The 57,671-nt window shown below is 47.2% G+C and carries 49 protein-coding genes and 1 pseudogene (2 of these 50 only partly in view); 45 read left to right on the top strand and 5 right to left on the bottom strand.

Going from position 1 to position 57,671, the window contains the following annotated elements:
- The 29 genes from rplR to BUA56_RS03945 form a co-directional block, all read left to right on the top strand.
- Positions 1–70: the 3' portion of a 50S ribosomal protein L18 gene (gene rplR, locus BUA56_RS04090; RefSeq protein ID WP_072849219.1), read on the top strand. Its footprint begins 299 nt before the window's first position; 70 of the gene's 369 nt are visible here — the last part of the coding sequence; its start codon lies off the left edge, out of view; its stop codon occupies positions 68–70.
- 19 nt (positions 71–89) lie between these two features.
- Positions 90–599 (top strand): 30S ribosomal protein S5, encoded by a 510-nt coding sequence (gene rpsE / locus BUA56_RS04085; RefSeq protein WP_072849217.1) that lies wholly within the window; start codon positions 90–92, stop codon positions 597–599.
- 13 nt (positions 600–612) lie between these two features.
- Entirely contained in the window at positions 613–795 is a 183-nt protein-coding gene (rpmD, locus tag BUA56_RS04080; RefSeq protein WP_072849215.1) for a 50S ribosomal protein L30, read from the top strand.
- Positions 796–817: 22 nt separating this feature from the next.
- Positions 818–1,258 carry a 50S ribosomal protein L15 gene (gene rplO, locus BUA56_RS04075; protein WP_072849213.1) on the top strand — a complete coding sequence of 147 codons (441 nt, stop codon included), beginning with the start codon at positions 818–820 and terminating at the stop codon, positions 1,256–1,258.
- Entirely contained in the window at positions 1,258–2,571 is a 1,314-nt protein-coding gene (gene secY, locus BUA56_RS04070; RefSeq protein ID WP_072849211.1) for a preprotein translocase subunit SecY, read from the top strand. Before rplO ends, secY begins: the two co-directional genes overlap by 1 nt.
- Before the next feature lie 102 nt (positions 2,572–2,673).
- A complete protein-coding gene (locus BUA56_RS04065) occupies positions 2,674–3,318 on the top strand; it encodes an adenylate kinase (protein ID WP_072849209.1) in 645 nt (214 codons plus the stop codon).
- 3 nt (positions 3,319–3,321) lie between these two features.
- Positions 3,322–4,077, top strand: coding sequence for a type I methionyl aminopeptidase (gene map / locus BUA56_RS04060; RefSeq protein ID WP_072849207.1), 756 nt, complete (start codon positions 3,322–3,324; stop codon positions 4,075–4,077).
- Positions 4,078–4,084: 7 nt separating this feature from the next.
- Complete coding sequence (locus BUA56_RS04055) at positions 4,085–4,369, top strand: KOW domain-containing RNA-binding protein (protein ID WP_072849205.1); 285 nt, start codon at positions 4,085–4,087, stop codon at positions 4,367–4,369.
- A 21-nt stretch (positions 4,370–4,390) separates the two neighbouring features.
- Positions 4,391–4,609: a translation initiation factor IF-1 gene (infA, locus tag BUA56_RS04050; protein ID WP_005950464.1), complete on the top strand. Its 219-nt coding sequence runs from the start codon at positions 4,391–4,393 to the stop codon at positions 4,607–4,609.
- Between the two features lie 125 nt (positions 4,610–4,734).
- Complete coding sequence (rpmJ, locus tag BUA56_RS04045) at positions 4,735–4,848, top strand: 50S ribosomal protein L36 (RefSeq protein ID WP_003497809.1); 114 nt, start codon at positions 4,735–4,737, stop codon at positions 4,846–4,848.
- Between the two features lie 388 nt (positions 4,849–5,236).
- On the top strand, positions 5,237–5,605 hold the full coding sequence (gene rpsM, locus BUA56_RS04035; RefSeq protein ID WP_072849201.1) for a 30S ribosomal protein S13: 369 nt from the start codon (positions 5,237–5,239) through the stop codon (positions 5,603–5,605).
- A 54-nt stretch (positions 5,606–5,659) separates the two neighbouring features.
- Positions 5,660–6,052: a 30S ribosomal protein S11 gene (rpsK, locus tag BUA56_RS04030; protein WP_072849199.1), complete on the top strand. Its 393-nt coding sequence runs from the start codon at positions 5,660–5,662 to the stop codon at positions 6,050–6,052.
- A gap of 18 nt (positions 6,053–6,070) precedes the next feature.
- The gene (gene rpsD / locus BUA56_RS04025; protein ID WP_072849197.1) at positions 6,071–6,664 is read left to right on the top strand and encodes a 30S ribosomal protein S4; all 594 of its coding nucleotides are present in this window, start codon (positions 6,071–6,073) and stop codon (positions 6,662–6,664) included.
- 82 nt (positions 6,665–6,746) lie between these two features.
- Positions 6,747–7,706, top strand: a complete 960-nt coding sequence (locus tag BUA56_RS04020; protein WP_072849195.1) for a DNA-directed RNA polymerase subunit alpha — start codon at positions 6,747–6,749, stop codon at positions 7,704–7,706.
- Positions 7,707–7,828: 122 nt separating this feature from the next.
- Complete coding sequence (locus tag BUA56_RS04015) at positions 7,829–8,365, top strand: bL17 family ribosomal protein (RefSeq protein ID WP_072849193.1); 537 nt, start codon at positions 7,829–7,831, stop codon at positions 8,363–8,365.
- A 232-nt stretch (positions 8,366–8,597) separates the two neighbouring features.
- On the top strand, positions 8,598–9,515 hold the full coding sequence (locus BUA56_RS04010) for a diacylglycerol/lipid kinase family protein (protein WP_072849191.1): 918 nt from the start codon (positions 8,598–8,600) through the stop codon (positions 9,513–9,515).
- 45 nt (positions 9,516–9,560) lie between these two features.
- Positions 9,561–10,118 (top strand): manganese efflux pump MntP, encoded by a 558-nt coding sequence (locus BUA56_RS04005; protein ID WP_072849189.1) that lies wholly within the window; start codon positions 9,561–9,563, stop codon positions 10,116–10,118.
- Positions 10,119–10,387: 269 nt separating this feature from the next.
- A complete protein-coding gene (locus tag BUA56_RS04000; protein ID WP_072849187.1) occupies positions 10,388–12,502 on the top strand; it encodes a glutamine synthetase III family protein in 2,115 nt (704 codons plus the stop codon).
- Between the two features lie 90 nt (positions 12,503–12,592).
- Positions 12,593–12,931, top strand: coding sequence for a P-II family nitrogen regulator (locus BUA56_RS03995; protein WP_072849185.1), 339 nt, complete (start codon positions 12,593–12,595; stop codon positions 12,929–12,931).
- Positions 12,932–13,046: 115 nt separating this feature from the next.
- Positions 13,047–14,321 carry an ammonium transporter gene (locus BUA56_RS03990; protein WP_072849183.1) on the top strand — a complete coding sequence of 425 codons (1,275 nt, stop codon included), beginning with the start codon at positions 13,047–13,049 and terminating at the stop codon, positions 14,319–14,321.
- 228 nt (positions 14,322–14,549) lie between these two features.
- Positions 14,550–15,464 (top strand): AAA family ATPase, encoded by a 915-nt coding sequence (locus BUA56_RS03985; protein WP_084067635.1) that lies wholly within the window; start codon positions 14,550–14,552, stop codon positions 15,462–15,464.
- A gap of 19 nt (positions 15,465–15,483) precedes the next feature.
- Positions 15,484–17,259 (top strand): cobaltochelatase CobT-related protein, encoded by a 1,776-nt coding sequence (locus BUA56_RS03980; RefSeq protein WP_072849179.1) that lies wholly within the window; start codon positions 15,484–15,486, stop codon positions 17,257–17,259.
- 99 nt (positions 17,260–17,358) lie between these two features.
- Complete coding sequence (locus BUA56_RS03975) at positions 17,359–18,042, top strand: WecB/TagA/CpsF family glycosyltransferase (protein ID WP_072849177.1); 684 nt, start codon at positions 17,359–17,361, stop codon at positions 18,040–18,042.
- 7 nt (positions 18,043–18,049) lie between these two features.
- Positions 18,050–18,928 carry a YitT family protein gene (locus BUA56_RS03970; protein ID WP_072849176.1) on the top strand — a complete coding sequence of 293 codons (879 nt, stop codon included), beginning with the start codon at positions 18,050–18,052 and terminating at the stop codon, positions 18,926–18,928.
- Positions 18,929–19,076: 148 nt separating this feature from the next.
- Positions 19,077–20,165, top strand: coding sequence for a PucR family transcriptional regulator (locus BUA56_RS03965; RefSeq protein ID WP_072849174.1), 1,089 nt, complete (start codon positions 19,077–19,079; stop codon positions 20,163–20,165).
- A gap of 35 nt (positions 20,166–20,200) precedes the next feature.
- Positions 20,201–20,887, top strand: a complete 687-nt coding sequence (gene ftsE, locus BUA56_RS03960) for a cell division ATP-binding protein FtsE (protein ID WP_072849172.1) — start codon at positions 20,201–20,203, stop codon at positions 20,885–20,887.
- Complete coding sequence (gene ftsX / locus BUA56_RS03955) at positions 20,877–21,785, top strand: permease-like cell division protein FtsX (protein WP_072849169.1); 909 nt, start codon at positions 20,877–20,879, stop codon at positions 21,783–21,785. The genes ftsE and ftsX overlap by 11 nt, the downstream gene beginning before the upstream one ends.
- A 68-nt stretch (positions 21,786–21,853) precedes the next feature.
- The gene (locus tag BUA56_RS03950; protein WP_072849166.1) at positions 21,854–23,056 is read left to right on the top strand and encodes a S41 family peptidase; all 1,203 of its coding nucleotides are present in this window, start codon (positions 21,854–21,856) and stop codon (positions 23,054–23,056) included.
- A gap of 85 nt (positions 23,057–23,141) precedes the next feature.
- The gene (locus BUA56_RS03945) at positions 23,142–24,011 is read left to right on the top strand and encodes a DegV family protein (RefSeq protein WP_072849164.1); all 870 of its coding nucleotides are present in this window, start codon (positions 23,142–23,144) and stop codon (positions 24,009–24,011) included.
- 326 nt (positions 24,012–24,337) lie between these two features.
- Here the strand turns inward: BUA56_RS03945 and BUA56_RS03940 are convergent, their stop codons facing one another.
- Complete coding sequence (locus BUA56_RS03940) at positions 24,338–24,976, bottom strand: alpha/beta hydrolase family protein (RefSeq protein ID WP_207650900.1); 639 nt, start codon at positions 24,974–24,976, stop codon at positions 24,338–24,340.
- A gap of 237 nt (positions 24,977–25,213) precedes the next feature.
- On the opposite strand from BUA56_RS03940, the gene BUA56_RS03935 reads away from it, so the two are divergent.
- The 3 genes from BUA56_RS03935 (at position 25,214) to BUA56_RS03925 (ending at position 27,940) form a co-directional block, all read left to right on the top strand.
- Positions 25,214–25,741, top strand: a complete 528-nt coding sequence (locus tag BUA56_RS03935) for a TetR/AcrR family transcriptional regulator (RefSeq protein ID WP_072849162.1) — start codon at positions 25,214–25,216, stop codon at positions 25,739–25,741.
- Positions 25,742–26,222: 481 nt separating this feature from the next.
- On the top strand, positions 26,223–27,320 hold the full coding sequence (locus BUA56_RS03930; protein WP_072849160.1) for a radical SAM/SPASM domain-containing protein: 1,098 nt from the start codon (positions 26,223–26,225) through the stop codon (positions 27,318–27,320).
- Positions 27,317–27,940, top strand: coding sequence for a TetR/AcrR family transcriptional regulator (locus tag BUA56_RS03925; RefSeq protein ID WP_072849158.1), 624 nt, complete (start codon positions 27,317–27,319; stop codon positions 27,938–27,940). The genes BUA56_RS03930 and BUA56_RS03925 overlap by 4 nt, the downstream gene beginning before the upstream one ends.
- 266 nt (positions 27,941–28,206) lie before the next feature.
- On the opposite strand, the gene BUA56_RS03920 is transcribed toward BUA56_RS03925, so the two are convergent.
- From BUA56_RS03920 to BUA56_RS03910, 3 genes are all read right to left on the bottom strand, one after another.
- Positions 28,207–31,794, bottom strand: a complete 3,588-nt coding sequence (locus BUA56_RS03920) for a response regulator (protein ID WP_072849156.1) — start codon at positions 31,792–31,794, stop codon at positions 28,207–28,209.
- 66 nt (positions 31,795–31,860) lie between these two features.
- Positions 31,861–36,834 (bottom strand): diguanylate cyclase domain-containing protein, encoded by a 4,974-nt coding sequence (locus BUA56_RS03915; RefSeq protein ID WP_207650899.1) that lies wholly within the window; start codon positions 36,832–36,834, stop codon positions 31,861–31,863.
- Positions 36,835–36,865: 31 nt separating this feature from the next.
- Complete coding sequence (locus BUA56_RS03910) at positions 36,866–39,442, bottom strand: EAL domain-containing protein (RefSeq protein ID WP_072849153.1); 2,577 nt, start codon at positions 39,440–39,442, stop codon at positions 36,866–36,868.
- Positions 39,443–39,708: 266 nt separating this feature from the next.
- Here BUA56_RS03910 and BUA56_RS03905 point away from each other — a divergent pair, with 266 nt between their 5' ends.
- Both BUA56_RS03905 and BUA56_RS23835 read left to right on the top strand, forming a co-directional pair.
- The gene (locus tag BUA56_RS03905) at positions 39,709–41,211 is read left to right on the top strand and encodes a hypothetical protein (protein ID WP_072849151.1); all 1,503 of its coding nucleotides are present in this window, start codon (positions 39,709–39,711) and stop codon (positions 41,209–41,211) included.
- 126 nt (positions 41,212–41,337) lie between these two features.
- Entirely contained in the window at positions 41,338–41,466 is a 129-nt protein-coding gene (locus BUA56_RS23835) for a hypothetical protein (RefSeq protein WP_278320842.1), read from the top strand.
- A 19-nt stretch (positions 41,467–41,485) separates the two neighbouring features.
- Here BUA56_RS23835 and BUA56_RS03900 read toward each other — a convergent pair whose 3' ends face one another.
- On the bottom strand, positions 41,486–42,958 hold the full coding sequence (locus BUA56_RS03900; protein WP_072849149.1) for a GntR family transcriptional regulator: 1,473 nt from the start codon (positions 42,956–42,958) through the stop codon (positions 41,486–41,488).
- Between the two features lie 100 nt (positions 42,959–43,058).
- On the opposite strand from BUA56_RS03900, the pseudogene BUA56_RS23570 reads away from it, so the two are divergent.
- From BUA56_RS23570 to BUA56_RS03845, 11 genes and pseudogenes are all read left to right on the top strand, one after another.
- Positions 43,059–43,291 (top strand): annotated as a pseudogene (locus tag BUA56_RS23570) (transposase); the annotation flags it as partial.
- 422 nt (positions 43,292–43,713) lie between these two features.
- Positions 43,714–46,116, top strand: coding sequence for a hybrid sensor histidine kinase/response regulator (locus BUA56_RS03890; protein ID WP_072849147.1), 2,403 nt, complete (start codon positions 43,714–43,716; stop codon positions 46,114–46,116).
- Between the two features lie 196 nt (positions 46,117–46,312).
- Positions 46,313–48,364: an excinuclease ABC subunit UvrB gene (gene uvrB, locus BUA56_RS03885; RefSeq protein ID WP_084067621.1), complete on the top strand. Its 2,052-nt coding sequence runs from the start codon at positions 46,313–46,315 to the stop codon at positions 48,362–48,364.
- 263 nt (positions 48,365–48,627) lie between these two features.
- The gene (locus BUA56_RS03880) at positions 48,628–50,073 is read left to right on the top strand and encodes a sodium:solute symporter family protein (RefSeq protein ID WP_072849145.1); all 1,446 of its coding nucleotides are present in this window, start codon (positions 48,628–48,630) and stop codon (positions 50,071–50,073) included.
- A gap of 87 nt (positions 50,074–50,160) precedes the next feature.
- The gene (locus BUA56_RS03875) at positions 50,161–51,144 is read left to right on the top strand and encodes an NAD(P)-dependent oxidoreductase (RefSeq protein ID WP_072849144.1); all 984 of its coding nucleotides are present in this window, start codon (positions 50,161–50,163) and stop codon (positions 51,142–51,144) included.
- Positions 51,145–51,369: 225 nt separating this feature from the next.
- Positions 51,370–52,407, top strand: coding sequence for a heat-inducible transcriptional repressor HrcA (gene hrcA, locus BUA56_RS03870; RefSeq protein ID WP_072849142.1), 1,038 nt, complete (start codon positions 51,370–51,372; stop codon positions 52,405–52,407).
- Positions 52,408–52,420: 13 nt separating this feature from the next.
- Positions 52,421–53,080: a nucleotide exchange factor GrpE gene (gene grpE, locus BUA56_RS03865; protein ID WP_072849141.1), complete on the top strand. Its 660-nt coding sequence runs from the start codon at positions 52,421–52,423 to the stop codon at positions 53,078–53,080.
- Positions 53,081–53,153: 73 nt separating this feature from the next.
- Positions 53,154–55,019 carry a molecular chaperone DnaK gene (gene dnaK, locus BUA56_RS03860; RefSeq protein WP_072849139.1) on the top strand — a complete coding sequence of 622 codons (1,866 nt, stop codon included), beginning with the start codon at positions 53,154–53,156 and terminating at the stop codon, positions 55,017–55,019.
- A gap of 86 nt (positions 55,020–55,105) precedes the next feature.
- Complete coding sequence (gene dnaJ / locus BUA56_RS03855) at positions 55,106–56,269, top strand: molecular chaperone DnaJ (protein ID WP_072849138.1); 1,164 nt, start codon at positions 55,106–55,108, stop codon at positions 56,267–56,269.
- Positions 56,270–56,387: 118 nt separating this feature from the next.
- Entirely contained in the window at positions 56,388–56,777 is a 390-nt protein-coding gene (locus BUA56_RS03850; protein WP_072849136.1) for a VOC family protein, read from the top strand.
- Positions 56,778–56,902: 125 nt separating this feature from the next.
- On the top strand, positions 56,903–57,671 hold the 5' portion of the coding sequence (locus tag BUA56_RS03845) for an AEC family transporter (protein WP_072849135.1). 152 nt of this gene lie beyond the right edge of the window; the window shows 769 of its 921 coding nt (coding positions 1–769); its start codon is at positions 56,903–56,905; its stop codon lies beyond the right edge, outside the window.

The raw sequence follows: 57,671 nt of genomic DNA, 5'->3' as shown, positions 1-57,671 counted from the left end.
CGGCTTCATATATCAGGGTAAAATTCAAGCATTAGCAGACGCAGCCAGAGAAGCTGGGTTAGAATTCTAGAAAAGGAGGTCAAGAACACATGAAACATTCTATTATTGATGCTAGTCAATTAGAATTAGAAGAAAAAGTAGTATCAATCAAGCGTGTAACAAAGGTTGTTAAAGGTGGTCGTAACTTCCGTTTCACAGCTTTAGTGGTTGTTGGTGATGGCAATGGCCATGTTGGCGCTGGTTTAGGAAAAGCAACTGAGATTCCTGAAGCAATCCGCAAGGGAAAAGAAGATGCAATGAAAAAATTAGTGACTGTAGCTAGAGACGATAAGGGAAGTATTACACATGACTTCATCGGTAACTTCGGAAGCGCATCTGTATTATTAAAGAGAGCTCCGGAAGGTACTGGTGTTATCGCCGGCGGCCCGGCTCGTGCGGTAATTGAGTTAGCAGGTATTAAAAATATCCGTACCAAGTGCCTGGGATCCAGAAATAAACAGAACGTAGTACTTGCTACCATTGCAGGATTAAGTCAGTTAAAAACTCCGGAAGAAGTTGCAAAACTCCGCGGAAAATCTGTTGACGAGATCTTTGCATAAGGAGGATTAGAAAATGGCAGATAAATTAAGAATCACATTAGTAAAATCCACAATCGGAGCAGTTCCAAAGCACAAAAAAACAGTGGAAGCCTTAGGCTTGAGAAAGCTGAACAAAACTGTTGAGATGCCGGACAACGCCGGAGTTCGTGGAATGGTTCAACAAGTAAGACACTTAGTGAAAGTGGAAGAAATTTAATACAGGTTAAGGAGGTGCCATAATGGATTTATCAAGTTTAAAGCCAGCAGAAGGTTCCAGACAGAGCGATAACTTCAGAAGAGGCCGTGGACACGCTTCCGGAAATGGTAAAACAGCCGGTAAAGGCCATAAAGGTCAGAAAGCACGTTCAGGCGCTAAAAGAGTAGGCTTTGAAGGTGGACAGATGCCTTTATATAGAAGAATTCCAAAGAGAGGCTTTACCAATAGAAATACGAAAGATATCGTAGCTATTAATGTAAGCGCTCTGGAAAGATTCGAGGATGGTGCAGAGGTTACTGTGGCTGCTTTATTAGAAAGCGGAGCAATCTCTCACGCAAGGGATGGAGTTAAGATTCTCGGCAACGGGGAGCTGACAAAGAAACTGAATGTAAAAGTAAACGCAGTTAGCGAAGGTGCTAAAGCTAAAATTGAAGCCGCAGGTGGAACAGTAGAGGTGATCTAATGTTAAAGACTCTTCAAAATGCTTTTAAGGTCAAAGATATTAGACGTCGAATCCTTTATGTGTTAATGATGTTAGTTGTGATCCGTATCGGATCACAGCTTCCTATCCCCGGCACAAACCCGGACTTCTTTAAGAATTGGTTTGCACAGCAGTCCGGAGATGCATTCAATTTCTTTGATGCATTTACAGGGGGATCTTTCACCCAGATGTCTATCTTTGCACTGAGTATCACTCCATATATCACATCATCCATCATTATTCAGCTTCTCACCATTGCAATACCGAAGCTGGAGGAGATGCAGAGGGATGGAGAGGACGGAAGGAAGAAACTGACTGCTATCACAAGATATGTGACAGTGGGACTTTCCATATTTCAATCTGTTGCTATGGCAATCGGATTCAAGGGTAACATAATTGACGATTTCAACTTTGTCAATGCAGCTGTAGTAGTGGTATGTTTGACTGCCGGTTCTGCAATGCTTATGTGGATAGGTGAACAGATTACAGAAAAGGGTGTGGGAAATGGTATTTCCATCGTATTGATGATCAACATCGTTTCCAGAATCCCAAGTGACCTTATGAGCTTGTTCGAGAGTTTTGTAAAAGGCAAGACGATTGCCAGAGGTGCATTAGCTGCAGTGATTATTCTTGCAATCATTCTGATAGTAATCGTGCTGGTGCTAATCCTGAATGGCGGAGAGCGCAAGATCCCGGTGCAGTATTCCAAAAAAATGCAGGGAAGAAAGATGGTGGGCGGTCAGTCTACGTTTATTCCTTTGAAGGTAAATACGTCTGGCGTTATACCGATTATCTTTGCATCCTCGCTGATGTCTTTTCCCACAATTATTGCAGCTTTCCTTGGAAAGACCAATGGTACGGGAATCGGCAGCCAGATTATGAAGGCTCTTACATCCAATAACTGGTGTAATCCAAGTCAGCCTGTGTACAGTTTGGGATTATTGCTGTATATAGTTTTAGTAATCTTTTTTGCTTACTTCTATACATCTATTACTTTCAATCCCTTGGAAATAGCAGATAATATGAAGAAGCAGGGCGGATTTATTCCGGGTATTCGTCCCGGCAAGCCGACCACAGAATATCTGAATAAAATCCTGAATTATATTATTTTCATCGGGGCCACTGGATTGATCATCGTAGCCGTTATCCCTATTTTCTTTAACGGCGTGTTCGGTGCCAATGTTTCCTTTGGAGGAACGTCTATCATTATCGTTGTAGGTGTTGTTCTTGAGACAATTAAGCAGGTCGAGTCTATGATGCTGGTACGTAATTACAAGGGATTCTTAAACGATTAGAAACAGACGCGGGATTTCATATATGGTGTACCCACATTTTCGTGGGTGCACTAAAATGCTATTGAGACTTAATTTTAGATGTATACAGGGAGGTATAAGTCTATGAAAGTTATCATGCTGGGAGCACCAGGTGCAGGAAAAGGAACGCAGGCTAAGAAAATTGCAGCAAAATATACAATTCCCCACATTTCTACCGGGGATATTTTCAGGGCGAATATTAAAAACGGAACCGAACTGGGCAAGAAGGCCAAAACCTATATGGATCAGGGGCTTTTGGTGCCGGATGAACTGGTTGTGGACCTTGTGGTTGACAGGGTACAGCAGGCCGACTGTGAAGAGGGTTACGTTCTGGACGGGTTTCCAAGAACCATCCCCCAGGCGGAAAGTCTGGATGAGGCTCTGAAAAAACTGGACCAGAAAATTGATTATGCAATTAATATAGAGGTTCCCGACGAGAATATTATCCGCCGTATGTCGGGACGCAGGGCATGCGTGGGCTGCGGAGCAACCTACCATGTAGTTTACAATCCTCCGAAAAAGGAAGATGTGTGCGATGTATGCGGAGAAAAGCTGATCCTGAGAGACGACGATCAGCCGGATACAGTAAAAAAACGTCTGGACGTATATCATGACCAGACACAACCGTTAATTGACTACTATGAAAAGTCAGACGTATTAAAAGAGGTGGACGGCACTATGGATATGGAAGACGTATTCAGCGCCATTACCGCCATATTAGGAGCTTAAACAATGTCAGTATCGATTAAAACTGCTAGAGAGATTGAACTTATGAGAAAGGCCGGACAGCTGCTGGAGCAGGTGCATGATGAACTGGAACGGTTTGTTCGTCCGGGCATCTCCACCCTGGATATTGATCGCTATGGAGAGAAATTAATCCGGGATTTGGGATGCGTACCTAATTTTCTGAATTATAATGGTTACCCGGCATCTATCTGTGTTTCTGTGAACGATGAAGTGGTGCACGGGATACCCAATAAGCATCATATCTTAAAAGATGGGGACATTGTCAGTCTGGATGCCGGCCTGATTTATCAGGGATATCACTCAGACGCGGCACGTACCCATGCAGTTGGAACAATCAGCGCGGAAGCTAGAAAGCTGATAGAAGTAACAAGACAATCCTTCTTTGAAGGGATCAAATTTGCCAGGGCAGGAAATCATCTCTATGAAATCTCTGCTGCCATTGGTGCCTATGCCGAGAGCTTCGGCTATGGCGTCGTACGCGATCTGGTAGGACATGGAATCGGGACGCATCTCCATGAGGACCCTCAAATCCCTAATTTTCCCCAGAAACGCAGGGGAATCCGGCTTCAGCCTGGTATGACACTGGCTATTGAGCCTATGATCAATCAGGGCAGGGCGGATGTGGCGTGGCTGGATGATGACTGGACGGTTGTCACAGAGGATGAATCCTTATCCGCACATTATGAAAATACGGTTCTTATTACAGACGGGGAACCCGAGATTCTGACTCTCAGCAGGTAGGCGGCCTATGGTAGAGTTAAGAGCAGGAATGCTTGCCAGATCAAAAGCCGGCCATGATGCGGGAAAAGTATTTGTCATAAAACAGGCGGATTCGGAATATGTGTATCTAGTGGATGGCCGCAGCCGGACGCTGGACCATCCAAAGAAAAAGAAAAGAAAGCATATTCAGGTGATTTTCCGCACCCCGTATACACTGGAAGAGGTATTTTCGGCAGGCAGAGGGGTTACCGACGAAGCAGTCAAGAAAGCAATCAAAGAATATAATAAGAATGTTCTTACAGAACGTGTATGAGAGATAATAGGAGGATTATATATGTCAAAGGCAGATGTTATTGAAGTAGAAGGTACTGTATTGGAGAAACTTCCCAACGCAATGTTCCGCGTAGAACTGGAAAATAAGCACGTAGTGCTGGCTCATATCAGCGGTAAACTCAGGATGAACTTTATTCGAATTTTACCTGGTGACAAGGTTACCATTGAATTATCCCCATATGATTTGTCAAAAGGAAGGATCATCTGGAGAGATAAATAAAAAAGTTTCCATTTTGTGCAAAAATTGCTTGCAATTTGTGTTGGACAATGATAAAATATAAAACGAACTTTTGTGCTGGCGTATGAAGATATGCCCATTGACGCATTAAGAAAGGAGGGTTACCAGTGAAAGTAAGATCATCTGTGAAGCCTATTTGCGAAAAATGTAAAATCATCAAAAGAAAGGGTAGCATCAGAGTTATCTGTGAAAACCCAAAACACAAACAGAGACAGGGCTAATTCCGTTAGGCTTGCTTTTGTGTGTAAGGAGTTAATGAAATAAACTCCTAATTTTTATGTGCGGCTGCAGTATGAACCACCAGGAGGTGTTGTTCATATTTGTTCAAATATATGGTGAAAATTGTTTATTCTGTCCAGAAATGGATATCCTTTATATATTCCGGGACAGACATGATTATTCACGTAATATTGGCGTAATACCGGGAAACCGGAAAGGCTGCGGACCTGTCTGCGGCTGGGTGTGAAAATGCCCCGTCAGCTTTTCATACCTCAATTAGGTAACAATATTAACACAGAATCCGGCGGAAACGCACACATTTCAGGCATAAGCTGTGCTTATGAGCTGCGGCTGGCTGGGATCTGAAGTAGAAGATGGAGGAATAATCACATGGCTCGTATAGCTGGTGTAGACTTACCAAGAGAAAAACGTGTAGAAATCGGACTGACTTACATCTACGGAATCGGCAGAGTAAGCGCAACCCGTATTTTAGAAGAGGCAAAAGTAAATCCTGATACCCGTGTCAGAGACTTAACAGACGAAGAAGTAGGAAGAATCCGTGACGTAATCGATGAGACACAGGTAGTAGAAGGTGATTTGAGAAGAGAAATTGCTCTGAACATCAAGAGACTGCAGGAGATCGGATGTTACAGAGGAATTCGTCATAGAAAAGGACTGCCTGTTCGCGGACAGAAGACGAAGACAAATGCCAGAACAAGAAAAGGTCCTAAGAGAACTGTTGCTAACAAGAAGAAATAAGCAGCACCCGTAACTGAATGAACAAAGTAAATGAGAAAGTAGGTTAGTTTAAAAATGGCTAAAGTTACAAAGAAAGTGACAAAAAAGCGCGTAAAGAAAAACGTTGAACGCGGACAAGCACACATCCAATCATCTTTTAATAACACAATTGTTACATTAACAGATGCTGAGGGAAATGCTTTATCATGGGCAAGTGCTGGTGGTCTGGGATTTAGAGGTTCAAGGAAATCTACTCCATATGCAGCTCAGATGGCTGCGGAAACTGCTACAAAAGCAGCGTTAGTACATGGACTTAAAACTGTAGATGTTATGGTAAAAGGACCAGGATCAGGAAGAGAAGCAGCTATCCGTGCTCTTCAGGCCTGCGGACTTGAAGTAACAAGTATCAGAGACGTGACACCGGTTCCACACAACGGATGCCGCCCACCAAAACGCAGAAGAGTCTAATAGGAGGTAGTATATACAATGGCAGTTAATAGAGTACCGGTTCTTAAAAGATGCAGATCCCTTGGCCTGGATCCAGTTTATTTAGGAATTGACAAAAAATCAACCAGACAGTTAAGAAGAGCAAACCGTAAGATGTCCGAATACGGACTTCAGTTAAGAGAAAAACAGAAAGCTAAATTTATCTATGGTGTTCTGGAAAAACCTTTCAGAAACTATTATAAAAAGGCTGATAAAATGCAGGGTATGACAGGTGAAAACCTGATGACTCTGTTAGAGCTTCGTTTAGATAACGTAATCTATCGTATGGGACTTGCAAGAACAAGAAGAGAAGCAAGACAGATCGTTGACCATAAGCATGTAATGGTAAACGGCAAGCAGGTTAACATTCCTTCTTACCTTGTATCTGTAGGCGATACCATCGAGATTAAAGAAAAATGCAAATCTTCTCAGAGATATAAAGATATTTTGGACGTTACAGCAGGAAGACTTGTTCCCCAGTGGCTTGATGTAGATCAGGAAGCTTTAAAGGGAGAAGTGAAAGAAATGCCTACCAGAGAGGTAATCGACGTTCCTGTTGATGAAATGTTAATCGTCGAATTATATTCTAAATAATTAAAGCATCACACTCACGGCATATGGGTTTCCATATGCCTGTTGAGACGATGTGCATTATGCACTGCAAGGAGGGCTTTGCATGTTCGATTTTAACAAACCTAAAATTGAAATCACAGAAATTTCTGATGATAAAAAATACGGCAGATTCGTTGTGGAACCACTTGAGAGAGGGTATGGCACTACACTTGGCAATTCTCTTCGCAGAATTATGCTTTCTTCCTTACCGGGAGCGGCAGTCAGCCAGGTGAAGATCGAGGGCGTTCTCCATGAATTCAGCTCTATTCCAGGTGTTAAGGAAGATGTGACAGAAATCATCATGAACTTAAAAAGCCTGGCAATCAGAAATAACAGTGACAGCAACGAACCTAAGATTGCATACATTGAATTCGAAGGGGAAGGGGTTGTAACTGCCGGCGATATTCAGGTGGATCAGGATATAGAAATTATGAATCCGGACCTGGTAATTGCCACCTTAAACGGCGGTGCTGACAGCAAATTCAATGCGGAACTTACGATTACCAAAGGCCGCGGATACATCAGCGCTGACAAAGGAAAAACGGATGATATGCCCATTGGTGTGATTGCGGTGGACGCTATCTATACACCGGTAGAGCGTGTCAACCTGACTGTAGAAAATACCCGTGTTGGTCAGATTACTGACTATGATAAATTGACATTGGATATCTATACAAATGGGACATTAGACCCTGATGAGGCAGTGAGTTTAGCTGCAAAAGTATTGAGCGAACATTTAAGCCTGTTCATTGATCTTTCTGAGAATGCCAAGACAGCTGAGGTTATGATTGAGAAGGAAGACAATGAGAAAGAGAAAGTATTAGAGATGAACATTGACGAATTGGAACTCTCTGTTCGTTCTTATAACTGCTTAAAGAGAGCTGGTATCAATACTGTGGAAGAACTCTGCAACCGTACTTCAGAGGATATGATGAAGGTTCGTAATCTGGGCCGCAAGTCACTGGAAGAGGTTCTTGCGAAGCTGAAAGAGCTGGGTCTGCAGTTAAATCCCAGCGACGAGTAATTTGCCCGTCAGGCATGTGCACGGCATATGCCGCAGGTTTAAGTATGGAAAACACAGCAGTCTGTCAGTAAGACCGATGAATGCATGGCAGATTGTTCCACACAAATGGAGGAAATATAAAAATGGCGAAATATAGAAAATTAGGCAGAACATCCAGTCAGAGAAAAGCTTTGATTAGAAATCAGGTAACAAATCTGTTATACAACGGAAAAATTGTTACAACAGAATCAAAAGCAAAAGAAATCCGTAAAGTAGCAGAAGGCTTAATCGCTTTGGCTGTAAAAGAAAAAGACAACTTTGAGACTGTGACTGTAACAGCTAAGGTTCCCCGTAAAGATAAAGACGGCAAGAGAGTAAAAGAAGTCGTTGACGGAAAGAAAGTAACTGTATTCGATGAAGTACAGAAAGAGATCAAGAAAGATGCTCCTTCCAGACTTCATGCAAGAAGACAGATGTTAAAAGTATTCTATCCTGTAAAAGAGGTTCCTGCGGATAAGGCTGGAAAGAAAAAACATACAAAAGAAGTTGATTTAGTAGACAAGATGTTCACTGAAATCGCTCCTAAGTATGCAGACCGCAACGGTGGCTACACACGTATCGTAAAGATCGGACAGCGTAAAGGCGATGCTGCTATGGAAGTTCTTCTGGAGTTAGTTTAAGTCACATAATGAAAACCATCAGGTGTTCCCGGTGATACGGGGGCACCTTTTTCATTACAGCGGAAAGGAAGATGCTGTCTGCGGCTGCCAGCCGCAGGCGGAGATTGCGCTTTTGCGCAATCTTTCTTGTTCATTATATAAGGATCAGACAGCCGGACAAATGATTATATCTTGCAGGAAATTTCCCGCTATAGTAAAATAGATACAATACAGAGAAGCAGAGGAAACAATTATGGCAAAGAAAATGTTATTTATCTATAACCCCAGATCGGGGAAAGCGACGATTAAAACAAAATTAATGGATATTATAGATATATTTATCAAGGCAGGATTTCAGGTGGAGGTTCATCCCACACAGGGCTACCTGGACGCTATGAAGGTAACCCGGGAGCGGGCCGGGGAATTCCATATGGTGGCCTGCAGCGGGGGAGACGGTACCCTGGATGAGGTGGTGACCGGCCTGATAAAAGGACATCACACTACGCCTCTGGGCTACATTCCGGCAGGGAGTACCAATGATTTTGCCAGTAGCCTTCACATATCTAAAAATATGCTGAAAGCAGCTGATGATATTGTGCACGGGGAACTGTTTGCCTTTGATGTGGGCAAGTTTAATCACGATGTATTTGTGTATATTGCGGCTTTTGGATTGTTTACAGATGTAGCTTATGAAACGAATCAGGATTTGAAGAATATTTTCGGCCACGTTGCATATCTTTTAGAAGGTATGAAACGTCTGTATGGAATCCGTTCCTATCAGATGAAAGTGGAAAGCAGTGAGGGAACCTTTGAGGGAGATTTTATCTTCGGCATGGTGACCAACTCTGTTTCCGTGGGAGGCTTTAAGAAGCTGTCCGGAAAGAATGTGGAGCTGGACGACGGCCTGTTTGAGGCTACCTTTATCCGAAAGCCCAAAAATCCGCTGGAACTGCAGGAGATTATCTCATCCCTTCTTATGGCGGAGGACAATACGGAGCTGATAGAATCCTTTAAAACGGACCATATCATCATTGAGACGGAAGAAGAGGTAGCCTGGACCCTAGACGGGGAATACGGGGGCGATCACATGAATGTGGAGATACGAAACAGAAAGCAGGCAGCCAGCATTGCTATTTCTTCCGGAGAGGACATGCAGCTTCTGGAGGATTAAGAATACTATAGTATTAAAGTCATAAATGAGTAAGTATGGTGTGATATGAATGGCATCTTGTTGAGTGAGATCATACTCTTCGTTATAGCTTTAACTATGGATTCATTTGTCATAAGCTTTGCTTATGGAATTAGTAAATGTAAGCCCTCTCTGGGCGTTGTGATAATGATGAATGGAGTCTGCAGTCTGGTTCTCGGCATTGCGCTCATGGCCGGTGGATTTCTGGGTACCTTAATTCCGGACTGGGTGACGAAACAAATATGCTTTGTACTGCTTCTGCTGGTTGGGGGATATAAACTGATTGCAGCCTGCAGAAAAAAAGAAACTGTGGATCAGACGGAAATAAAAGAACTCTCCTGGACAGAAGGATTTTTGCTGGCACTGGCCCTTTCGCTGGACGGTTTAGTAGCAGGGGTCGGGGCCGGCCTTTTATATTCTAACAAACTGCTTCTCGTGGCCTGCTCGTTCGCAGCCGGTATCGCTGTCATGCTTCTGGGATGGATGCTGGGCTACAGGTGCAGGCATTTTATCCGCCGGGATTTATCCTGGATCAGCGGGGCCTGCCTCCTTCTTCTGGCCCTTCGGACCATCATGGGAGTATAAGATGCAGCCCGGATCATGCAGGAATGTGAGCATTGTCGTTTTTACTAAAAAGAAAATTAAAACTTCATAAGATTTATATAAAATGCGACAAAATAAGAAATTTGTAAAAATCCTCTTGCATTTTTAGTGTTTTTGCGGTATCTTAATACCAGATTGGAAATGACATTCCAGTAAATGTGTACGAGTGAACAAGGGCGTTCCACTTTTAGTGGATCGCCCTCTTTTTGTTTAGGGCCCGTACAGAAATAATGTTTGAAAGGATGGAAGGTATGAGTGAATTTACAAATGTAGTGGAGATATTCGGGGAAAATGTGTTCAACGATTCCGTTATGCAGGCCCGTCTGCCGAAGAAAGTTTATAAAGAGTTAAAACAGACCATCGAAGAAGGAAAAGACCTGACTTTAGAGATCGCTGACGTGGTTGCCCATGAGATGAAAGAGTGGGCTATCGAAAAAGGAGCTACCCATTATACCCACTGGTTTCAGCCATTGACAGGCGTCACGGCAGAAAAACATGATTCCTTCATTACGGCTCCCAAGGAAGACGGAAAAGTCCTCATGAGTTTTTCGGGCAAAGAATTAATTAAGGGTGAGCCGGATGCTTCTTCCTTCCCATCAGGAGGATTACGGGCAACTTTTGAGGCAAGAGGATACACAGCATGGGACTGCACCTCTCCTGCATTCGTGCGGCAGGATGCGGCCGGAGGAACCCTCTGTATTCCCACCGCATTCTGCTCTTACACCGGGGAAGCGCTGGATCAGAAAACGCCTCTGCTCCGTTCTATGGAGGCTATTAATGAACAGAGTCTGCGGCTGCTGAAGCTTTTTGGAAATACCACCTCAAAACGCGTGACACCTTCGGTAGGACCGGAGCAGGAATACTTCCTGGTAGACGAAAAGAAATTTCTGCAGAGAAAGGACCTTATATTTACAGGAAGAACCTTATTCGGAGCAATGCCTCCAAAGGGACAGGAACTGGACGATCATTACTTCGGAACCATTCGCCAGAGAATTGCGAGCTTTATGAAGGATGTGAACGAAGAACTCTGGAAATTAGGGGTTTCCTCCAAGACACAGCATAACGAGGTGGCACCGGCACAGCATGAGCTGGCACCTATTTACGCAAAAGTAAATATTGCGGTGGATCACAATCAGCTGATCATGCAGACTTTAAAAAGGGTTGCCTGCCAGCACGGCCTGAAATGTCTGCTCCACGAAAAGCCGTTTGCAGGGGTGAACGGTTCAGGGAAACATAACAACTGGTCTCTGACTACAGATGACGGCATTAATCTGTTAGAGCCGGGAAAGACCCCTCATGAGAATGTACAGTTTCTTCTGGTTCTCAGCTGTATTTTAAAAGCAGTTGATATTCACGCAGACTTGCTGAGAGAATCAGCGGCCGACGTTGGCAACGATCACAGACTGGGGGCCAACGAAGCTCCGCCGGCTATCATCTCTGTGTTCCTGGGAGAGCAGCTGGAGGACGTTCTGGAACAGCTGGTGAGCACAGGCTCAGCCACCCACAGTATTAAAGGCGGAAAGCTAAGTACAGGAGTCCGCACCCTTCCAGACCTGTATAAGGATGCTACCGACAGAAACAGAACCTCACCGTTTGCATTTACCGGAAATAAATTTGAGTTCCGTATGGTTGGCTCCAGAGATTCCGTTGCAGGACCAAATGTAGTTCTCAATACAATAGTTGCAGAGGCATTCCGGGAAGCCTGCGATATTCTGGAAGCCTCGGATGATTTCGAGATGGCAGTTCATGATATTATTAAGAAGAACTGTGCGGAACACCAGAGAATCGTATTCAACGGCAACGGGTATTCTGAGGAGTGGGTGAAAGAGGCAAAGAGAAGAGGTCTTCCCAATATTACATCCATGGTGGATTCCATTCCGGCACTGGTTACAGATAAAACGGTTAAGCTTTTTGAAGAATTCCATGTATTCTCCAAGGCAGAGCTGGAGTCACGGGTAGAGATTAAATATGAATCTTACGCCAAGGCCATTAATATTGAGGCCAGGACTATGATTGATATGGCCGGAAAGCAGATTATTCCTGCAGTTATCAAATATACAACTGCATTGGCAGAATCCATTAATGCCGTCAGAGCTGCCGGAGATGTGGATGTCAGTGTACAGACAGAGCTGCTGACGGAGACATCTTCTCTTCTGAAAGAAACCAAAGAGGCATTAAAGACCCTGATCCGGGTTACAGAAGAAGCCGCAGCCAAAGAGGAAGGCTGTGAGCAGGCTACATATTTCAGAGACTCTGTATTCCCGGCTATGGAGGCATTGAGAGCCCCGGTAGATAAACTGGAGATGATTGTAGACAAGGAAATGTGGCCAATGCCGTCTTACGGCGATTTGTTATTCGAAGTATAAAGTGTATTCTGTCATTTTGAAGAGAACGAGGAAGTTCCCGGCTAAGGGAAATTCCTCGTTTTTTATAAATAAAAAAAGGAGGAATGAAGAATGAAAAAGCTGGAGATTGTTGTAAAACCGGAGAAGCTGGAAGATCTGAAAATGATTTTAGATGAATGCAAAGCCAGCGGACTAATGATTACCAATATCATGGGATATGGAAATCAAAAGGGATTCAGACAGCTGTATCGGGGAGCGGAATACCAGGTAAATCTTCTGCCAAAGGTAAAGGTAGAATCCGTGGTGGACGACGAGGCTGCCGTACAGATTATTGACAAAGTAGTGGATCGGATTAATACAGGGAACTACGGCGATGGGAAAATCTTTGTGTATGATGTGGAGGATGCGGTCCGTATCCGTACTGGTGAGAGGGGAGCCGAGGCTCTTTAGAAGATAAAATATTATGAAAAAGTTATGCTGTCAAAGGGGATAGCTGTCAGAGAAGAGGAGTCTGGCAACTATCCCCTTTTGGTATGTGTGTAAAGAAAAAGAGGAGGCGTTGTATATGTATTTATCAGATTTGTTAGGAGGCAGTACGGATGTAACTGCCCTGGCGGAAGCGGCTGAGCTGCTGCTGAATATTGTATGGACATTATTGGGAGCATTCCTGGTGTATTTTATGCAGGCAGGCTTTGCCATGGTTGAGTCAGGATTCACAAGGGCGAAAAATGCCGGCAATATTATCATGAAAAATATGATGGATTTTGTGTTGGGAAGTCTCTGCTTCTTCCTGCTTGGCTTTGCTGTTATGTTTGGCCCGGATGCGGCCGGCATAATTGGAACTTCGGGCTTCTTTCAGCCAACTGCCCTGGCAGATGCAAATGGGATGTACCGGGGGCTTCCCATCGGGGTGTTTATGATATTCCAGACCGTATTCTGTGCCACGTCGGCGACTATCGTATCAGGGGCCATGGCAGAGCGTACGAAATTTGTTTCTTATTTGATTTACAGTGCGGCCATCAGTATTTTCATCTACCCTGTAACCGGCCATTGGATCTGGGGAGACGGATGGCTGGCTTCCATGGGCTTCCATGATTTTGCGGGTTCCACGGCAGTCCATATGGTGGGCGGTGTCTGCGCTCTGGTGGGTGCAAAAATCATTGGTCCCCGTATAGGAAAATACGGTACAGACGGAAAGCCAAAGGCAATTCCGGGACATAACCTTCCCATCGGCGCACTGGGTGTATTCATTTTATGGTTCTGCTGGTTCGGGTTTAACTGCGGATCCACCACAGGCGCTTCTACGAATCTGGGAGATATTGCAATGACAACAAACCTGGCAGCAGCCGCAGCTACGCTGGCTGCACTGTTTATGACCTGGATTCGTTACGGAAAGCCGGATGTCTCTATGACACTGAACGGCTCTCTGGCAGGACTGGTAGCTATTACGGCAGGCTGTGACGTGGTTTCCAATTATTCAGCTATCATCATCGGGCTGGCTGCAGGCATAGCGGTGGTACTGGTGATCGAATTTATTGATCGTAAACTAAAAATCGATGATCCGGTGGGTGCCATAGGGGTCCACGGTTTCTGCGGGCTGCTGGGTACCGTACTGACAGGCGTATTCGCATTCAAAGATTCAGGAATTAAGCTCTCAACACAGATGATAGGTGTGGGGGCGGTTCTGGTGTATGTGCTGGTACTTGCATTTCTTGTATTCACAGTAATAGATAAGACAGTTGGCCTTCGCGTATCGGAGGAAGAGGAGAGAGACGGACTGGATGTACACGAGCATGGGGCACCGGCGTATGCGAACTTTAACCTGCACAGAGATAAATAATATATTTTTAGGGGGCTGTACCGGAAGGTATGGCTCTTTTTATCTGTCTGCGGCAGCCCGCCGCAGGCGGAGAGTGCGCTTTCGCACAATCTTTCTTGCTTGGTTAGTGTACATTCTGGATAATTTAAGTTATAATAGAGTCAGGCAACGAAGAGGGCCGCAGGCGGAGAGTGCGCTTTCGCGCGGTCTTTCATGATAGAAGAAACGAATCAGAAAGGATAAGAGATGATAAGAGAACTGCAATTTTTACAGGATCAGGGAGTGAATCCTCTTTTGATACAAGGGGTGGAGGAATTCCGCAGGCAATACGCGGTTGCGGATGAGGTGAGAAACAGAATCGTTACACCGAGTATGCCTTTTTACGGAAGGGAAGTTCTGGAGATGGCCATTGCTGCCCTGCTGGAAGGGGAGAATCTGCTGCTTACAGGGTCTAAAGCTACGGGTAAGAATGTGCTGGCGGAGAATCTGGCGTTTATATTCGGAAGACCGTCCTATAACGTGTCCTTTCATGTGAATACAAACAGCGGGGATCTGATTGGCACGGATACTTTTCGGAATAATGAGGTTGAGCTGAGAAAGGGAAGTATTTACCAGTGTGCCCAGTATGGGGGATTTGGGATCCTGGACGAGATCAATATGGCGAAGAATGACGCGGTTTCCGTACTTCACGCATCCCTGGACTACCGGAGAACCATTGATGTTCCGGGATATGACAAGATCGATCTGCACGGGGCTTCCCGATTTATAGGAACCATGAATTACGGTTACGCGGGGACAAAAGATCTGAATGAAGCGCTGGTGTCCAGGTTTCTGGTGATAGATATGCCGGGACAGAGTGAGGAGACGCTGAAATTTGTGTTTAAGAATATGTTTCCCGGCCTTAAGGATGAGGCGCTGAAACAGTGGATTGGGCTGTTTCTGGATCTCCAGCAGAAGGCGGCAAACGGGGAGATTTCAACAAAAGCGTTGGATCTTAGGGGGATGATTGCAGCCCTGAAAACAATTCAGTGCGGATTATCTCCGGCATTGGCGGTACAGATGGGGGTTGTGAATAAGTGCTTTGACATTTTTGAAAAGGAAATTGTACAGGATGTGGTGACTACCAGGATTCCGGAGGCGTGGACCTCAGGAGAATTCTTTTGAATCATAGCGGAGGGCGCTGATGGAAGAACAATATACAGAATATCAGCTGGAACTGGAAAACAGAATAAAGAATCTTATGTGGACAGTGAGCGGGGATTACAGTCTGGAGATTAAGGCAGACGTGGACACTTTTCTGCGTTCCAAAGATATTGCCCTTTATGACGGAGTAAAGCAGGGTGCTTTTGCGAAGTATTATGACAGGGACGCACTCAGTTTATATCTCGTCAAGAAGGTTTTTCTTCAGGCACAGGAGGCTCCGCTGATGACCGCGGCACAGATGTGCATTGAGCAGGCTGTGTACCAGAGAATACTGGAAGAACGAAAAGGGGTTGCAGATATCAGGCAGCGGGCATACAGGGATATCCTGGAGGAAGAATTCACAGCTCTGTCGGGAAATCCTCTGGGACATGTAAAGATCGCTTTGCTCAAGGAAGGGCTGCAGGGGACATATCAGGTGCCCAAAAATATCAGGGGATGGATGGAAGAAATTTACAGCCTGAGCCGGGCGGAAGATACTATGGCCATCATCAAAGTCATTGACCGCCTGTATAATGCGCTTGTGGAGCCGGAGTTTGAAAAACGGAAGGGCAGTCTGCAGAAGGTACTGGATATCACCCTGGAGGAACTGACAGAATATTCATGGAAGGACTTTCTCTCAGAGGAAATGTATGAAGAGACTCTGGAGAGTTACCTGGAAAAGGTGACGGAGACCATGACACAGATGGAAGTACTTCAGGAGGAAAAAGAAGAAAAGGAACCTCAGGAGCATCCGCTGCAGAAAAAAATAGTGATTGTGGACGAGGAAGCCCTTGCAAAGATGTATACCTATGTGGAGCGCAACTACGGGATTACTTACCTAAGTCCTGCGGAGGAGAAATCACTGAATTACCAGCTCTGCCGGGGGATTCATGGAGACTGCAGCCTGTATTTTACAGAAGGGATCCTGAAACATCCTGCCCTTCGGAATTATCAGTACGAATATGCCAGAAAGCAGAAGGATAAAAATCTTTTTGAGTATTATGACAATCACCGGGTGGTGAAGAGAAATATAGTCATATTAAGCGATCTCCTGAAAAAGGCGTTCGTTATGAGAGACGAGGTACAGGAAGTGCTTTCTGACAGAGGAACTATTGTCCCTTCTCTTCTGTGGAAGGCCGGGAGGACACAGGACGCAAAATTATTCCGCAGAGAGCTGAAGAACGATGCCATTGATTTTGCTGTAGACGTTCTTATCGATGCCAGCGGATCCCAGCGGAGCCGCCAGGGTAAGGTGGCTATGCAGGCATACATTATAAGTGAGGCCCTCAGCAATGTAAATATTCCCCACAGGGTTATGAGCTTTTGTACCTTCTGGGATTATACCATTCTCCACCGGTTTCGGAGCTACGATGACGACAGGAGTATGAACGCCAACATATTTGAGTACATTACCTCCAGCAACAACAGAGACGGGCTGGCGGTGAAGGCTGCCGGCCAGGGTCTGCTCCAGAGGGAGGAAGAGCATAAAGTGCTGATCGTGCTCAGCGACGGCAGGCCCTATGACGTGGTAATTAACAGGCCAAACGCCAGAAATCCGCAGCCGTACCAGGGAGAATATGCTATCCGGGATACGGCCTTTGAGATACGAAGGCTGAGAAATCTGGGGGTGTCGGTACTGGGGGTGTTTGCGGGGGAGGAAAAAGATCTGGCAACGGAAAAAAAGATATTTGGAAAAGACTTTGCATATATCAGAGACATCGGAAATTTTTCCAATATGGTAGGACGGTATCTGCTGAAGCAGCTGGAGGAAGAGTAGGGGAAGAATCTGTACCAGATTGGTCATACTTGAAATAAATGTTTTTTTCTGCTATACTCCATATATTGCAAAATAATCCAACGGATTTGGAGTGACTCTATGGAGAATAAAGTTGATATATTGGGTTTTCTGATTGATAAATATTCTGTGGATGAAATGCTGGAGATTGTGAGAAAACAGTGGGAGGAACAGGGACTTTTGACCTATGGTCTCATCACTATGAATCTTCTGATGGCGGCCAGGGAGGATGAAGTCCTGGCCAATTATATCCAGTCTCTGGATTTGAGTATCATCGGTGAACCGGAAGTGTTAAAAGCAGCAAAGATAGACGAAGAAGCTATGCTCCAGGAAGTGACGAATCATGAATTTCTGGGAGCTTTCTTCCTGTATGTAATCAATTATGGGAATACGGTTTTTGTACTCGGAGAGACAAAGGAAGAGGCTGATGTTCTGAAAAAGCATCTGGAAGAAACCTACGAGGGATTAAAGATTGCAGCTTCAGACTTTCTCTGCGGGGAGACTGCCGACGGGGAAGACCGGGTGATTAATGAGATTAATAGTGTATCTCCCGAGGTGATTCTCACCTGTTCCCAGAGCCTGTCCATGGAGCGGTTTGCTGTGGAGAACCGCAAAAAGGTGAATGCCAGAATCTGGATGAGCCTGGGGAGCCACGCAAATCTTCAGACAGAATCAGGTTTAAAATCCAACTGGCTGAGCAAACTATTAGAGAAGAGCACCTTTAAAAAAATGGTTGCCCGGTATAATAGTGAAAAAGGAGAATAACTGAATCATGTTCCTGCAGCATGGGAAATCAAAGGTAAAGAATTATGTTTTTATTACAGTAGGTACAGCATTGATGGCGCTGGCAATCAATTCCATTTATGACCCCATGAAGCTTGTAACAGGCGGTTTCAGTGGTTTAGCCATTGTTATTAAGACCGTTACAGAACCTATCGTGACAGGGGGCATTCCATTATGGCTTACCAATGCCATACTAAATGTACCTCTGTTTTTCATTGGAATCAAAATCATGGGCCTGCCGCTTCTTGCCAAATCTCTTTGGGGAACGGTTAGCTTATCTGTGTGGCTCTATATTCTGCCTGCCTTTCATTTGATTTCAGACGATTTGGTTCTGGCCGCTCTCTTCGGAGGTGTCATTATGGGGGTGGGAATTGGCTTTGTTTTTCTGGGACAGGGCACCACCGGAGGCACCGATATGGTTTCCGCCCTGATTCAGAGAAAGCTGCGCCATTATTCTATCGCCCAGATTATGATGTTTGTAGACGGTCTTATTGTGTTTATGGGAGCCTGGGTATTCGGACTGAACCTGGCGCTCTATGCCATGATTGCTATATTTGTTACCGCAAAAATTACGGACGGTTTACTGGAGGGCCTGCATTACTCTAAGATAGCCTTTATCATCACAGATTCCTATGATTCGGTGGCAGGTGAGATTATGGAGAGCATTGAGCGCGGAGTGACGGGGATATCTGCGAAGGGAATGTACTCAAAAGCGGAAAAACAGATGCTTTTCTGTGTTGTCTCCAAGAAAGAAATTGTGCCGTTAAAAGAGCTTGTGGCCCGGATAGATGAAAAGGCCTTTGTCATTGTGTGCGATGCCCGGGAGGTGCTGGGGGAAGGCTTTATCCAGCAGGAACAAAAGAAATAAAATGTGTTTTTTTGGTGAATTACTCAATATTTCGCATTTTTACTTTCTTTTTTCGGGGTTTTATATTATTATATAGAGTAGGGTTTTTTGTTTTTTATGGGAAAAAGCAAGGCTGGCAATACATTATATAATGGAAAGAGGGAAAAAGATGATATCAAATCAAGTACTGCAAAACACATTAGACGGATTAAAGAATATCTCAAGAACAGAATTTTGTGTAACGGATACTGAAGGTAAAGCTTTGGCTACGACATTTGCAGACACTGTATGCTCAGAGGACGAAGTCGTAGATTTTATTAATTCTCAGGCCGATAGTCAGATTATCAAAGGATATCAGTTGTTTAAAATATATGACGATCATCAGCTGGAGTACGTCTTAATCGTGGACGGTGACAGCCAGGACGTATTTATGGTGGGGAAACTTGTTGTTTTCCAGATCCAGAATCTTCTGGTTGCCTACAAAGAGAGATTTAATAAAGATAACTTTATCAAAAACCTCTTGCTGGATAACCTGCTTTTAGTGGATATCTACAACCGGGCAAAGAAGTTACATATCGACATTGATGTCCGTCGTGTAGTATTTATCCTGGAATCCAATCAGGATAAAGAATATGGTTCCCTGGAGGGGATCAAGAATGTGTTGGGCGGCAAGAACGGAGATTTCGTAACTGCCGTAGACGAGAAGAGTATCATCATTGTAAAAGAACTGAGTCCCACCGACGGTTACGACGAGGCGGACAAAGTTGCAAATACGATCTTAACTGCTCTTGGCATTGAGAAGGACGGCAAAACCCACATTGCCTACGGTACCATTGTTAAGGAATTAAAAGAGGTATCCCGTTCTTACAAAGAGGCCAGGATGGCTCTGGATGTAGGTAAGATATTCTTTGGTGACAAAGAAGTAATTGCATACAGTTCTCTGGGAATCGGCCGGTTAATCTACCAGCTTCCCATACCACTTTGCAAAATGTTCATAAAAGAGATTTTTGATGGGAAATCACCGGATGACTTTGACGAAGAGACATTAACCACCATCAATAAGTTCTTTGAGAACAGCTTAAATGTATCCGAAACTTCCAGACAGTTATATATCCACAGAAATACACTAGTATACCGCCTGGATAAACTGCAGAAGAGCACCGGGCTGGACCTTAGGGTATTTGAGGATGCGATCACCTTCAAGATTGCACTTATGGTAGTGCGCTATATGAAGTATATGGAGACTCTGGACTACTAGGGTTTCGGATGCGCAGGAACACTTAGGAGGATAATATGATTGATTTAAAGGGCGTTAGCAAGTCCTACGCGAAAGGCCAGCCGGCCGTAAATAACGTAGACCTGCACGTAGATAAGGGTGAATTTGTTTTCGTTGTAGGAAACAGTGGATCCGGGAAGTCCACGTTGATCAAGCTGCTTTTAAAAGAGCTGGATCCTACTTCGGGAGTCATTACAGTAAACCAACAGAATCTCAATAAGCTTAAGAGAAGAAAGATAGCCAAATACCGCCGTGGGGTGGGGGTTGTTTTTCAGGACTTCCGTTTATTAAAAGATAGAAATGTATATGAAAATGTGGCATTTGCCCAGCGGGTAATAGAAAAGCCTACCCGTGTGATTAAGAAAAGGGTGCCTGAGGTGCTTACGATGGTAGGTCTTGCGGAAAAGTACAAATCTTTTCCAAAGGAGCTGTCAGGCGGTGAACAGCAGAGAGTTGCCCTCGCAAGGGCGCTGGTAAACCGTCCTGCGATCCTGTTAGCGGATGAGCCCACAGGAAATCTGGATCCGAAGACTTCCTTCGAGATTATGAAGCTTTTAGAGGAAATAAACGAAAGAGGAACCACAGTTCTTGTCGTTACACATAACAGAGAAATAGTAAATGCCATGAAAAAGCGGGTAATTACTATGAAGAAAGGCGTCATTGTAAGCGACGAACAAGAAGGTGAATATCATTATGCGAATTAGTACCATAGGATACACACTGAAACAGGGTGTGAAGAACATCTTTAGAAACCTGAGATTTTCGCTGGCTTCTGTGGCGACTATGGCTGCCTGCATTTTCTTATTTGGACTCTTTCTGGCGATTGTTATGAACTTCAACTCCATGCTTCGGGAAGTGGAGGAAGGAGTTGGAATTACTGTATTTTTTGAAGAGGGCGCCAAACAGGAACAGATTGACAAGATTGGCGAGGAGATTAAAAAGCAGAAGGGCGTAAAGGAAGTCAAATACGTCTCTGCGGAGGAAGCCTGGGAATCTTTTATTACGCAGTATTTTGACGGTGATGATCAGGCCGCTGCAGGATTCAAGGATGACAATCCGCTGGCGAATTCCTCCAACTATGAAGTATATTTGGATAAAATCGAAGATCAGACAGAACTGGTTGCCTATATTGAAGGTCTGGACGGCGTGAGGGAGGTAAACCACTCCAAAAACGCCAGTACCACACTGACGAGTTTAAACAGAGTGGTGGGATACACTTCCATTGGTATCATACTTATTCTGTTTGCGGTTGCATTTTTCCTTATCAGCAATACCATAGCCATGGGTATCTCTATCCGGAGGGAAGAGATTGGTATTATGAAGCTGATAGGAGCCACTAACTTTTTTGTGCGTGCACCTTTCGTCATTGAGGGAATTCTTATAGGCCTGGTAGGCGCAGGCCTTCCTCTGGGGCTGGTGTATGTCTGCTATAATCAGCTGATAAAGTATATCCAGGACAGATTCCATGTCTTCACAGCTATGGGCAGTTTCCTGTCTGTACAGACAATCTTCCATATCCTTCTTCCTGTAGGATTAGGGCTGGGTGTCGGAATCGGTCTGCTGGGCAGCGCAGTTGCCATCAGAAAGCATCTGCGGGTATAATAATATGATTCAGAAAGGCTTCAGGGGATTCTCCCTCTGAAGCCTTCCGGTGTTTAAAGGAGCTATGTATGAAAGATTATAAATTTTTAAAGGGGTTCCTTTTGGGAGTCCTTCTGGCGGCTGTAGTAGGACTTGGAGGTTATCTTGGAGTAGCGAATTATATCAGCGCCAAAGAAGCCGGACAGGAGGAAACAGCGCCTGACAGTGCCAAAGCAAAGAAAAAGATTCAGCTGCTGGAGACGCTCATTGATGAGACGTATCTGGAAGATGCGGATGAGGATGCACTGACCGAAAGCATGTATGCCGGCCTGATTGATGGACTGGGAGATCCTTATTCCAGATATTATACAGAGGAAGAGTACAAATCTCTTACAGAGGAGACAGAGGGATCCTATCAGGGGATCGGGATTGTCATGCAGCAGAATCCCGATACAGGAGTGATTACCATCGTGCGCTGCTATGAAGGCGCTCCCGGGGCAGAAGCGGGTGTCCTTCCCGGAGATATTCTGTATAAAGTGGACGGGGAGGAAGTTACGGGTACTGAGCTTGCAGAGGTAGCAAAGAAAATCCGAAGTGAGGATACAGAATCTGCGCAGCTGACGCTTGCCCGGGACGGGGAAAACGATTATATTGAGGTAGATGTCAAAAAGGCCCAGGTGGAGATCCCGGTGGTATCCCATGAGATGCTGGAAAACCAGGTGGGATATATCGCAGTCTATGAATTTACTGCAGTAACGGTTCAGCAGTATAATGATGCGTATGAGGATCTGATGGCACAGGGGATGAAAAAACTGGTGATAGACCTCAGGGGCAACCCCGGAGGACTTCTCACAGCAGTGTGTGACATCTTTAACAACATAGCGCCGGAGAAGCTGATTGTATATACAGAGGATAAAAATGGGGAGAAAGAAGAATACCTTTCCGGTAAGGGCACGAACATTGAGGTGCCTCTTGCAGTTTTGGTGAACGGCAACAGCGCCAGTGCTGCAGAGATTTTTGCCGGAGCTGTTCAGGACTATGGAATCGGAACTTTGGTGGGTACTACCACATTCGGGAAGGGGATTGTCCAAAAAGTGACTCCCCTTACAGACGGAAGTGCGGTAAAGCTTACCATATCCAAGTACTATACTCCCGGCGGAAGGAATATACACGGAACCGGGATAACCCCGGATGTGGAGGTAGAACTGGATGAAGCTCTGAAGCAAAAGGTGACTGTCAGCAAAGAGGAGGATAATCAGCTGCAGAAAGCCCTTGAAGTTCTGGGGGAATAGAATACAGTCTGTTGCATTTCTCAAAACACTTTGTTGAAGTTGAGGATTAAAAATGTTATGATAGAAAAAAACGGAGGGGACATTTATGAACGACTTTGTAATAACGACAGAAAACACATCGGATTTGCCAAAAGACTATTACAGCCAAAACGGCATTACGTATATGTATCTGCCCTGTACAATAGATGGAGTGGTGTATAAGAAAGAGAATGAAATGCCTTCAGGGGAATTCTACGAAATAATGAGAGGCGGCAGCATGCCTACGACTTCCCAGATTAACCCCAACGATGCGAAGACAGAATTTTCCAGAATCCTTGACGAGGGTAAGGGAATTCTTCATATAGCATTTTCCTCCGGACTTAGCGGGAGCTATAACAGCGCCAGGATTGCCGCCGAGGAGATCCAGGAGGAGAGACCGGAGGCCAGGATTGCAGTGATAGATACTCTGGCGGCTTCCATGGGAGAAGGAATGCTGGTTTATAAAGCAGTGCAGATGCAGAAGGCAGGAAAAAGCCTGGAAGAGACTGCAGAATGGCTGGAGGCAAATAAACTGCATTTGTGCCATATGTTTACCGTAGACGATCTCAATCATCTGTACCGGGGCGGCAGAGTATCCAAAGCGGCTGCGGTTCTCGGCACTATGATTAATATTAAGCCTGTTCTTCATGTGGATAATGAAGGGCATCTGATTCCCCTTGGAAAGGTAAGAGGAAGGAAGAAATCCCTAGTGACTCTGGTATCCATGATGGAGGAGAGAGTGGGATCCTATCGGGATAAGAATGATATTATTATGATTAGCCACGGTGACTGTCTGGAAGATGCAAAATATGTTGCTAAGCTGGTGAGAGAAAAGTTCGGATATGATAATATTATGATCAATCCTGTGGGAGCAACCATCGGCGCTCACTCCGGCCCTGGTACAGTGGCACTGTTTTTCCTGGGAGAATACAGATAATTAAAAAGAGTCCGGCTTAGGCAGCTACTCATAAAACAGTATCACAACAAGTTCAAATAGGGTAGTTGCCATGCAGGCTTGCAAAGCAAAAAAGAGAGTAGACAAAAAATCTACTCTCTTTTTTGCTGTTCTGAATTTGTAGCGGCTTGCTGAATTTGTGTTTCACTTACAGTACCATAGAAATTGTTTGATTTCTTACACGTTCAATTATACTGTATATTTGGTTGGTTTCTATCATTAAAGCATACTTAAGTGCAGAAAATTCAGCCGTCACAACAGCGGTTTTTTATTTAGCCGAAGTCATGATGGATATTTATTATGGGCTATTAAGAATATTTGGTATAAAAATCTATATAATCTTTAATTGCCTGTTCAAAAAAATCTCCCGAATAAATACCAAAATATCCACAATTATATTCTTTTATGGAAGCCTTTGAGGATTGCTTTGCATACTTTATTGTTGCATCGGCAGGCGTTAATGTATCTTTTCTGCAAACGGCATAATAAATCGGACTTTCTATATCTTTCATATATCTGCTTGGTGAATATTTGAGAAATTCTAAAAGCGTTCTTGCGGGCGCTTTGTTTACAAAATTTGAGTTTTCAGGAACCTGTTCAAAAAACTCCTTATAGTCTGGAACTGCCATCATGGCTGCTTTTCCGGGTGCGTCAGCTAATTTCAGCATAACCGGGTGATACCCTGTCAGACATGATAACAGGTCGGCTATAACAAGCGGAATAGTTTTTAAAGCGGTTAGCGGTGAAAGTGTCCCCAAAGTAGCCTGTGTGTCTGTATAAGGACACTGTGCTATAGCCGCAAGAATATCTTTTCGTTTTGCCGACAGAGTAATCACATGGCCCCCGCTGAACGAGCTTCCAAACAGTAATACTTTACTTCCGTCAACCTTACTGCTTTTTTTAATAAAGTTAATAGCACAATCCCAATCGGCAAGCTGTTCTTTCACATTAATCCGCTGCCGTTTATTTCCATCACTTGCCCCATAGTACGATAATCAAATAGAAAACAGGCATATCCTCATTCCTTTCTCTCGCTTTCCACGAGTGTACATGGTTCTATTCTAATAGGATTGACATATCTGTCTTTTTTATAATATGATACACTTTGTATCTGATTAAAATCGTACCACATAAAATCAATAAGTCAATGATTTGACCTGACACAAAATAAGGAGAAATGTCCCATGGATAAAAGAGTAATAGCAAATCAGAAAGTAAAAGACAGTTTATTAAACGCACTTATTGAGTTAGCAGAGCAATGCAACTGGTCGACTATCTCTATTACGGCACTGATTAAACAGGCGGGAGTAGCGAGGTCTTCTTTTTACCGCAATTTTTCATCTATTGAAGATATTGTCGACTATGGCATTGTAAAAATGAATCAAAAGTACAATCAGGAAAATCCATCGCCTCATGAAAATTTTTGTGATAAAGAATTAATGTATTTCAAATTTCGCTTCTTTAAGGAACATGCAAGCCTTTTACTGACCTTTCATCACGCACAGACGCCTCAAACCCTGCTTGCGGCAATTAACGACTTTGTGGTTGATACTTATGGAGATATGCCGGCAAGTTCCATCTCAAAATATGAATTATATTACTATTCAGGTGCATTTTATAATATGGTTATTCATTGGTTGGAAAATGGCGCACAGGAAAGTCCGGAAGATATGGCAAATGAGTTTTTACGAATTGCTAATGCTCGTGATTAAAAGCAGATAAATCTATACGGCGTAACACAGGCAGATTAATATGTTGCGTGGCGGTATAGGCAACAAGGGGGACCTACAGCAACTGAACAGAAGTTGAGAAGCGCTGCAATCTTTTATTTAAGATTGCAGCGTTTTTCTTTTGTGCTTCATTTGGCATTTTTGGATTTTCCTGTATTTAAGAAGTGAGAAATCTTTTTGAAAATTTATATTAAACTTTGGCAAAATCGCTCCCTGCAGTGTTGTAGGTAGTGAAATGAGAAATGCAATAGGAAACTTCGTTCCCTATGTAATAAAAAACCATCCGAGGGCTCACACTGCGGCGGAAAGGAAGACGCTGTATGCGACAGCCCGCCGCAGGCGGAGATTGCGCTTTCGAGCAATCTTTCTTGTTGACAGGCTAGTGGTTATTAGCTATACTGATGTTATGAGCTAGCAAACGCTAGCCTGCGCTGAATGAGTATTAATAAGAGAGGGGAAACAGATGGAGACATTTCAGTTGGAAGAATATTTAAGCAACGGAGTGGAACGGATAATCAAAGGAATACTTAAGGCGTCTGCAGGGAATCCCAGAGAGAGCCTTTTTATGGTGCAGTATGCCCGGGACGGCAGAAAGGGAAGAGAGCTTCGCAGAAAACGGGAGGAAGAGGGGGTGCATATCCCGCCGTTTCTGATTGCCAGTATTACAAATCAATGCAATCTCAGCTGCAAAGGCTGCTATGCCCGGGAAAATGAGAGGAAGGAAGGATTCCTGGTGAAACGAATGCTGACGGTAAAGGAGTGGGGGAACATTTTTGAGGAGGCCCAAAAATTGGGTGTAGGATTTGTCCTTCTAGCAGGAGGGGAGCCCATGACCAGAAGAGAGGTGCTCAGAGAAGCCGGAAAGCATAAGGGGATTCTTTTTCCTGTATTTACCAACGGTACGCTGTTTGATGAGGAGTATGCAAAACTCTTCGGAATACATAAAAACCTGATTCCTATTGTAAGTGTAGAGGGCGGGGAAGGGAGTACAGACGACAGGAGAGGAAGGGGGATTTACCGCAGAGTTGAAAGGACAATGGAACTGCTGCAAAACAGCCGTATTCTCTTCGGAGCATCGGTAACCGTGACCAAGGAAAATCTGGAGGAAGTGACGGGAGAAGAGTTTCTGAGGAAGCTTCGGACACGGGGATGCAAAGGGGTGATTTATGTAGAGTATGTACCCGTGGATGGGAAATCTGCATTCCTGGCTTTAGAGGAGAGAGACCGGCAATATATGAACGACAGAATACAGAGGCTGAGGAGCGGGCAGGACGAGATGCTGTATATCTCTTTTCCGGGGGACGAGAAATCTTCCGGGGGATGCCTGGCAGCAGGGCGGGGATTTTTTCACATCAATGCTGCGGGGGATGCGGAACCATGCCCCTTCTCCCCCTTCTCAGATACCAGTCTGCTGGATATGTCCCTGGAGGATGCCCTTCACTCCCCTTTTTTTAGCAAGCTTCAGAAGACCGGACTGTTGACTGCACCTCATGCGGGCGGATGTGTACTGCACCAGCAGGAGGAGAAGGTGGAGAACCTCCTGAAGGGAGGAGCCAGATGAAAACCAGAGAACGGATCGCAGAGGAGGCGCTGAACCTTTTTTCCAGGAAGGGCTATCAGGGAACCAGTGTAAAAAATATTGCAGAGGCTGTGGGGATCAGGGACAGCTCTCTGTATAAGCATTTCAGAAGCAAAGAGGAGATTTTCAGTACCATAGTGGAGGAAATGTCCCACCGTATGGAGAAAATGTCTTTGGATTTAGGACTGCCAGACGAGAAGCATATGGAGACGGCAGCAAAAGCATACGGGGAGCTTTCTGTGGAAGGACTGCTGGAACTGAGCAGAAAGATATTTTTGTTTTATTGGAAGGATGAATTTGCATCCAGGTTCCGGCGGATGCTGACCATTGAGCAGTATTCTGACAAGGGGATTTACGAGGTATACAGAAAAATTTTTATGGTAGACAGTATTACTTATCAAACGGCACTCTTTCAGGAAATGATGAGGCAGAGGGTTTTTAGGGAGGGAGATCCTGCCGCAATGGCAATGAACTTTTATGCCCCTATTTATTTTTTGCTGAACAAATACGACCAGATGCCAGGGGCCGAAGAGGAGGCGATGGAAGAGTTAGAACGTCATGTCAGAGAGTTCTGTAGAATCTATGACTGCAGAAAAGGATAAGAAGATTAGAAAAGGAATGAGGAACTGTATGCCAGTTGGCAGTGGAGGACCTCATTCCTTTTTGAAGTGCGCCCGGCGGCGCATTTATTTCAGCAGATCCAATAAAGCTGGGGCCTGTTCATATTGCTTTTCCCCGGAGCGAAGCGGCTCTACGATGGCACAAGCCTCCTCATAAAGCGGTCAGATCGAGGCTGCCGGCCATACCCTTTAATGTATGGGCCGTGTAAATGCGGCTGTGTAGTCGCCGTGGTTTCATAGTCTGCATTCTATTCCTCCTCCTGGCCTAACATAAAGTCGTAGAGGACCTGATACAGCCGCTCCGGTTCAATTGGTTTGGCCAAATGTGCGTTCATGCCGGCAGTCTTGCTCTTCTCCATGTCGTCGTCAAACGCATTGGCGGTCATGGCGATGATGGGGATGGTTTTGGCATCGGCGTTGCTCATGTGGCGAATGTTATTAGCTGCCGTCAACCCATCCATCTGCGGCATCCGGATGTCCATCAAAATGGCGTCATAAAAGCCCGCCTCAGTTTTGCTGAACAGCTCAATTGCCCGCAGTCCATTTTCTGCGGTGTCCACGGTAAAGCCTTTGCTCTCAAGCAGAGCTAACGCCACCTCGGTGTTGATGGCGTTGTCCTCTACCAAAAGAACCCGATGTCCGGAAAAGTTAAATATTAAAGGATTATTCCCTGCACTGCTCTCCTCTTTTTCGCCCAGTGCTTTGGAGAAGGCGGAGATCAGAGAGGACTTGAACATGGGCTTGCTCATCAGAAGATTGACACCTGCCAACGTGGCCTCGTGTTCGATGGAAGCCCAGTCATAGGCCGTGATAATAATGATGGTGACCTCCGGCCCCACGATGGCACGGATGCGCCGGGCAGTTTCGATGCCGTCGATATCCGGCATTTTCCAGTCGATGAGGATCATATCGTAATGCTTTCCTGTGTCCCACATCAATTGTACCCGTTCGATAGCCTTGCGTCCGCTGTCTACCCATTCGGCGGTGATTCCCATTTCCTTGAGCGTGTCCACAGCGCTTTCGCAAACCTCCACATCATCGTCCACCACCAGAGTCTTCAGAGCAGAAAAATTGGGGAGCGCCTTTTTCCTGTTGTGGCGGAGCAGTTCCTCCTCCGTGATGCCCAGCTGCACGTCCACCGTGAACTCTGAACCTATGCCCTTAATGGAGCGCACTGTGATTTTACCGCCCATCATATCGATGATGTTTTTTGAGATAGCGAGGCCAAGGCCGGTGCCGCCGTACTGGGCTGTAGTACCCATGGATTCTTGAGAGAAGGGTTCAAACAGGTGACGGAGGAAGCCGTCACTGATGCCCACGCCGGTATCGTTGACCATAAAGCGCAGCGTGGCGCTGTTCTTGCTCTTCCTGTGCAGCGCAGCGGAGAAGGTGACCTTACCGCCCTCGCCGGTAAATTTAATAGCGTTAGACAGGATGTTGAGAAACACTTGCTGCAGCTTCATAGCGTCCCCTATATAAAAATCGTCCAGGGTGGGATCCACGATACACTCGTATTCCACGTCCTTTGCCGCCGCCTGGCTGTAGCAAATAGCGTTGAGACCGTTTATAAAATCCTCGGTCGGGATTTTTTCGTTTTTGAGCAGCATTTTTCCGCTCTCGATCCGGCTCATGTCCAAGATATCGTTGATGAGAGAGAGCAGAAACCGGGAGGAGATGCCGATCTTTGAAATGCACTCGGCCACCCGCTCATCGTCTCCGACGGCTTGGGCGGCGATGGCGCTCATTCCAATGATGGCGTTCATGGGGGTGCGGATCTCATGGCTCATGCGGGATAGAAAATCCGTTTTCGCAGCGTTAGCCTGCTCCGCGGCGGCAAGAGCGGCAGCCAGAGCCTCCTTTTGCTGTTGTTCCTGCCTAACGATGTTTGTCACATCGGCCCGGGTCATGCACACTCGTCCCAGCTCCTCGCCTATATAGAAAACTTGGAAACGTTTGACTCGTTTTTCTCCGTCCTGCCGCAGCTCCAGCACGAAGGTGTAGGAGTTATGCTTGGCAAGTTCCCGCCGCATGTAACCAGGATCCAGTTTTTCTAAAAACTCCCGCTGCTGCGCCTCATCCATACAGCTGGCCGCCACCCGGCGGATCTCCTCCAGAAAATTCCCCTCAAGGGGGATGGTGGGGTTCCATTCTCTGCCACAGACCACCAGACGGTAGGTGCCGCTAGCCAGATCTATCTCCGTAATGACGTCGTAATCCAGACTGGAAACCCGTTCCAGCATCCGTTCCAACATCCTCTGCTCCGTCACATCTAAGGTGTAGAAAAAGGCGATGACGTCGCCGCTTTCCGGGTTGGTGTGCAGTCGAATACTGGTGCTGCATAAAAATACGTCGCCGTTCTTCTTTTGGCGGAGAAATTCAAAGCGGTAATCGGTTTTTCCATTGGAAAAATCGTTTAACACACAAGTCCGATTAAGCACGGTGCGAATGTAATGACCATAATCGGGGTCCACAGCGGATTCAGCCAGCCGTTCCATAGCTGCTCGATAGGAATCCCCTTGCTGGAACAGTGCCAGACCTGCGGTGGACTGGTAGCTCTCTACATAGTCCATGGTGATGTTAAGCCGCCCCTGATTACTCCCCTCCGCGGAGGCGGCCTGGGCAAAATAAGACATCTCCTTCTCGTAGAGCTCCCTGACCCGCGCCTGTACCTGCTTTTCCTCAGTAATATCCACAAAGACGCCATAGAAATATTGATTTCCGTCATCCTCTGTGAGCCGCTGCGCCTTCAGAGACACCCATTTGACGCTTCCGTCCCTGCAGACCAACCGGTGCTCGTCCTGAATTGTGCCGCTGCAGTCCCGGTCTAGCTCCAGCTTAGCCTGCACAGAACCCAGGTCCTCCGGGTGGACCACCTTTGACATCCGGTTTCCCAGTTCGGCGAATTCCTCTCTGGTATAGCCCAGGAACTTGTAAAGGCCGTCGTTGGCGCTTACGACGGAAAAACCTTCGTCATACCGGCAGCGGAATACCGCGCCGGGGACGTTATTGTACAGGTGCATGACCTCTGCCTGGGCCATTTTCTGTGCGGTGATGTCAATGCATACCGATATAATGGCCGGCTTGCCGTTTTCCGCCGTGATCTTGCGCCCCATATCATGGACCCAAATATAGGATCCGTCCCGCTTCTTCATGCGATATTCGACCACGTATTGGCTGCCCTCGGCCATCTGGCTGTCTACCTCAGCGTCCACCATGGCTCGGTCGTCCGGGTGCATGCAGTTGGATATCAGTCCCCTGATATCGGCAACAAAATCCGCCTCGTCCGCATAGCCCAGATGCTCCAGCATCCGATTGTTGACGAAATAAAAGGGGAAACTCTCTTCAATATACCCGCCCATCATGCCTCCGGGCAGGGAGTCATTCAGCAGATCCTGCCGCTGTTTCACCATGTTTTCCATCACAAGGGTTCCGGGATAGTGCTCTTCGCCCCGTTGACTGCTGCTGGGTTCGGAAAACCACAGGGTGCGCAGCCGCCAAGACTTTTGCCGCCGTACTAGGGTAAAGAATCCCCGCAGCCGCCAGCGGTACTGGTTATTCTTGAGGACCATTCCCACGGACAGGTTGCGGATATCTCTGTCGATCTCCTGCTCCTGAAAGAGCGTAAGTTCCACTGTAAAAGGTTCGGGAATCTCCTGGATGTCCCGAAGTAGGTAATCTCTCATCTCCTGGGGGCTGTGGGCAAACTCGCCCTCCCCGGTGCCCACAAAGCAGAACTCATCGCCTAAAAAGGTATAGACCTCCTCGGCGTTTCTCCGCTCAAACCAGGCGCTGCAAAAAGCCTGAAACGTCTCCCAGGCCGTCATTATTTTTTCCATCGATCTCATCCTTTCCATGACCAACAATGATTTTGCTCACGCCGGCCGCTGCTGGGTGCAGTTTTTTTAAGGTTTCTCCTGCGCTTCAGAAGGAGGCTCGGTAAACGAGTAAAAGTTTTTGTGACTTTTTTTAATCTTGTACATGGCCTGATCGGCGCGGGAAAGAAGCGTCTTCTCGTCCTGACCGTCTCTGGGATAAACACTGACTCCAATACTTGCGGTCATTTCAACAAATAAATCCTCTAAAATCTGAAAAGGCTGTCTGATTTCAGAGAGAATCCGTTCGCAAACGTACCGGATCTCTTCGTCCGCCATGATCCGGCTCAACAGCAGCACGAACTCATCGCCGCCCATACGGGACACGATGTCACTGCCGCGTACGGCACTGATGAGCCGTCGTGCTGTCTCCTCCAACACCAGATCGCCCTTTTCGTGGCCATAGGTGTCGTTGATCTCTTTAAAACCATCCAGATCCATGTAGAGGACGGCCAGCAGCTGCCCGCTTGTTTCCGCCTCCAGGAGCAGCCGGGACAAGATTTTGTGAAACAGTCTGCGGTTGGGAAGTCCGGTGAGTGCGTCATAGTTTGCCATATGGGCCAACTTTTCCTCAGCCCGCTTGCGCACTTTGATTTCCTCCTGCAGTGCCTTTGTCCGTTCGTCTACCAGAAAACGCAGATTCTCATATAAATAGGCATTTTCGAGAGAGATAGCCAGCTGTGCCGCAATGGGCATGAGATTTTCTTTTCTCCGCTGGTCAAAGACACCCGCGGCCAGGTTATTTTCCAAGTAGAGGATGCCCTTTAACTCCCCCTTACTGAGGATGGGCATGCACAGGACCGACTTGCAGTGGCTCTCTTTAATGTGATCATCCTTCCCGAAGACCCTGGAGTTCTCTCCGTCTTCCAGGATCACGGCCTCAAGTGTTCTTTCCACATACGATACGATGTTCAGCGGAATATCCCGGTTCTCCGCCGGCCGCTTTGACACGATGCATACGTCCTTGGCCCCGGAATGGCCTTCCGACTGGATCTCATACCCGGAATCCGTCTGGCTCAGATAGTAGATATGCTGTGCTCCCGCGCATTCCAGGAGACTGTAGATCAGCTTTTCCAGGATGCCTTCCAGCTCCAGCTCTTCTGAAATGGCCTGGGACGCCTTCAGCACAGACCGCATATCCAGCGAAGCAGTGGTGCGGATGGAATCTTCAGTCAGGGTGCCTTGACGGCTATCATTCTTCCATAGGCCGGCGAGTTCTGGGTTGTCCTGCCGCATCCGGGCGCACTTGCCCTCTGCCCCCCAATGATCGTAAAGCCGGTAGGTGTCCGTGAGGTAATGCCTGGCCGATGACTGGATCCCCAGCTTCTCATAACGCAGCGCGGCCACATCGGAGAGGATGGCATGATGGAGACTGCGGCCATGCTTTTCCGCGGCTTCCAGAGCTTTTTCATAGAGCAGCAGAGCCTCTCCGATACAGCCACAGGCTGCTTTCCTCTCCGCCTCAATCACAAGATAAAGATGGCCGTAATTGGTGTATGCGTCGCTGCTGCGCTCCTTCATCCAATCCTGGTTTTCCTCCAGGATATGCAGAAGCATCGGCCTTGCCTTTTGCTCATAGCCCCCGGTCTCCAGAATCTGGCAGATAGACAGGGAATACAGGAAATTGTGGAGTGCCATGTTATAAAAGCTGGAGACATACGGGAGCAGGGGCACAGCGTCTCTGCATAGCCGGTAGGCTGTGGAATAATCCCGGTAGATTACTGCCGACAGGGCCCGGATAACATGGTAATAGCTGACTGCCTGCAGGTTATGGGCAAACCGTCCCAAATGGGCCTGTTCGGAAAATCCATCCCCATCAAAGCTTCCGGTGAGAGAGAGCTCCCCGCGGATACTCCTGCACAGCTGCTGAAAGCTCAAAAAGCTCCCTAGCGCGTGGTCGCTGCCGGTCTTCTCCGCAAACTTGACCCCGGACCGTACCTCGAGCCATAGCTCATCAACATGGGCAGCGCTATCCATGACCGCCATAATGAGCCCATAATAGCCGTAGCAGGCGTACTCAAAATCTCCCATCTGGGCGTTGCCTTTGATGGACTCTTTTGCATATGGGATTTCATTGACCACATCTTCAAACCAATGGCCGGTATGGAGGGCAAACATACAGTAGATAGAGTAGATTACCTCCCTGTACTGGTGTTTTTCGGCAAGAGGCATCGCTGACTTGACGGCCGCGTAGGCTGTCCGGTAATCCCTGCACAGTTCTCCCAGAGGCATCATTAGGTTGGAATACATCTGCAGAGCGTGGGGAGTATAGCCATGCCGGAACATGCGCCGTACAGCCGTAAGTACCGTCCAGTAGGAATAATCGGGATTAAAGAAAATGGACGGGCCGCACAGGCGGCAGAGCAATTTACTGATCCCAGCTTCCACCGGGTCCCCGGCTTCTTTGAGATTCAGTATATCTTTTGCTCCAAGGGCCTCCCGCTCCTGATAAAAGGATGTGATTTCCTGCTCCAGGGTCAGCTTTACATTTCCGCCGGGGAAGAAGACCCCCATTTGCCCAAGCAGGTCGAGTCCGATCTCAAAGGCGTCCTCATACCGGCCCCGATTGGAGAAACTTGAAATCTGCAGGCAGCAGCTGTCTATCAGATCGGTAGGCTCTGCCACCAGATTGCAGAGCATCCCGTAGATCCGGTCGCATTCTTCCTCTTTCACCAGATTGCACAGTGCCGCATGATATTCCATGTAGATTTTGGTGAGGAACGGGCGGCTTTCCGGGCGCTTAGGCTCCGACTGGGAGAGCAGGAGATTAAGGTATCGTTCCGCCGTGTCGAAGGCAGATACCAGCCCGCACCGGTGCGCCGTACTCAGCAGGAACTCCTGAAGCCGGCGCCGCTCTTCCGGGTCCGTTGCTTCCCCAAGCCCCTTGGCGTAATGGTCCGCGATCTCAAACGCCCGTTCGTCCAGATCGTCTGCGGCGCGTGAGCATTCCTCATACCGCTTTCCAAGCCGGTAATGGACATCTGCCCTCTCCTTTTCAGACAAAACCGTATAGAACACCTGCTGGAATCGGTCGTGGGCAAACTGATACATGGTCTGCCGGCCGGTTTTCCCATCCTTCCCAATGGGATACACCGCCTCCTGTCCTACCGCCGTAATCAGCCTGCGGTTGATTTCCTGTTCCGGCAGGCCGCAGACAACGGACAGATCTTCCACAGAAAAGCTCTGCCCGATGCAGGCGGCAAAGGATAACAGGGATATTGTCTCATCCGAAAACTGACTCAGATTTTCTGTCAGGAAGTCCACTACATTCTCCTGGGCGGGGCAGGCCTGTATCTCATCCTCCTTCCAGTTCCAGCTTCCGGTGTCCATATTCAGCTTCAGATAGCCTTTTGAATGGCACAACCGCAGAAACTGCTTGATGTAAAATGGATTTCCCTTAGTCTTCCTATAGATAATCTCTGCCAGCCCGGAAGTTGTGTCTCCCTCCGTTTTGAATATTTCTCCCAGCATCTGTGAGGTGCTCTCCGGATCCAGCCCTTGCAGGTTAAGCTGCGTGACCCGGCCGCCCCGCTGTATTATCTTATTCAGGCTGAGGGTAAGCGGATGCTCGCTGCTCACTTCATTGTCGCGGTAGCAAACGACGAGCATTAAATCGTGGATATCTTCATTTTTGAACATCTCTTCCAGCATTTCCAAGGAGCCCATATCCGCACGGTGCACATCGTCCAAAAACAGAACCAGGGGATGCTTCGGCGCGGTCAGCAGGGACAGGAACTTTTCCAACACGGATTTGAACCGGGTTCGCTCTTCCAGCGGCCCCATGACCCCAGGGGTTGGCTGATCGCCGGTTAGCAGGGCCAGCTCCGCCACCTTACCGGTCAGCAAAGCCGCGTCGCTGCCCAAATGTTCTGACAGTGTCTCCTTCCATTTGTGGATGCCCTCCTCTGACTCTAAAAAAACCATGCTGCAAAATTGTTTGATAGCCTCGAAAAAGGCATAGTAGGGTACGTTGGCGTGATACTGGTCGAATTTCCCCTGCAGGAACATACCGCTTGTCCGCAGAGCCTCCTCCTGAAGCTGATTGACCAGGGAGGTTTTTCCAATTCCGGAATAGCCGCTGATGGTGACAAGTATCCTGGAACCGGCCGCCACCTCCTTAAAGTCACTCTTCAGCTGGGCGATTTCTTCTTCCCGCCCATACAGCCGGTGGGTGAATTCAAAGCGCCGGCTGAAATCCTTTTCACCAAGGTTAAACTCCTTTTCTCTTTGACAGCGCGTCAGATCATAGAGAAGACCCTCGCTGCTTAAATAGCGGTCTTCTGCCATCTTGGAGAGGAGCTTGTCTATGACGGCCGCAAGCATGGGGGGAACATTGGGCAAAAGCACGCGAAGATCCGGCGGTGTCTTCGCAATATGAGAAAAAACAAGCTCTGTGGGTGTCTCCGCGTCAAATGGATAATGTCCCGTCAGCATCTGATACAGTGTTATGCCCAGGGAATAAAAATCAGCGCGATAATCCAGCTCCGTATTCATCCGTCCGGTCTGTTCCGGGGCGATGTAGCGGAGAGTACCCTCAATATTTTCAAGTCTGGTCCCCGACATCTGCTCATGCATAAACATGGATGAGATACCAAAGTCCAGCAACACTACCCGCCCAGACTCCGCATCATACATGATATTGGAGGGATTCACATCTTTGTGGATGACGCCTGCCTTGTGGATGTCCCTCAGACCCATCACCAGCTGTTTTGCGATCCGGTAGAAGTCCGACATCTCCAGGGCGCCTTGTTTCAGCAGCCTGCTCAGCGTGATCCCAGGACAGAATTCCTCCACCAGATAGGAGCGCCCGTCCAGCGTGACCTCGCCAAGGGCCTTTACCACATGGGGGCTGTTTATCTGCTTCATAATCTGATATTCCCGCCGCAGCCGGGCTGCGGCCTCCAGAGTCATATGTTCCTGTCCCCCGGTCTTAAGTACCACCCGGTTGCCGGTGCCGCTGTCCTTTCCGCGCAGCAGCTTGCTGGACGGAGATATATATATCACTTCTAAATTCGTATATTGACACATCACACGCTCACCCCTTCCGTGAAAAGCACTCGTCCTTACTGCCGGCCTTCGCAGTGTTCATGGTCTCGCGAGTCCGGCGTATTATTTCATCCAAAGGTTCCTCTGCATTCCAGAGTGCTGTGCCGGCAAAGCAGGCCACCGAATCCGGATCCGCGTAACGGCTCTCATAATAAGCCCGGAGAATAGCCGTTTCTTTCTTATGGGCATCTTCTATGGAGCTTATGTTGCGCATTACTATTAGGAACTCATCCCCACCCAGCCGGACCAGCACATCATCCACTCTGGTATGGGCACGCAGAAGGGAGGCGAAGTGGAGGATCAAATGATCGCCCTCCACATAGCCGTACCTCTCGTTGAACTTTTTCAAGTCGTCCAGTTCAAACAGATAAACAGCGGCGGAAGACTCATGCCGCAGTGATTCGGCTATGGTATACAGTCCCCGGCGGTTGAGCAGGCCGGTCATAGTGTCTCTGCAGGCCTCATTCTGCAGGGACCGTATCTGTACCTGAAGAGTGTGGATGCTCATCGCCCGCAGGACCCGCCTGCGCAGCGACTCCTGACTGTGGGGTTTAACTGCATAGTCGGCGGCGCCCCGCTCCATCGCGCTGCGCTCCAGTTCCATGTCCAGCGGTCCCGTGGCTACGCACGGTATCTCCCAGGCGCACTGTCCCTTTTGAATTGCAGTCAGGATATCAGCGTGGCCTTGGAGCGTCAAGTCAAGAATCACGGCCGATATCTGATACGGATGGTTTCCCAGGATTTTAACTGCCTCCTCACAGCTGGCTGCCTCCAGTACCTTGAAGCAGTCGGAGAAGGTCCTATGCACCTGAGCACGGTACTCCTCGTCTTCGTCGGCCACCAGCAGAGTTCTGTCCATGCTGTCCACAGAGCCGGCAGACCGGCTGTTTTTCAAGTCTGGGGGAGGGGTCTGCGCTGTCAAGACTGAAACAAAATTTTCCACAGGCATGGGCTTGGCAAAATAATAGCCCTGGGCGTAGTCACACCCATTGTTTTGAAGCCTCTCCAACTGTTCCCGGGTCTCTACGCCCTCCGCCACTACGCTCAATTTCATCCAACGGGCCAGGTCCACGATAAAGCGCAGGATGCCCTGGCCGGTAGGTCTTGTAATCTCAGTCTGGATAAACTTCATATCCAGCTTCAGCACGTCGATAGGCATTTCCGTTAGCATATTCAGCGAAGAGTAGCCGCTGCCAAAATCGTCCATCTCAATGACGAAGCCCAGTCTGCGCAGAGCGCACAGGGTATCAATGAGCTGCCTTGAAGTATCCGTGTACGCGCTCTCTGTGATCTCCAGATGCAGACGGGAAGGTGAAAGTCCGTGCCGTTGTACGATCTCCGTGAGAAGATCCACCAGGCTTGTATTGTAAATATCCATTCGTGAGACGTTGACAGAAATGATAACACGTGGATAGCCCTTCTCATCCCATTCCTGCATCAGTGCGCAGACCCGCTCCCAGACATATTGGTCCAGCTTAGTGATAAAGCCGTTGCGCTCAAAAATGGGGATGAACTCCGCAGGCGGCTGCAGGCCCCATTCCGGATGGTTCCAGCGCACCAGCGCCTCGGCTCCCGCCAGCCGGCCGTCCCGGAGCTGGTACTTGGGCTGCAGGTAGACCTCAAACTGCCCCGTGGCCAGGGCCGTTTCCATGCCGTCCGTGATGGCCTGCCGACGCAGCAGCGTGCCCCGAAGCTTGTCGTCGTAGAGGGCAAAGTGCTTGCCATACTTTCCCTTAATGCTATGCGCCGCCAGCAGCGCCCGGTCACACATCTGCTCTACGGAAACCTCCCGGTCTTCCACCGTGTAGATGCCGTATTTCATGATGACGTTCTGATCGCCGAAACCGCTGTTGATCCTGCTGTCGGACTGAGTGAACATCTCGTCCGCATAGTCCTCGCGATGCTCCAGAAGACAGGCGAACTGGTCCGCGCTCAGGCGGCCGCAGATTCCGTGATCCCCCAGCCGCTGGGTGCAGAGCTTGGCAACCTGCCGCAGCAGGCGGTCGCCCGCGGCCATGCCGAAGGTATCGTTGATCAGTTTGAAGTCCTCAATGTCGGAACAAAGGACATCATATTTCATATCCGGATTCCGAAACAGGATATCCCTGACCTGCTGGCAGAAATATTCCTTGCTGTACACCCCGGTGACCCGGTCATACTGGATCTGATGGATGAGGGCGGAGGTCTCCCGCAGGCGGATGATGCTGGCTGCCCGGTGCAAAATGATCTGGGTGCGGTAGGGCTTGGTGATGAAGTCTGTGGCCCCGTGGGAAAGCGCGGCCACCTCATCCGCCTCACTGTTGTTGGACGTTGTGACAATGACCGGGATCGAATTCAGTCTGTGATCTGCTTTCAGATGCTTCAGAAAGGTGTAGCCATCCATAACCGGCATAACAATATCCAACAGGATCAGAGAGATTCCCTCTCTGTATTTCTCCAGCAGCGACAGGGCCTGCGCCCCGTTTTCTGCCTCCAGAATCGTATATTGAGAAGACAGGATGGCGCACAGCGCCGCCCGGTTGATCTCATTGTCTTCAACCACTAAAATTTTTCTTTCAAATAACATTTCTCACACTCAATCCTTAACATTATTTATGCATATATATGTATATAATCCCAATTGCAAATGACACATATTTGTCATTTTGAATGACAAGTAACAAGCTTTAATACCCTTAAACCATAGAATACTTTATTTTTATGCAAAATACAAGAGGATATCTGTATTTGATAATGACATTTAAATGTCATTTTGAATGACAAATAATACAAATTTTGTTGCAAACTTGATCACTTTACGGTATACTGATATAAATAAAGGAGGATAAGACTGTGCAGTTCTATGAAAAGCTAATTTTTGTCATGAATTTGACTCAAACCACGAACCGGGAGCTGGCCCTGGCAGCGCAGGTAGACCCCTCCATCATCAGCCGATTCCGCAGCGGGAAGAGAGGGATCCCGCGCAATCCGGAGCCGCTGCGCAGCATGGCGAATTTCCTTGCCGAACGCTGTACCGGCGAATATCAGAGAAGAGCTCTATCAGAGATGGCGGGAGTCAGACGGGTCCTCATGGACAAGCAAGAACAGTTATCAGAATTTTTATTCTGCTGGCTGTGCGGTGACGCGGACGGAGTGGACAGATTCATGCGCAGCTTTGAATCGCTGACCATTAAGGGGGTGGCGTCCAACTCCACCCTGGAGGCCGCAACGATCAGCCGTAAAGGGAATTTTATTCATTTTGGAAATGAGGGAAAGCGTGCTGCTGTGCGGTCCATGTACCAACACCTGCTGGCCCGGCAGGAACCGGGTACAATCTGCATTCTTGCCGATGAGACCGACGATTGGCTGATGGAGGATTATGATTTTACTTCCCAAATGCAGGCCTGGCTGCTGGACTGTATCCGGCGGGGCTTTCAGATCTGCCACATCATACCGCCGATCTACTCGGGCGATCAGATTCTGGAATCTCTGGCCCGCTGGATCCCGCTCTACATGACCGGCAAGGTAAAAGCCTACTTTTATCCCCATATCCGGGACCGCCTTTGCCGGCACACCATCATCATGCAACCCGGAGAAATCGCGATTGCGTCACATTCCATGGCGGGCGATCCCACCAGCTACGCCACGATGCTGACCACAGACCCGGGGGTGCTCCGGGCGACGGAATCGGAGTTTCAGGCCTATCTCGCCCTGTGCCGGCCTATGCTGAATACCTACTCGGAACCCCAAAAGTTGTTCCAGTGCTTTATGAAATTCCTATCGCCCCAGGGCTTCCGCATTCAAAAGCTGCTCTCCTTGTCCGCAGTGACCGCGCCTTTTGAACTTGTGGCTGATTCCATCGGAAAAAGAGAAGACCCCGAGCAGAAACGCCTGGGCGAACTTTACCTCCAGGAGATGAAGCGGCTGGAACAGGAGCAGGACCAGTACAATCTGATCGATATCGTTCACCTGGCCAGCGCTGACCAGATCCGTGCCGGTACAGTGCCAATCACCGCTACATGCTGGTCGGTGGGCGCCCTTTACTACACCCCTGAGACCTATGCTCTGCACTTGAAGAAGATTCTGCATATTTTGGACACTCATGAAAACTATCACTTTGTCCCCCTGGAAGGACTTGCTGAACAGGAGAGTTCCCTCATGGTCAAGGAAAATCACAGAGCACTTCTGGTGCATGCCTCAGATCCCTTTACCGTCTTTGAGATCTCACAGCCTGAGATCGTGGCTATATACCGGGAGTACCTGCTTCGTCTGGCGGAGAAAGTGGGATACAAGGGTACTCACCGAACTAAGATTAAGTCCAGGCTCCGGGAACTGATTCGGGAGCTGGAAGAGTGACACATCAAAACGTGGCACTAATATCAGTCTTTAATTGGCTGCGACCAAAGCAGTAGGGGGAAGTAATGGATATGGAAAACAACGATAATTCATGACATCCGTACCCCGATCAACGGCATTATTGGTATGACCGACATTAAGAGCGGCAAAGTCCGGGGCCTTTTAGAGACCGGATTGGTGACCGCCGAGGGGGTGGAGGGCTGTCCCTATATACCTGCGGGACTGACAGCTGAGATGAATGAGGACAGGAGCTAATCACTACCTTCTACTCGATTTATATGGGAATGGGGAGAAAATCTGTACCGCAGGGAAGCTGGGCGATTACTGAATAGATGTCCCGATAAATCTGCAGAAAGGCATTTTCCAGAGCAGAGGGCAAAGCGGAAGTATCCTTTTCCCGGAGAGCCTTTACCACATCATGCATAAGGAACTGCAGTTTCTCCTGAGGTGCATAATAGGAGGCGTCCACTGCATACAGATAATATCCCCACAGGATTAGCTCATTCAGCTGATAATAGATATTACTCAGAGAATGACAGGGAGCGAACTGTATCATATAATCCATAAGGAGCTGAACTGAGCGGGGATTGAGACTGTGGAGAGAGGCAGAGGATAACTTTTCCTCTGCGCTGTGCAGCCACTCCTCTGTGACGGGGGTGAAGGATTTCGCACAGATTCCTGCAGACAGAGCCATAATCTGGATGGCATCCATACACAGAGCCAGTCTTTGCTGGAGCAGAGGATCACTGAAATCAAAAGAGGCAGAGGCAATGCTGCCCTGGATCTCTCCGGTCACCAGAATGGTTCCTTTTTTTGCTTTTGTTTCTGCGATCCCCAACATATTCAGCAGTGCAATGCTGCGGCATACCGTCTCTTTCATCAGTCCGTATTCTTCCATCAGTCTGGGAATGGATGGGAGATATTTCTTCCCCTCAAACTCTCCCCCGGCAATCCGCCGCAGAATAGACATGGCCAGGCGTATATAAAGCTCGGAATGGCCTTTTATCCGAAACCAGCGGATATCTGTCTTCTGCGGGGCAGGCGTAGGAACTACGCGGCTAAGTTCTTCCAGATATCCGTCAATGGTGCTCTGGGTTTTGCCGTAAAAGTCCAGAATACTATCGTAAAACGCGTCATATTCTTTCCGGAGGATTCTGTTTAATGCTGTCTCCAGCCAGGCTTTTACCCTGCTCTCAGCATGATAGGAGGGATCATTTACCCCAGGATATGGGATATAGGGTACATGCAGATAACTCTCGGCATCCAGTTCCAGATCCTGAATCAGGAGGTTGTGAAAGGGCTTTAGCACAGCCCTGAAAAAAAGATTGGCCTGTTGGTACAGGGCTGAGAGTTCCATAGGTCCTGCAATTCCGTCTATGGCGTCCCGCATGATTGTAAATTCAGGCTCCCGGCAGAGACTTGCACCCTCCCGATAGAGGGCCGGAAGAAGAATGCCAAGTCCGCAAAACGCATCATTCACTCCGTCCCTGCGCTCCAACAGGGCGGCAATGCAGGACTCTGCTGCTGTGCGGTAGGCAGAAACCGCCGGCCGGCCGGCGGCAGTATGGATGTATCCGTTATTTTCCAGCATCTTCATGACTCTCCGGATTGTGGTGATCCCCACATTGTACTGCCGGCAAAGCTGCTGCTGGGAAGGCATAGTCTTTCCTTCGGGATAGGCACCGCATTCAAACTGTGTGACTAAGGAACGATATAGATATTCGTACTGGTGCAAATTTTGACGCAATAGGCGCTTTCTCCTTTCATAATATGTTTGCTTTTTAGGCGTTTGCGAAACGCCAAAACCCGCGTTATTGCGGTGTTCTTTCTCTACAAAAATAAACATGCTACTCGATCAATTCATTGACCTTGATGAAATTGTCCAGGCGTCTTTTATTTCCCATGTATATGCTGCCACCGGAAGCCCCCTGGGTTTATCAGCTTTCTCCAATTCTGAAGACTCTTTTACTACAGCATATTTTCTCAATTCCAACCGACACGCTCCTGCTCGTTTTTTCTGTACTATTCCCAAGCGCTTCGTGACTTCTGTGGCCTTGCTATTGTTCCTGATGCTTCTAAAGAAATAGCTCAGCTTATAACTGTAATGGTTGCAGATAAAATCCACAAACATGAGTATCTTAGAAGCTTAAAACCCTTGATTGCTTAAACCCTGCTTTGCAGGTTTTCTTCCTGTTGGAATCAAGATTGCGGACTCGTTTCGCAATTTCCTAAAAGTAGTAATAAAATAAGTATAACAACTTTGGAGTTCAGCTTCAACTTGCTTTTTACAGTTACCTGCGATAAAATGTACCTATAGCCTATATGGGAAAGATGCGGTCTGGTGTAAGCAGCAGCTGTTCAACGCTCTGTTTCACTCTGCCGATCAGGCGCTGTATGCGGCGAAGAGAGATGGAAAGAACCGGTTTACTTTTTATGACGGCACGAAGAGAGAGCTTCTGAGTGTCTTATCCCCAATAGATCATTAGAGCGGAGGAAAGTAACATGGATAAACAGAAAAGCAGTGCAGGACAGATTGGATATGAATATGATACACTGATGAATCTTCTCCATGTCAGTGTCAGTAAACATCTGTTAGATGATCATTTTACATTGGTGTGGGCAAATGACTTCTATTATGAATTGATTGGTTATAATAAGGAAGAGTATCAGGCGGCGTATCATAATCTGTGCGATACCTATTATATGAATGATGAATTGGGGATACATGATGAAGAGCTTTGGAACCAGATAGGAGAAGAGGTGATCCGCACCTTAGATGCCGGGAGAGATGGCTATACTCTGGTCGCGCAGATGCGGCGCAGGAGCGGAGAATATATATGGGTCCGAATGTCTGCAAGATTTACGGATGAGTATATTGACGGATATCGGGTTTCCTACACAGCCATGATGGATGTCAGTGATATCATGCGTATGGAGCAGGAGCAGTCCGTGACCTATGATAATCTGCCTGGTTTCATCGCAAAATACAAGGTGGGAAAGATGCTTGACTTTACATTGCTTGACGGTAACGACCGTTTCTTTGCGTTCTTCGGGAAGGAGAGCTGGAAGAACATGGAGTACCCTCTGTTCCGGGACAATGTGCTGCGCAATCAGGCGGTATTTGAAGCGCACCGGGAGGCACTTTTGAAGGGAGAGCAGGTCCATTTTACGGTCCATATGAGCGATCAGAGAGGTCAGGACGCCTGGCTGCAGATTAACGGGTCCTGCGTGGGATACCAGGATGGAGATCCGGTATATCTTGTTATCTACATTGATATAACCAATGAGACAGAGCTTCGGCAGATGCAGAGGCAGCTGGAGGACCAGGCCGAAAAACTGCGAAGTGCTCTTAAAGAGGCTGAGGAAGCAAACCGGGCAAAATCTGACTTTTTATCCAGGATGAGCCACGACATCCGTACTCCCATGAATGCAATTCTGGGAATGAAGGATATTGCAGTTTCCCATATGGAGGATCCGGATAAAGTGAAAGATTGTCTCAAAAAAATCGGTCTTTCGGGACAGCATCTGCTGGGGCTTATCAATGACGTGCTCGATATGTCAAAAATTGAGAGCGGGGAGATGGCTCTTCGGGATGATGTGGTATCCCTGCCGGAGGTTCTTGAAAATATTGTAACCATTATGCAGCCCCAGTTTAAAGAAAGGGATCAGAAGTTTTCTATTCGTCTGCAGTGTGTGATTCATGAACTTTTTGTAAGCGATTCCCTCAGGCTGCGGCAAATATTTTTGAACATACTTTCCAATGCCTGCAAGTTTACTCCCCTGGGGGGAAGCATCACGATGGATGTGGCGGAAGTGGGTACAGAAGGGGGAACCGCTTATTTTATATTTACAATTACGGATACAGGAATTGGTATGCAGCCGGAATTTATCGAACACCTCTTCACAGCTTTCAGCCGTGAGAAGGACAGCAGAGTGGATAAGACAGAAGGAACCGGACTTGGGATGGCAATAACAAAAAGGATAGCAGAGCTGCTGGAGGGAACAATTGAAGTGGAGAGTGAACCTGGGAAAGGGTCTGTTTTTAGTGTCCGTCTTCCTTTGAAAATCGAGGAGTCTCCAAAACTGGACGCGTCTTTTCCGAATTTAAAAATTATTGTGGCGGATGATGATGCAGTTATGTGTGAATATACCGTAGAGATGCTCCAAAATATCGGTATCTATGCAGATTGGGTGGACAGCGGTGAGCAGGCGGTAGCAAAGGTGCTGGAGGCACAGAAAAAGGGGGAAGCATATGACGCCATTCTTCTGGACTGGAAAATGCCCGGGCAGGATGGTCTTGAGACTACCCGCCGGCTGCGGGAGGTCAGTGAGGGAGAACTGCCTATATTGATTATCTCTGCTTATGACTGGAACGATATCGAACAGGAAGCTAAAATGGCAGGGGTAAGCGGATTTCTTCAGAAGCCTATCTTTGCATCCACTCTGATCCGGGGGCTGCGGCAGTATATTCTGGGAGAGTCAACGGAGGGTGAGCGAAGTGAATCAGAGCATATATCTGACTTTGGAGGCAGGCATTTTCTTCTGGTGGAGGATAATGCCCTGAACCGGGAGGTGGCCCAGGAACTGCTGGGGGATATGGGGGCGGTGATAGACACTGCCTGTGACGGTCTCCAGGGGATTAAGGCTTTTGCAGCTTCAGAGGAAGGCTTCTATGATATTCTTCTTATGGATATTCAGATGCCCGTGATGGACGGCTATACGGCAGCCCGGACGATCCGGACGCTGAACCGCACGGATGCAGGGACCGTACCTATTCTGGCAATGACAGCAGATGCCTTTGCGGAAGATATCCGGGCAGCAAAGGATGCCGGTATGGACGGCCACCTGGCCAAGCCTCTGGACGGGGTTACACTGAAGCGTGAGATTAGCAAATACCTCGTTTGACGGCGGAAAACAGATATCATAAAAAGCCGCAGAAATGCAAAAAGAGAAAAGAACAAATGTTCCGCGTCTGCCTATACTTTTCTATTGGTCTATGTTATAATTTTTAAAAGTACAATCTTCGCCAGTCTTTCTCTGGCGCTAATTGTGTCTAAGTAAAGGCGTTGTGCTCTTCATTTCACGGAGGTAAAAATACAGTATGGTTAATCAAAGGCACTCGCAAGACGCTTCGCTGCTTGCACACGAAACCAGCATAAAGGATGACATCGGTTTCAAATTACACTCGGAATACCAGCCGACAGGTGACCAGCCACAGGCTATAAAACAACTGGTCCAGGGATTCAAAGAAGGCAATCAATGCCAGACCTTACTGGGGGTTACAGGATCCGGAAAGACATTTACCATGGCCAATGTCATCCAGCAGATTCAAAAGCCGACCCTCATTATTGCTCATAATAAAACCCTTGCCGCCCAGCTCTACGGTGAGTTTAAGGAGTTCTTTCCGGAGAACGCGGTAGAATACTTTGTCTCCTATTACGATTATTATCAGCCGGAGGCCTACGTCCCATCCTCCGACACATATATAGCAAAGGATTCCGCCATCAACGATGAGATTGACAAGCTACGTCTCTCTGCCACTGCCGCTTTAAGTGAGCGGAGAGATGTCATTATCGTATCCAGTGTGTCCTGCATCTATGGAATCGGAAGTCCCAAGGATTACCAGAATATGATAATCTCCCTCCGCCCCGGTATGGAGCGGGACAGGGATGAGGTGATCCGCAGACTCATTGACATCCAATATGACAGGAATGACATGGATTTCCACCGGGGGACCTTCCGGGTGAGGGGGGATGTGTTGGAGATATTCCCTGCAGATTACTCAGAACTGGCGGTCCGGGTGGAATTTTTCGGGGATGAAATCGATCGGATTACAGAGGTGGATACCCTCACCGGAGAGATTAAGAACGTTTTGAACCATATAGCCATCTTTCCGGCTTCTCACTATGTGGTTCCCATGGAACGAATTCTGGAGGCGGCTAAGAATATTGAAGAGGAATTGCAGGAAAGGGTGGCATATTTTAAGAGTGAGGATAAACTTTTAGAGGCTCAGAGGATCTCTGAGAGGACAAATTTCGACATTGAAATGATGAAAGAGACCGGGTTCTGTTCAGGAATAGAGAACTATTCACGCCATTTATCCGGGCTAGCGCCGGGGCAGCCGCCCTATACCCTGGTAGATTATTTTGGAGATGATTTCCTTATTATTGTAGATGAGTCTCACAAAACAGTTCCCCAGATCCGCGGAATGTATGCCGGAGATCAGTCCAGAAAGGGTACTTTGGTGGATTATGGTTTCCGCCTTCCCTCGGCAAAGGATAACCGTCCCCTCAATTTTGAGGAGTTTGAGAGCAAAATCGATCAGATTTTGTTTGTCTCTGCTACCCCCGGGGAGTATGAGGAGGACCATGAACTTCTCCGGGCAGAACAGATTATACGTCCTACGGGCCTGTTGGATCCGAAGGTAGAGGTAAGACCTGTGGAGGGGCAGATTGATGACCTGGTAGGAGAGGTAAACCGGGAAGTGGAGAAGGGCAGCAAAGTCCTCATCACTACGCTAACCAAGCGTATGGCCGAAGATCTCACAGAGTATATGAAGGAGCTGGGCATACGTGTCAAATATCTTCATTCGGATATTGACACTCTGGAGCGCACGGAGATTATCCGGGATATGCGCCTGAATGTCTTTGATGTGCTGGTGGGAATCAACCTTCTGAGAGAGGGCCTGGATATTCCGGAAATCACCCTGGTAGCTATCCTGGACGCGGATAAAGAAGGATTTCTCCGTTCAGAGACCTCTCTGATTCAGACCATAGGGCGTGCGGCCCGTAACGCGGACGGCCATGTAATTATGTACGCTGATGTTATTACGGATTCCATGCGGATGGCTATTGATGAGACAGAGCGAAGAAGAGCCATACAGGAGGAGTACAACAGGGCGCATAATATCACACCCCAGACCATAAAGAAGGCTGTCAGGGATCTGATAAGTATCTCTCAGAATGTAGCTGAAACCGAGGATAAATTAATGAAGGATCCGGAGTCCATGAGCAGGGAAGAACTGGAGAAATTGATCGGTGAGATACAAAAGCAGATGAGAAAGGCAGCTGCAGATCTGAATTTTGAGGCAGCGGCGGAACTTCGGGATAAGATGATCGAACTTAAAAAATCACTGGAAGAATTGGACGACTGACTCTGGTGAGAATGATAATTTTTGCTATTGTTCTGTTATACAGAACAATAGCTTTTATTTTATAAAGAATAGAAAAAGTGTGGTAAAAATTGATAAAAATATATCGCTTATACGGGAAATATCCATTAAAGTGCACAATTGTATTTACTTTTGTACATGGCTGTGATAAGCTATTGGTAATGAATTGTACCACAAATGTGTGAAATATCTAACGATTTTTTGTGGGGCATAACAAAATATACTTCATATTGGGAGGCGGTATTATGACTTACTTGGACATTGGAATTATTGTCGCTTATCTTGTGGGAATGCTGTTAATCGGTATTTATGCAAGCAAAAAACAGAAAGGAATTGATGATTACTATGTTGCCGGAAGGAATGTGGGAGCATTCTCTCTCATGTGCTTATGGATGTCAGCCTGGATTGGAGGAGCATCTGTCATGGGAACCTCGTCCAGAGCCTACGAAATGGGAATTACGGCAATCTGGTATGTAGGCATTATTGCTGTAGGCATCATCGTTTTTGCCTTTGTTATGGTGAAGCCTATCAAACGGCTGGGAGATAAACTGAATAACCTGACCTTCCCGGACTTTATTGAAAACAGATATGATTCAAAAACACGGGCGGCAACCACGGTAACTACGATTCTGGCATATATTGCCTATACAGGAAGTCAGTTTGTAGCCGGCGCCAGTATTCTCAATGTGCTCACCGGATGGAGTCTGCCGATCTGTTTTGTTGTGACAACTTTTGTTATTGTACTGTATACCTCCATCGGAGGTTTTCTGGCGGTAACCTATACGGACCTTGCGCAGATGATTCTGCTGTTCGGAGGGATCGTTTTGCTGGGTGTGCCTCTGGCCATGCATCATGTGAGCACTAACGAATTGTCCTTCTCAACGCTGCCGGCATCTTATTTTGACCTGGGAACCTGGGGATGGCCTACCATTATTGCGCTGGGCATCTCTACCATTTTTTCTTTCTTTACCTCTATGGACAGCTATACCAAGTGCTTTGCGGCAAAAGACGAGAAAGCTGCCAGGAGAGGAACACTCATGGCGGCAGCCTGTGTGATTATTATTGCGCTGTCTTCCACCTATCTGGGACTCACTGCAAAACTTGTACTTCCGGATCTTGCTTCCAGCTCCAACAGCCTGGCAGCTCTGGTTGTAGAGATTTTCCCTGCAGGGGTAAGGGGTCTGGTGCTGGTTGGCATCCTGGCGGCTATTATGTCTACCGGAGATGTATGTGTGCTGACTGCCTCTGCAAATATTACAAGGGATATCTATCAGCGGTATATTAATCCTAAGGTAGAAGAAAAGAAGCTCCTGGTGATGGGAATTGCCAGCTCGTTCTTCATTGGTATCATCAGTGCTGTTTTTGCCTGGTTTAACCAGGACATTATAGACGCCTTGTTTATAGCATTTACCATTAATTCCGCAGGACTATTCCTGCCGACAGTATGCGGGCTGTTCTGGAAACGCTCAAGCTCTAAGGGCGCCTTCCTGTCTGTATTATCTTCGCTGATTATTGTGGTTATATGGTATATAGGCGGTATGGTGAGCAGCAGTCCCATTTTCCAGATCGAAGCACTCTGGCCGGCGTTCGGGATCTCCGCTGTTATCTATCTGACGGTATGCTTAACAGGAAAACAAAGTCCGGAGGAGATACAGAAGGCGGAAGCTTTTATAGCAGCGAAAAATGGCTAATCTAAAAATTACATAAAGATATGTATCAAAAACGGGGGAAGGAAGGCTTGCGGCCTTCCTTTCCGACCCTTGAAAGGAGTGGGGAGAATGAAACTGGTATTGGCAGAATATCCGGAGTCCAGAGACAGAAGTATAGAGGTGGAAAAAAGATACCTGCCGCCGGATACGGAGATTTCCTATGCGGTGGTAGATGAGGGGAACATGGAAGCTTATTATGCAGCTCTGGAGGAGGCAGATGCGGTTCTGACCGGATTTGCACCCTTGGATGAAACTGCAATAGACCGGATGAAGCACTGCAGGATTATTTCCGTGCAGGCAACCGGATGGAATTTCGTGGCAGATGAATATGCTGCGAAAAAAGGGATTGCCGTGTGTGCCGTGGGGGAATACTGCACCCAGGAGGTGGCAGACCATACCATGGCTTTGATGCTGGGCGTGTGCAGGCTTATCCCCTATCATATGCGCAGAGTCAACCAGGACCATGTGTGGGAGATTGAGACACTGAAGGACAGGAAGGTGCAGAGATTCGGTGCCAAAACACTGGGAATCGTAGGATTTGGAAAGATTGGACGGGCTGTGGCCGTCCGGGCACGGGCCTTCGGAATGAAGGTAATTGCCCACGATCCGTATATCGGCAGGGAAACAGCAGAGAGACAGGGGGTAGAGCTGGTAAGTATAGACAGAATTCTGGAAGAGGCAGATGTTATTTCCATTCACATGAATCTTACCAGCGAGAATGAAAACTATTTTAATAAAGAAAAGTTTGATAAGATGAAGCGTCAGCCCTACATCATTAACATGGCCCGTGGGGCAATGATCAATGAGGAGGATCTGGCAGATGCCCTGGATCGTCAGGTGGTATCCGGTGCCGGACTTGATGTCCTGTACAGTGAATCACCGGAACTGGGGACAAGTAAGCTGATTAACAGGGAAAATGTAATCATTACTCCCCACTGCGGTTTCTATTCGGACGATGCCATTGAGGCGTGTGAGAGAATTTCAGTTCAGAACATTACCTATTATATGAACGGAGAGAAGGAGAAAGTATTTAAGATAGTAAATGGTATCTGAGGCGGCGATACAAGAAAAAGAAGCGCAGAACAGCCGGCCGGGAAATGCAGAACAGGCATTTCCCGGCCGGCTGTATTTTCTGCCATGGTGCACAGTGTTTGCCCTGGAACAAGTATAAAATAATTATAAACCACTTGACAAACCAATGTCTCAGTGCTATCTTAAAACCATAGGTATTAGCACTCCACACAAACGAGTGCTAACAACTAAGAAAGGAGCGAAGATATGGGTAGCGATCTGGATGAGAGAAAACTAAAGATCTTGAAAGCAATCATTAAAACTTATCTGGACACCGGCGAACCAGTGGGGTCGCGTACGATTTCCAAGTACACAGACCTGAATCTGAGCTCTGCAACGATTCGAAATGAAATGTCAGATTTGGAAGAACTTGGTTACATTTTACAGCCCCACACCTCGGCTGGCAGGATTCCATCGGACAAAGGGTATCGGCTCTATGTTGATGAGCTGATGCAGGAGAAGGAGGATGAGATTTCCGAGATAAAAGGGATGATGATTGAGAAGACCGACAGGATGGAAAAGGTACTGCAGCAGGTAGTTAAAGTGCTGGCATCTAATACAAATTATGCCACCATGATTTCTACTCCCAGTTATCATCAGAATAAGTTAAAATTTATCCAGCTGTCTAAAGTGGGTGACATGCAGCTTTTGGCAGTAGTGGTAGTGGAAGGGAATATCGTAAAGAATCAGATCCTTGACCTGGAGGAGCCCATGGATGAGGAAACCGTTCTAAAGCTTAATCTTCTTCTGAATACTCAGCTAAACGGTCTGACCATTGATGAAATCAATTTGGGTATGATTCTTGCCATGAAAGAACAGGCAGGCATACACAGTGATGTGGTGGGAAGTGTAATTGATGCTGTGGCCAGTGCAATCCGTTCCGATGAAGATGAGGTTCAGGTTTACACAAGCGGAGCCACGAACATCTTCAAGTATCCGGAATTAAGCGACAGTACAAAGGCCAGCGAGCTGATCTCTACGTTTGAGGAAAAACAGGCGTTGGTTGAGCTGGTTAAGGAGAGTATGTCTGGTGAGGAGAACACCGGAATTCAGGTATATATCGGCAACGAAACGCCTATACAGACCATGAAAGACTGCAGTGTGGTGACCGCTACTTACGAATTAGGAGAGGGAATGCGGGGCACCATAGGGATTATCGGGCCTAAGCGGATGGACTATGAGAATGTAGTAGACAATCTGAAAACGTTAAAAGTGCAATTAGATAATATATTTAAGAAAACATAGAAAGGCGGTATAGATGGTGGCAGAGGAAAAACAGACGGTTGAAGAAGAAGTAACAGAGAAAGAGGCGATGGAACAGGCGGCAGAAGTCCAGGAAGATGATATCCAGGAAAGCCCGGGAGATACTGGTGAGGAAACAGAAGAGGACACCGGGGAATGCGGCTGTGAGGAGTCCGAAGAAGCCAGGGAGACCTGTGAAGAAAAAGAAAAAAAAGGTCTTTTTGGAAAGAAGAAAAAGGACAAAAAAGATCAGAAAATAGAAGAGCTGACAGATCAGCTGAAACGCCAGATGGCGGAATTTGATAACTTCCGGAAACGTACGGATAAGGAAAAGTCAGCCATGTATGAGATCGGGGCAAAAGAGATAATCGAAAAAATGCTCCCGATTGTAGACAATTTTGAGAGAGGCCTGGGAGGGGTTCCTGAGGATAAAAGGGAAGATCCTTTTGTGGAGGGAATGAACAAAATCTACAAACAGATGATGACAGCCTTTGAAGAATTAGGTGTGAAGCCCATAGAGGCAGTGGGCAGTGAGTTTGATCCCAACCTTCACAATGCAGTTATGCATGTGGATGATGAAGAGGCAGGAGAGAATGTGGTTGTAGAGGAATTCCAGAAGGGCTATTTATATAAAGAAAATGTGGTAAGACATAGTATGGTTAAAGTAGCAAACTAGATGCGCGCATAACGTATCTGGATTTATATATAAATAATAACAAAAAAGACTTAGATTCAGGAGGGAATAAATTATGAGTAAAATCATTGGTATTGACTTAGGTACAACAAACAGCTGTGTAGGCGTAATGGAAGGCGGCAAGCCGGTAGTTGTTGCCAACGCAGAGGGAGCAAGAACGACACCATCTGTCGTAGCATTTACAAAAACAGGAGAGAGATTAGTAGGTGAGCCCGCAAAGCGTCAGGCAGTTACCAATGCCGATAAAACCATATCTTCTATTAAGAGACATATGGGAACTGACTTCAGGGTAACCATCGACGACAAGAAATACTCCCCTCAGGAGATTTCTGCTATGATTCTGCAGAAGTTAAAAGCAGACGCAGAGAATTATCTGGGTGAAAAAGTAACGGAGGCAGTTATTACGGTTCCTGCATACTTCAACGATGCTCAGCGTCAGGCAACAAAAGACGCTGGCAAGATTGCAGGCCTTGATGTAAAGCGTATTATCAACGAGCCGACAGCAGCAGCCTTGGCATATGGTCTTGACAACGAGAAAGAGCAGAAAATAATGGTATATGACCTGGGCGGCGGTACGTTTGACGTTTCTATTATAGAAATCGGCGACGGTGTTATTGAGGTTCTGTCTACAGCCGGCAACAACAAACTGGGCGGAGATGACTTCGATCAGATGGTAGCTGACTACATGATCAGTGAATTCAAAAAGGCAGAAGGCGTGGATTTGTCAAACGATAAGATGGCTCTTCAGAGAATTAAGGAAGCTGCAGAAAAGGCGAAAAAGGAGCTTTCCTCTGCAACCACAACCAATATTAACCTGCCGTTCATCACTGCTACCGCTGATGGACCAAAGCATTTCGATATGAACCTTACAAGAGCTAAATTTGACGAACTGACACATGAACTGGTGGAAAAGACGGCAGAGCCCGTGAGAAGAGCTCTTTCCGATGCCGGTCTGACCGCTTCTGAGCTGGGTCAGGTGCTGCTGGTGGGCGGTTCCACACGTATTCCGGCTGTACAGGATAAAGTAAGACAGTTAACCGGCAAAGAGCCAAGCAAGACATTGAATCCGGATGAATGTGTAGCTCTGGGTGCCTCCGTTCAGGGCGGCAAGCTGGCAGGAGATGCCGGCGCAGGCGATATTCTTCTTCTCGATGTAACTCCGCTGTCACTTTCTATCGAAACAATGGGAGGTGTTGCAACCAGATTAATTGAGAGAAATACAACCATTCCTACCAAGAAGAGCCAGATCTTCTCAACCGCTGCAGACAATCAGACAGCTGTTGATATTAACGTAGTACAGGGAGAAAGACAGTTTGCGAAAGACAATAAGTCTCTGGGACAGTTCAGACTGGATGGAATTCCTCCTGCAAGAAGAGGCGTGCCTCAGATTGAAGTAACCTTTGATATTGACGCAAACGGCATTGTAAATGTATCTGCTAAGGATCTGGGAACAGGAAAAGAACAGCATATCACCATTACTGCCGGTTCCAATATGTCAGACTCCGATATCGAAAAGGCCGTAAAAGAGGCTGCTGAGTTTGAAGCTCAGGATAAGAAGAGAAAAGAGGCAATTGATACAAAGAATGACGCCGATGCTTTTGTATTCCAGACAGAGAAAGCCCTGGAGGAAGCTGGCGATAAGATAGACGCGAATGATAAGACAGCGGTGGAGGCTGACTTAAATGCATTGAAAGAGCTTCTGGAGAAAACAAATGTGGAAGAGATGACAGAGGCCCAGGTTGCTGAAATTAAGGCAGGACAGGAAAAATTAATGCAGAGTGCTCAGAAATTATTTGCTAAGATGTACGAGCAGACACAGCAGGCCGGCGGTGCCCAGGCGGGCCCCGGACCAGACGCGGCAGGCGGAGAAGCCGGTTACGATGCAGATGATGTAGTTGACGGCGACTACAGAGAAGTATAATATAGATACGGGTATAGAGTGAGACACAGCGGGACCTGCGAGGACCTGCTGTGTCGCTTCAAGTCAGATAGAAGGGAAACATAAGTATGGCAGATAAGAGAGATTATTATGAGGTTCTGGGCGTGGACAAAGGGGCTGATGAGGCTACCATAAAAAGTGCGTACCGGAAGCTTGCCAAAAAGTATCACCCGGATATGAACCCTGGAGACGCGGAAGCTGAAAAGAAGTTTAAGGAAGCCACAGAAGCCTATGGCGTTTTAAGTGATCCTGAGAAAAGGAGACAGTATGATCAGTTCGGCCATGCTGCCTTCGATCAGGGAGCCGGCGGTGGCGGCGGATTCGGCGGATTTGATTTCGGCGGCGGAGATATGGGAGATATCTTCGGAGATATTTTTGGAGATTTATTCGGCGGCGGACGGAGCAGAAGGCCCAACAACGGTCCCTCCAAAGGGGCAAATGTACGCGCTTCTGTGCGTATTACCTTTGAAGAGGCTGTATTTGGCTGCGAAAAAGAACTGGAATTAACCCTGAAGGATACCTGTTCGAAGTGCAGCGGCAGCGGCGCTAAGCCGGGAACTTCCCCTGAGACTTGTCCGAAATGTAACGGACAGGGGCAGATTGTGTATACACAGCAGTCTATGTTCGGCATGGTACGGAATGTACAGACGTGTCCGGAATGTAATGGTACCGGCAAGGTGATCAAGGAGAAATGTACGGACTGCCGGGGAACTGGTTACATCGCAAACCGCAAGAAGATTCAGGTGTCTGTACCTGCGGGGATTGACAATGGGCAGAGTATTCGCATCCGTGAAAAAGGCGAACCAGGCAAGAACGGAGGCCCCAGAGGGGATCTGTTAGTGGAGGTACAGGTAAGCCGTCATCCTATCTTCCAGCGTCAGGATATGAATATTTTCTCTACCGCGCCTATCACCTACGCTCAGGCAGCCCTGGGAGGAGAGGTGCGTATCAGCACGGTAGACGGGGATATCATGTATGATGTAAAGCCGGGAACGCAAACCGACACGAAGGTGCGGTTAAAAGGAAAAGGCGTGCCCTCTCTGAGGAATAAGTCGGTCCGCGGGGACCACTATGTTACACTGGTGGTGCAGGTGCCCACCAAGCTCAACGAGGAAGCAAAAGAGGCTCTCCGCAAGTTTGATGAAGCCTGCGGCAATAAGCCTGCGGGAAAACCAGCAGAAAAGAAAAAGAAAGGCTTTATGGAAAAACTGAAAGAAAGTCTGGAAGAATAAATGCAGGGGTACAGTCTGACAGGCTGTACCTTTTTTTGCTCGGAGACGGAATGCGGTCGTATTTTGTTTCAGGTGGTGCTATAATAGTCTTATAGGTGAGCAGAAGGAGGTTTTATCCATGACAAGAGAACTGAAAGGCGGCCATATCGGCCTGATGACAAATGATATGGAAGGGACATTAAAATGGTACACCGAGACACTGGGATTCCGGAAAACAGGGGAATTTGTGGCTCCTGACGGAGCTGCTATCTGCTTTATCCGGAACGGGGAGATTACCTATGAATTAATCCAGCCGCCGGTTGAGCTTCCCCAGGAAGCCTGCAGTAAGGTGGATCACTACTGTTTTGAATCAAAAGATATTGAAAAGGATTTTGAAGAGTGCAAAGAGAAAGGCTGCCGCTTTACCACAGACGGTATTATGGAGGCCCCCTTCTGGGAAAAGGGGATCCGCTTTTTTAAGATTGCCGGCGCATCCGGAGAGGAATTGGAATTCTGCCAGATTTTATAAAAAAGATTTGACTTTTATATCTGAGAGAAGATATAATTAAATGCAGTATCAGAACTCTTATAAGACTTTATTCTGAAGTCTTTAGGAGTTCTTTTTATGGAGAGAATACGGAAGGATATAAAAAAATGAGTTTTTCACTTGTACTTGGCCAGATGGTTATGATATTTATTCTTATGATGATAGGCTTTTTCTTTTTTAAGCAAAAGCTGGTGAGTGAACAGGCTGCAAAGGATATTTCGGTGATGGTTGTAAATCTGTGCAGCCCTGTTCTTCTAATAAGCAGTGTCTCCAGGGAATCCTCCGTCACTCAGCATAATGTACTCGTCTTTACTATTGTCACGGTTCTGTCCTTTGCCGTACTGATTCTGCTGGGACATTTGATATCTGCTCTTCTTTTGGTCCCCAAGCCGAGAAAAAGTGATTATATGATGATGACTATATTCGGCAACGTGGGGTTTATCGGTATTCCTGTGGTCTCCGGACTTCTGGGACAGGATGCTCTGATCTATGTGGCAATCTATAATCTGGCTTTTAACATTCTGATCTATACATACGGAATCTACATTATCAGAAAGGATATGGAAGGCGAACAGGGCGGGTTCCGTCTGAAATCCTGTATTAATCCGGGAACCATAGCCAGCCTGATTACCATTATCATTTTCTGGTTTCATATACCGGTTCCCAATGTGGCCGCCCAGCTGCTGAACTATGCCGGGCAGCCTGCTACTTTTTTATCTTTGTTTGTGATAGGAACCTCACTGGCGCAGATGAATCTGCGGGAGGTGGTTTCCGATGTAAGGCTTTTGCTGTTTACCCTTCTGCGTTTTGTGGCGGTGCCTATTTTAGCGGTGCTGATCTCTAAGCTAGTGTTAAAAGATGAGATGATGCGGGGGG

Origin of the sequence: Lactonifactor longoviformis DSM 17459 (genome assembly GCF_900129135.1) — a bacterium.
GTDB classification, from domain to species: domain Bacteria; phylum Bacillota; class Clostridia; order Lachnospirales; family Lachnospiraceae; genus Lactonifactor; species Lactonifactor longoviformis.
The sequence above is the reverse complement of the archived record's forward strand: the minus strand, read 5'-3'. Positions and strand labels throughout refer to the sequence as shown.

What these genes read in the sequence shown, in the direction of transcription:
- rpsE (WP_072849217.1), top strand. Translation starts at nt 90, where the DNA reads ATGAAACATTCTATTATTGATGCTAGTCAATTAGAATTAGAAGAAAAA.
- rpmD (WP_072849215.1), top strand. Translation starts at nt 613, where the DNA reads ATGGCAGATAAATTAAGAATCACATTAGTAAAATCCACAATCGGAGCA.
- rplO (WP_072849213.1), top strand. Translation starts at nt 818, where the DNA reads ATGGATTTATCAAGTTTAAAGCCAGCAGAAGGTTCCAGACAGAGCGAT.
- secY (WP_072849211.1), top strand. Translation starts at nt 1,258, where the DNA reads ATGTTAAAGACTCTTCAAAATGCTTTTAAGGTCAAAGATATTAGACGT.
- BUA56_RS04065 (WP_072849209.1), top strand. Translation starts at nt 2,674, where the DNA reads ATGAAAGTTATCATGCTGGGAGCACCAGGTGCAGGAAAAGGAACGCAG.
- map (WP_072849207.1), top strand. Translation starts at nt 3,322, where the DNA reads ATGTCAGTATCGATTAAAACTGCTAGAGAGATTGAACTTATGAGAAAG.
- BUA56_RS04055 (WP_072849205.1), top strand. Translation starts at nt 4,085, where the DNA reads ATGGTAGAGTTAAGAGCAGGAATGCTTGCCAGATCAAAAGCCGGCCAT.
- infA (WP_005950464.1), top strand. Translation starts at nt 4,391, where the DNA reads ATGTCAAAGGCAGATGTTATTGAAGTAGAAGGTACTGTATTGGAGAAA.
- rpsM (WP_072849201.1), top strand. Translation starts at nt 5,237, where the DNA reads ATGGCTCGTATAGCTGGTGTAGACTTACCAAGAGAAAAACGTGTAGAA.
- rpsK (WP_072849199.1), top strand. Translation starts at nt 5,660, where the DNA reads ATGGCTAAAGTTACAAAGAAAGTGACAAAAAAGCGCGTAAAGAAAAAC.
- rpsD (WP_072849197.1), top strand. Translation starts at nt 6,071, where the DNA reads ATGGCAGTTAATAGAGTACCGGTTCTTAAAAGATGCAGATCCCTTGGC.
- BUA56_RS04020 (WP_072849195.1), top strand. Translation starts at nt 6,747, where the DNA reads ATGTTCGATTTTAACAAACCTAAAATTGAAATCACAGAAATTTCTGAT.
- BUA56_RS04015 (WP_072849193.1), top strand. Translation starts at nt 7,829, where the DNA reads ATGGCGAAATATAGAAAATTAGGCAGAACATCCAGTCAGAGAAAAGCT.
- BUA56_RS04010 (WP_072849191.1), top strand. Translation starts at nt 8,598, where the DNA reads ATGGCAAAGAAAATGTTATTTATCTATAACCCCAGATCGGGGAAAGCG.
- BUA56_RS04005 (WP_072849189.1), top strand. Translation starts at nt 9,561, where the DNA reads ATGAATGGCATCTTGTTGAGTGAGATCATACTCTTCGTTATAGCTTTA.
- BUA56_RS04000 (WP_072849187.1), top strand. Translation starts at nt 10,388, where the DNA reads ATGAGTGAATTTACAAATGTAGTGGAGATATTCGGGGAAAATGTGTTC.
- BUA56_RS03995 (WP_072849185.1), top strand. Translation starts at nt 12,593, where the DNA reads ATGAAAAAGCTGGAGATTGTTGTAAAACCGGAGAAGCTGGAAGATCTG.
- BUA56_RS03990 (WP_072849183.1), top strand. Translation starts at nt 13,047, where the DNA reads ATGTATTTATCAGATTTGTTAGGAGGCAGTACGGATGTAACTGCCCTG.
- BUA56_RS03980 (WP_072849179.1), top strand. Translation starts at nt 15,484, where the DNA reads ATGGAAGAACAATATACAGAATATCAGCTGGAACTGGAAAACAGAATA.
- BUA56_RS03975 (WP_072849177.1), top strand. Translation starts at nt 17,359, where the DNA reads ATGGAGAATAAAGTTGATATATTGGGTTTTCTGATTGATAAATATTCT.
- BUA56_RS03970 (WP_072849176.1), top strand. Translation starts at nt 18,050, where the DNA reads ATGTTCCTGCAGCATGGGAAATCAAAGGTAAAGAATTATGTTTTTATT.
- BUA56_RS03965 (WP_072849174.1), top strand. Translation starts at nt 19,077, where the DNA reads ATGATATCAAATCAAGTACTGCAAAACACATTAGACGGATTAAAGAAT.
- ftsE (WP_072849172.1), top strand. Translation starts at nt 20,201, where the DNA reads ATGATTGATTTAAAGGGCGTTAGCAAGTCCTACGCGAAAGGCCAGCCG.
- ftsX (WP_072849169.1), top strand. Translation starts at nt 20,877, where the DNA reads ATGCGAATTAGTACCATAGGATACACACTGAAACAGGGTGTGAAGAAC.
- BUA56_RS03950 (WP_072849166.1), top strand. Translation starts at nt 21,854, where the DNA reads ATGAAAGATTATAAATTTTTAAAGGGGTTCCTTTTGGGAGTCCTTCTG.
- BUA56_RS03945 (WP_072849164.1), top strand. Translation starts at nt 23,142, where the DNA reads ATGAACGACTTTGTAATAACGACAGAAAACACATCGGATTTGCCAAAA.
- BUA56_RS03935 (WP_072849162.1), top strand. Translation starts at nt 25,214, where the DNA reads ATGGATAAAAGAGTAATAGCAAATCAGAAAGTAAAAGACAGTTTATTA.
- BUA56_RS03930 (WP_072849160.1), top strand. Translation starts at nt 26,223, where the DNA reads ATGGAGACATTTCAGTTGGAAGAATATTTAAGCAACGGAGTGGAACGG.
- BUA56_RS03925 (WP_072849158.1), top strand. Translation starts at nt 27,317, where the DNA reads ATGAAAACCAGAGAACGGATCGCAGAGGAGGCGCTGAACCTTTTTTCC.
- BUA56_RS03920 (WP_072849156.1), bottom strand. Translation starts at nt 31,794, where the DNA reads ATGGAAAAAATAATGACGGCCTGGGAGACGTTTCAGGCTTTTTGCAGC.
- BUA56_RS03910 (WP_072849153.1), bottom strand. Translation starts at nt 39,442, where the DNA reads ATGTTATTTGAAAGAAAAATTTTAGTGGTTGAAGACAATGAGATCAAC.
- BUA56_RS23835 (WP_278320842.1), top strand. Translation starts at nt 41,338, where the DNA reads ATGACCGACATTAAGAGCGGCAAAGTCCGGGGCCTTTTAGAGACCGGA.
- BUA56_RS03890 (WP_072849147.1), top strand. Translation starts at nt 43,714, where the DNA reads ATGGATAAACAGAAAAGCAGTGCAGGACAGATTGGATATGAATATGAT.
- uvrB (WP_084067621.1), top strand. Translation starts at nt 46,313, where the DNA reads ATGGTTAATCAAAGGCACTCGCAAGACGCTTCGCTGCTTGCACACGAA.
- BUA56_RS03880 (WP_072849145.1), top strand. Translation starts at nt 48,628, where the DNA reads ATGACTTACTTGGACATTGGAATTATTGTCGCTTATCTTGTGGGAATG.
- BUA56_RS03875 (WP_072849144.1), top strand. Translation starts at nt 50,161, where the DNA reads ATGAAACTGGTATTGGCAGAATATCCGGAGTCCAGAGACAGAAGTATA.
- hrcA (WP_072849142.1), top strand. Translation starts at nt 51,370, where the DNA reads ATGGGTAGCGATCTGGATGAGAGAAAACTAAAGATCTTGAAAGCAATC.
- grpE (WP_072849141.1), top strand. Translation starts at nt 52,421, where the DNA reads ATGGTGGCAGAGGAAAAACAGACGGTTGAAGAAGAAGTAACAGAGAAA.
- dnaK (WP_072849139.1), top strand. Translation starts at nt 53,154, where the DNA reads ATGAGTAAAATCATTGGTATTGACTTAGGTACAACAAACAGCTGTGTA.
- dnaJ (WP_072849138.1), top strand. Translation starts at nt 55,106, where the DNA reads ATGGCAGATAAGAGAGATTATTATGAGGTTCTGGGCGTGGACAAAGGG.
- BUA56_RS03850 (WP_072849136.1), top strand. Translation starts at nt 56,388, where the DNA reads ATGACAAGAGAACTGAAAGGCGGCCATATCGGCCTGATGACAAATGAT.